59 protein-coding genes and 2 pseudogenes (1 of these 61 only partly in view) are annotated in these 55,953 nt (G+C 55.3%); 40 read left to right on the top strand and 21 right to left on the bottom strand.

Translation table 11 applies throughout. From position 1 onward, the window contains the following. On the bottom strand, positions 1-50 hold the start of the coding sequence (gene ulaR, locus B3X29_RS10775; protein WP_103177977.1) for an HTH-type transcriptional regulator UlaR. 706 nt of this gene lie to the left of the window's left edge; only the first 50 of its 756 coding nucleotides appear in the window; it begins with the start codon at positions 48-50; the stop codon falls past the left edge of the window. Between the two features lie 108 nt (positions 51-158). Next, positions 159-1,223: an L-ascorbate 6-phosphate lactonase gene (gene ulaG, locus B3X29_RS10770; RefSeq protein WP_159340441.1), complete on the bottom strand. Its 1,065-nt coding sequence runs from the start codon at positions 1,221-1,223 to the stop codon at positions 159-161. Between the two features lie 354 nt (positions 1,224-1,577). Between ulaG and ulaA the strand changes: the two genes are divergently transcribed. Genes ulaA through B3X29_RS10740 form a run of 6 tightly spaced genes read left to right on the top strand, consistent with a single transcriptional unit; the run spans position 1,578 to position 5,987 of the window. Continuing rightward, entirely contained in the window at positions 1,578-2,978 is a 1,401-nt protein-coding gene (ulaA, locus tag B3X29_RS10765; protein ID WP_103177979.1) for a PTS ascorbate transporter subunit IIC, read from the top strand. Positions 2,979-2,990: 12 nt separating this feature from the next. Next, positions 2,991-3,296, top strand: coding sequence for a PTS ascorbate transporter subunit IIB (gene ulaB / locus B3X29_RS10760; protein WP_103177980.1), 306 nt, complete (start codon positions 2,991-2,993; stop codon positions 3,294-3,296). Positions 3,297-3,306: 10 nt separating this feature from the next. Continuing rightward, a complete protein-coding gene (ulaC, locus tag B3X29_RS10755) occupies positions 3,307-3,774 on the top strand; it encodes a PTS ascorbate transporter subunit IIA (protein WP_159340442.1) in 468 nt (155 codons plus the stop codon). Between the two features lie 13 nt (positions 3,775-3,787). Continuing rightward, positions 3,788-4,438 (top strand): 3-keto-L-gulonate-6-phosphate decarboxylase UlaD, encoded by a 651-nt coding sequence (locus B3X29_RS10750; protein ID WP_103177982.1) that lies wholly within the window; start codon positions 3,788-3,790, stop codon positions 4,436-4,438. Between the two features lie 9 nt (positions 4,439-4,447). Further along, positions 4,448-5,314 carry an L-ribulose-5-phosphate 3-epimerase gene (locus tag B3X29_RS10745; protein ID WP_159340443.1) on the top strand — a complete coding sequence of 289 codons (867 nt, stop codon included), beginning with the start codon at positions 4,448-4,450 and terminating at the stop codon, positions 5,312-5,314. Beyond that, positions 5,301-5,987 carry an L-ribulose-5-phosphate 4-epimerase gene (locus tag B3X29_RS10740; RefSeq protein WP_103177984.1) on the top strand — a complete coding sequence of 229 codons (687 nt, stop codon included), beginning with the start codon at positions 5,301-5,303 and terminating at the stop codon, positions 5,985-5,987. Before B3X29_RS10745 ends, B3X29_RS10740 begins: the two co-directional genes overlap by 14 nt. 85 nt (positions 5,988-6,072) lie before the next feature. Here B3X29_RS10740 and yjfY read toward each other — a convergent pair whose 3' ends face one another. Continuing rightward, entirely contained in the window at positions 6,073-6,348 is a 276-nt protein-coding gene (gene yjfY / locus B3X29_RS10735; protein WP_103177985.1) for a DUF1471 family protein YjfY, read from the bottom strand. A gap of 344 nt (positions 6,349-6,692) precedes the next feature. Between yjfY and rpsF the strand changes: the two genes are divergently transcribed. The 5 genes from rpsF (at position 6,693) to B3X29_RS10710 (ending at position 9,227) form a co-directional block, all read left to right on the top strand. Continuing rightward, positions 6,693-7,088, top strand: a complete 396-nt coding sequence (gene rpsF, locus B3X29_RS10730; protein WP_103177986.1) for a 30S ribosomal protein S6 — start codon at positions 6,693-6,695, stop codon at positions 7,086-7,088. A gap of 6 nt (positions 7,089-7,094) precedes the next feature. Then, positions 7,095-7,409: a primosomal replication protein N gene (gene priB, locus B3X29_RS10725; protein ID WP_103177987.1), complete on the top strand. Its 315-nt coding sequence runs from the start codon at positions 7,095-7,097 to the stop codon at positions 7,407-7,409. Positions 7,410-7,413: 4 nt separating this feature from the next. Beyond that, the gene (rpsR, locus tag B3X29_RS10720) at positions 7,414-7,641 is read left to right on the top strand and encodes a 30S ribosomal protein S18 (RefSeq protein ID WP_000135199.1); all 228 of its coding nucleotides are present in this window, start codon (positions 7,414-7,416) and stop codon (positions 7,639-7,641) included. A gap of 41 nt (positions 7,642-7,682) precedes the next feature. Further along, on the top strand, positions 7,683-8,132 hold the full coding sequence (rplI, locus tag B3X29_RS10715; protein WP_103177988.1) for a 50S ribosomal protein L9: 450 nt from the start codon (positions 7,683-7,685) through the stop codon (positions 8,130-8,132). A gap of 153 nt (positions 8,133-8,285) precedes the next feature. After that, positions 8,286-9,227: a DMT family transporter gene (locus B3X29_RS10710; protein ID WP_159340444.1), complete on the top strand. Its 942-nt coding sequence runs from the start codon at positions 8,286-8,288 to the stop codon at positions 9,225-9,227. A 23-nt stretch (positions 9,228-9,250) separates the two neighbouring features. Here B3X29_RS10710 and B3X29_RS10705 read toward each other — a convergent pair whose 3' ends face one another. Beyond that, positions 9,251-9,892, bottom strand: coding sequence for an OapA family protein (locus B3X29_RS10705; protein ID WP_103177990.1), 642 nt, complete (start codon positions 9,890-9,892; stop codon positions 9,251-9,253). A gap of 231 nt (positions 9,893-10,123) precedes the next feature. On the opposite strand from B3X29_RS10705, the gene fklB reads away from it, so the two are divergent. Together fklB and cycA are read left to right on the top strand one after the other, a co-directional pair. Next, on the top strand, positions 10,124-10,744 hold the full coding sequence (gene fklB, locus B3X29_RS10700) for an FKBP-type peptidyl-prolyl cis-trans isomerase (RefSeq protein WP_168191996.1): 621 nt from the start codon (positions 10,124-10,126) through the stop codon (positions 10,742-10,744). A 308-nt stretch (positions 10,745-11,052) separates the two neighbouring features. Beyond that, the gene (gene cycA / locus B3X29_RS10695; protein ID WP_103177992.1) at positions 11,053-12,462 is read left to right on the top strand and encodes a D-serine/D-alanine/glycine transporter; all 1,410 of its coding nucleotides are present in this window, start codon (positions 11,053-11,055) and stop codon (positions 12,460-12,462) included. A 90-nt stretch (positions 12,463-12,552) separates the two neighbouring features. On the opposite strand, the gene ytfE is transcribed toward cycA, so the two are convergent. After that, positions 12,553-13,215 (bottom strand): iron-sulfur cluster repair protein YtfE, encoded by a 663-nt coding sequence (gene ytfE, locus B3X29_RS10690; RefSeq protein ID WP_103177993.1) that lies wholly within the window; start codon positions 13,213-13,215, stop codon positions 12,553-12,555. A gap of 244 nt (positions 13,216-13,459) precedes the next feature. Between ytfE and B3X29_RS10685 the strand changes: the two genes are divergently transcribed. Continuing rightward, positions 13,460-15,109, top strand: coding sequence for a methyl-accepting chemotaxis protein (locus tag B3X29_RS10685; protein ID WP_159340445.1), 1,650 nt, complete (start codon positions 13,460-13,462; stop codon positions 15,107-15,109). An 86-nt stretch (positions 15,110-15,195) separates the two neighbouring features. Here the strand turns inward: B3X29_RS10685 and B3X29_RS10680 are convergent, their stop codons facing one another. The 3 genes from B3X29_RS10680 to B3X29_RS10670 form a co-directional block, all read right to left on the bottom strand. After that, positions 15,196-16,161, bottom strand: a complete 966-nt coding sequence (locus B3X29_RS10680; RefSeq protein ID WP_159340446.1) for a DMT family transporter — start codon at positions 16,159-16,161, stop codon at positions 15,196-15,198. Positions 16,162-16,236: 75 nt separating this feature from the next. Then, entirely contained in the window at positions 16,237-17,061 is an 825-nt protein-coding gene (locus tag B3X29_RS10675; RefSeq protein WP_103177996.1) for an AraC family transcriptional regulator, read from the bottom strand. An 81-nt stretch (positions 17,062-17,142) separates the two neighbouring features. After that, a complete protein-coding gene (locus tag B3X29_RS10670) occupies positions 17,143-17,991 on the bottom strand; it encodes an SDR family oxidoreductase (RefSeq protein ID WP_159340447.1) in 849 nt (282 codons plus the stop codon). 89 nt (positions 17,992-18,080) lie between these two features. Between B3X29_RS10670 and B3X29_RS10665 the strand changes: the two genes are divergently transcribed. Then, entirely contained in the window at positions 18,081-18,461 is a 381-nt protein-coding gene (locus B3X29_RS10665) for a winged helix-turn-helix transcriptional regulator (protein ID WP_201304753.1), read from the top strand. A 118-nt stretch (positions 18,462-18,579) separates the two neighbouring features. Here B3X29_RS10665 and B3X29_RS10660 read toward each other — a convergent pair whose 3' ends face one another. Then, entirely contained in the window at positions 18,580-20,523 is a 1,944-nt protein-coding gene (locus B3X29_RS10660; RefSeq protein WP_103177999.1) for a bifunctional 2',3'-cyclic-nucleotide 2'-phosphodiesterase/3'-nucleotidase, read from the bottom strand. A 191-nt stretch (positions 20,524-20,714) separates the two neighbouring features. Here B3X29_RS10660 and cysQ point away from each other — a divergent pair, with 191 nt between their 5' ends. Further along, positions 20,715-21,455 (top strand): 3'(2'),5'-bisphosphate nucleotidase CysQ, encoded by a 741-nt coding sequence (gene cysQ, locus B3X29_RS10655; RefSeq protein WP_103178000.1) that lies wholly within the window; start codon positions 20,715-20,717, stop codon positions 21,453-21,455. Here the strand turns inward: cysQ and B3X29_RS10650 are convergent. Continuing rightward, the gene (locus B3X29_RS10650) at positions 21,449-22,006 is read right to left on the bottom strand and encodes a YtfJ family protein (RefSeq protein WP_103178001.1); all 558 of its coding nucleotides are present in this window, start codon (positions 22,004-22,006) and stop codon (positions 21,449-21,451) included. The two genes, cysQ and B3X29_RS10650, sit on opposite strands and share 7 nt — an antisense overlap. A gap of 329 nt (positions 22,007-22,335) precedes the next feature. Here B3X29_RS10650 and B3X29_RS10645 point away from each other — a divergent pair, with 329 nt between their 5' ends. Next, positions 22,336-22,542: a DUF1107 domain-containing protein gene (locus B3X29_RS10645; RefSeq protein WP_032616223.1), complete on the top strand. Its 207-nt coding sequence runs from the start codon at positions 22,336-22,338 to the stop codon at positions 22,540-22,542. Positions 22,543-22,600: 58 nt separating this feature from the next. On the opposite strand, the gene B3X29_RS10640 is transcribed toward B3X29_RS10645, so the two are convergent. Both B3X29_RS10640 and msrA read right to left on the bottom strand, forming a co-directional pair. Then, complete coding sequence (locus tag B3X29_RS10640) at positions 22,601-23,938, bottom strand: hemolysin family protein (RefSeq protein ID WP_103178002.1); 1,338 nt, start codon at positions 23,936-23,938, stop codon at positions 22,601-22,603. 188 nt (positions 23,939-24,126) lie between these two features. Beyond that, positions 24,127-24,768, bottom strand: coding sequence for a peptide-methionine (S)-S-oxide reductase MsrA (msrA, locus tag B3X29_RS10635; RefSeq protein WP_103178003.1), 642 nt, complete (start codon positions 24,766-24,768; stop codon positions 24,127-24,129). 223 nt (positions 24,769-24,991) lie between these two features. Between msrA and tamA the strand changes: the two genes are divergently transcribed. From tamA to B3X29_RS10620, 3 genes are read left to right on the top strand one after another with little or no spacing between them, the layout of a single operon-like run. Next, a complete protein-coding gene (gene tamA / locus B3X29_RS10630) occupies positions 24,992-26,725 on the top strand; it encodes an autotransporter assembly complex protein TamA (RefSeq protein WP_103178004.1) in 1,734 nt (577 codons plus the stop codon). Next, a complete protein-coding gene (gene tamB, locus B3X29_RS10625; RefSeq protein WP_159340448.1) occupies positions 26,722-30,498 on the top strand; it encodes an autotransporter assembly complex protein TamB in 3,777 nt (1,258 codons plus the stop codon). The genes tamA and tamB overlap by 4 nt, the downstream gene beginning before the upstream one ends. Before the next feature lie 2 nt (positions 30,499-30,500). Continuing rightward, positions 30,501-30,845 carry a gamma-glutamylcyclotransferase family protein gene (locus B3X29_RS10620; protein WP_039028479.1) on the top strand — a complete coding sequence of 115 codons (345 nt, stop codon included), beginning with the start codon at positions 30,501-30,503 and terminating at the stop codon, positions 30,843-30,845. A 146-nt stretch (positions 30,846-30,991) separates the two neighbouring features. Here B3X29_RS10620 and ppa read toward each other — a convergent pair whose 3' ends face one another. Further along, on the bottom strand, positions 30,992-31,519 hold the full coding sequence (gene ppa / locus B3X29_RS10615; RefSeq protein ID WP_103178006.1) for an inorganic diphosphatase: 528 nt from the start codon (positions 31,517-31,519) through the stop codon (positions 30,992-30,994). A gap of 308 nt (positions 31,520-31,827) precedes the next feature. Here ppa and ytfQ point away from each other — a divergent pair, with 308 nt between their 5' ends. From ytfQ to B3X29_RS10590, 5 genes are all read left to right on the top strand, one after another. After that, positions 31,828-32,784 (top strand): galactofuranose ABC transporter, galactofuranose-binding protein YtfQ, encoded by a 957-nt coding sequence (ytfQ, locus tag B3X29_RS10610; protein WP_103178007.1) that lies wholly within the window; start codon positions 31,828-31,830, stop codon positions 32,782-32,784. Between the two features lie 103 nt (positions 32,785-32,887). After that, complete coding sequence (gene ytfR / locus B3X29_RS10605; protein ID WP_159340449.1) at positions 32,888-34,390, top strand: galactofuranose ABC transporter, ATP-binding protein YtfR; 1,503 nt, start codon at positions 32,888-32,890, stop codon at positions 34,388-34,390. 10 nt (positions 34,391-34,400) lie between these two features. Then, on the top strand, positions 34,401-35,426 hold the full coding sequence (gene ytfT / locus B3X29_RS10600; protein ID WP_168191997.1) for a galactofuranose ABC transporter, ATP-binding protein YtfT: 1,026 nt from the start codon (positions 34,401-34,403) through the stop codon (positions 35,424-35,426). Then, on the top strand, positions 35,413-36,411 hold the full coding sequence (gene yjfF / locus B3X29_RS10595) for a galactofuranose ABC transporter, permease protein YjfF (RefSeq protein ID WP_103178010.1): 999 nt from the start codon (positions 35,413-35,415) through the stop codon (positions 36,409-36,411). The genes ytfT and yjfF overlap by 14 nt, the downstream gene beginning before the upstream one ends. Before the next feature lie 93 nt (positions 36,412-36,504). Next, on the top strand, positions 36,505-38,073 hold the full coding sequence (locus B3X29_RS10590; protein WP_159340450.1) for a methyl-accepting chemotaxis protein: 1,569 nt from the start codon (positions 36,505-36,507) through the stop codon (positions 38,071-38,073). Here B3X29_RS10590 and B3X29_RS10585 read toward each other — a convergent pair. Together B3X29_RS10585 and fbp are read right to left on the bottom strand one after the other, a co-directional pair. After that, positions 38,048-38,401 carry a helix-turn-helix domain-containing protein gene (locus tag B3X29_RS10585; protein WP_103178012.1) on the bottom strand — a complete coding sequence of 118 codons (354 nt, stop codon included), beginning with the start codon at positions 38,399-38,401 and terminating at the stop codon, positions 38,048-38,050. The two genes, B3X29_RS10590 and B3X29_RS10585, sit on opposite strands and share 26 nt — an antisense overlap. A gap of 159 nt (positions 38,402-38,560) precedes the next feature. Then, entirely contained in the window at positions 38,561-39,559 is a 999-nt protein-coding gene (gene fbp / locus B3X29_RS10580; protein WP_103178013.1) for a class 1 fructose-bisphosphatase, read from the bottom strand. A gap of 179 nt (positions 39,560-39,738) precedes the next feature. Here fbp and mpl point away from each other — a divergent pair, with 179 nt between their 5' ends. Next, on the top strand, positions 39,739-41,112 hold the full coding sequence (mpl, locus tag B3X29_RS10575; protein ID WP_103178014.1) for a UDP-N-acetylmuramate:L-alanyl-gamma-D-glutamyl-meso-diaminopimelate ligase: 1,374 nt from the start codon (positions 39,739-39,741) through the stop codon (positions 41,110-41,112). A 90-nt stretch (positions 41,113-41,202) separates the two neighbouring features. Here mpl and yjgA read toward each other — a convergent pair whose 3' ends face one another. Further along, positions 41,203-41,754: a ribosome biogenesis factor YjgA gene (gene yjgA, locus B3X29_RS10570; protein ID WP_103178015.1), complete on the bottom strand. Its 552-nt coding sequence runs from the start codon at positions 41,752-41,754 to the stop codon at positions 41,203-41,205. Positions 41,755-41,849: 95 nt separating this feature from the next. Here yjgA and pmbA point away from each other — a divergent pair, with 95 nt between their 5' ends. Both pmbA and cybC read left to right on the top strand, forming a co-directional pair. After that, positions 41,850-43,202, top strand: coding sequence for a metalloprotease PmbA (gene pmbA, locus B3X29_RS10565; RefSeq protein ID WP_159340451.1), 1,353 nt, complete (start codon positions 41,850-41,852; stop codon positions 43,200-43,202). A gap of 225 nt (positions 43,203-43,427) precedes the next feature. After that, a complete protein-coding gene (gene cybC, locus B3X29_RS10560) occupies positions 43,428-43,811 on the top strand; it encodes a cytochrome b562 (RefSeq protein ID WP_103178017.1) in 384 nt (127 codons plus the stop codon). A gap of 68 nt (positions 43,812-43,879) precedes the next feature. On the opposite strand, the gene B3X29_RS10555 is transcribed toward cybC, so the two are convergent. Then, positions 43,880-43,966, bottom strand: a complete 87-nt coding sequence (locus tag B3X29_RS10555) for a Hok/Gef family protein (protein ID WP_236570691.1) — start codon at positions 43,964-43,966, stop codon at positions 43,880-43,882. A gap of 201 nt (positions 43,967-44,167) precedes the next feature. Here B3X29_RS10555 and B3X29_RS10550 point away from each other — a divergent pair. The 4 genes from B3X29_RS10550 (at position 44,168) to B3X29_RS10535 (ending at position 49,909) form a co-directional block, all read left to right on the top strand. Beyond that, positions 44,168-45,537, top strand: a protein-coding gene (locus B3X29_RS10550) for an IS3 family transposase (protein WP_159340452.1) whose coding sequence is annotated in 2 segments (ribosomal slippage) — positions 44,168-44,651 and positions 44,651-45,537 — 1,371 coding nt in all. Because the reading frame shifts where the segments join, the coding sequence is not laid out codon by codon here. Positions 45,538-46,475: 938 nt separating this feature from the next. Continuing rightward, on the top strand, positions 46,476-46,706 hold the full coding sequence (locus B3X29_RS10545; protein ID WP_159340453.1) for a hypothetical protein: 231 nt from the start codon (positions 46,476-46,478) through the stop codon (positions 46,704-46,706). Between the two features lie 66 nt (positions 46,707-46,772). Further along, positions 46,773-49,433, top strand: a complete 2,661-nt coding sequence (locus tag B3X29_RS10540) for a YadA C-terminal domain-containing protein (protein ID WP_263951563.1) — start codon at positions 46,773-46,775, stop codon at positions 49,431-49,433. Between the two features lie 95 nt (positions 49,434-49,528). Then, positions 49,529-49,909: a hypothetical protein gene (locus B3X29_RS10535; protein WP_159340455.1), complete on the top strand. Its 381-nt coding sequence runs from the start codon at positions 49,529-49,531 to the stop codon at positions 49,907-49,909. Positions 49,910-49,990: 81 nt separating this feature from the next. On the opposite strand, the gene B3X29_RS10530 is transcribed toward B3X29_RS10535, so the two are convergent. Next, positions 49,991-50,176, bottom strand: coding sequence for a hypothetical protein (locus B3X29_RS10530; RefSeq protein ID WP_159340456.1), 186 nt, complete (start codon positions 50,174-50,176; stop codon positions 49,991-49,993). Here B3X29_RS10530 and B3X29_RS10525 point away from each other — a divergent pair, their 5' ends adjacent. From B3X29_RS10525 to B3X29_RS10500, 6 genes are all read left to right on the top strand, one after another. Next, positions 50,177-50,620 (top strand): hypothetical protein, encoded by a 444-nt coding sequence (locus B3X29_RS10525; protein ID WP_159340457.1) that lies wholly within the window; start codon positions 50,177-50,179, stop codon positions 50,618-50,620. It begins immediately after the preceding gene. A 139-nt stretch (positions 50,621-50,759) separates the two neighbouring features. Continuing rightward, positions 50,760-51,137, top strand: a complete 378-nt coding sequence (locus B3X29_RS10520; protein ID WP_159340458.1) for a hypothetical protein — start codon at positions 50,760-50,762, stop codon at positions 51,135-51,137. Positions 51,138-51,212: 75 nt separating this feature from the next. Further along, positions 51,213-51,641 (top strand): hypothetical protein, encoded by a 429-nt coding sequence (locus B3X29_RS10515; protein ID WP_159340459.1) that lies wholly within the window; start codon positions 51,213-51,215, stop codon positions 51,639-51,641. Positions 51,642-51,838: 197 nt separating this feature from the next. After that, positions 51,839-52,099 carry a hypothetical protein gene (locus B3X29_RS10510; protein WP_159340460.1) on the top strand — a complete coding sequence of 87 codons (261 nt, stop codon included), beginning with the start codon at positions 51,839-51,841 and terminating at the stop codon, positions 52,097-52,099. 118 nt (positions 52,100-52,217) lie between these two features. Next, positions 52,218-52,604: a hypothetical protein gene (locus B3X29_RS10505; protein ID WP_159340461.1), complete on the top strand. Its 387-nt coding sequence runs from the start codon at positions 52,218-52,220 to the stop codon at positions 52,602-52,604. Between the two features lie 9 nt (positions 52,605-52,613). After that, a complete protein-coding gene (locus B3X29_RS10500) occupies positions 52,614-53,048 on the top strand; it encodes a hypothetical protein (protein WP_159340462.1) in 435 nt (144 codons plus the stop codon). Between the two features lie 145 nt (positions 53,049-53,193). Here B3X29_RS10500 and B3X29_RS10495 read toward each other — a convergent pair whose 3' ends face one another. Next, positions 53,194-53,610, bottom strand: coding sequence for a PIN domain-containing protein (locus B3X29_RS10495; RefSeq protein ID WP_103178020.1), 417 nt, complete (start codon positions 53,608-53,610; stop codon positions 53,194-53,196). Next, positions 53,607-53,837, bottom strand: coding sequence for a type II toxin-antitoxin system VapB family antitoxin (vapB, locus tag B3X29_RS10490; RefSeq protein WP_021314452.1), 231 nt, complete (start codon positions 53,835-53,837; stop codon positions 53,607-53,609). The genes B3X29_RS10495 and vapB overlap by 4 nt, the downstream gene beginning before the upstream one ends. A gap of 110 nt (positions 53,838-53,947) precedes the next feature. Between vapB and B3X29_RS10485 the strand changes: the two are divergent. After that, a pseudogene (locus B3X29_RS10485) lies at positions 53,948-54,177 on the top strand (IS3 family transposase); the annotation flags it as partial. 572 nt (positions 54,178-54,749) lie between these two features. Here the strand turns inward: B3X29_RS10485 and B3X29_RS10480 are convergent. After that, complete coding sequence (locus B3X29_RS10480; protein WP_032664851.1) at positions 54,750-55,265, bottom strand: hypothetical protein; 516 nt, start codon at positions 55,263-55,265, stop codon at positions 54,750-54,752. Between the two features lie 145 nt (positions 55,266-55,410). Between B3X29_RS10480 and B3X29_RS10475 the strand changes: the two are divergent. Continuing rightward, a pseudogene (locus tag B3X29_RS10475) lies at positions 55,411-55,953 on the top strand (ArsB/NhaD family transporter); the annotation flags it as partial.

Here is a 55,953-nt window from a genome sequence, read left to right as displayed (position 1 = left end):
GTTTGCGCCAGGAGTTCCAGTAAGATTTGATGACGTTGTGCTTCTGTCATGAGCTATTCCGAAATAAATTGATTTTAAAAGATGATATTTGAAATAGCCTGAAATTACTAAGCAAAAGTTGGAATCGCCAGGCACAGCGCCTGGCGATGAGGGGACAATTACAGGAAAGATTTGAACGGCAGATCCGGCTCAATGGTAAAGCAGTCGTCAAAGCCGCGCGGGTAGTGATATTCGAAATTATCTTTATCCAGCGGCCAGGTAAACTTGCCGCCCACCTGCCAGATAAAGGGCTTAAAGCCATATTTCAGACGATCTTTTTTCATCTCCCACAGCACGCGGATCTCCTGCGGATCGGCCTGGAAGTTTGACCAGATATCATGGTGGAACGGGATCACCACCCGGGTATTCAACGCTTCAGCCATGCGCAGAATGTCAGCGCTGGTCATCTTATCGGTGATGCCGCGCGGGTTTTCGCCATAGGAGCCCAGCGCCACGTCGATATGGTGCTCGTTACCGTGTTTGGCATAGTAGTTGGAGTAGTGTGAGTCACCGCTGTGGTACAGCGTACCGCCCGGGGTTTTGAACAGGTAGTTTACCGCACGTAGGTCCATGCCGTCCGGTAACACACCCGCGGCCTTCTGATCGGCTGGCAGAGTAATCAGCGCTGTACGGTCAAACGCGTCGAGGGCATGAATTTCAATGTCTTTGATTTTCACCACATCGCCCGGTTTCACCACAATGCAGCGCTCTTTTGGCACGCCCCAACCGATCCACAAATCGACGCAGGTCTGCGGTCCAATGAAAGGCACGTCATCTGCGCAGTTCTGCATGACTGCCGCCGCGACGTTAACGTCGATATGATCGTTGTGATCGTGGGTCGAGAGGACGGCATCTATCTGACGAATCGCAAAGGGATCAAGGACAAATGGTGTGGTACGCAGGTTTGGCTGCAGCTTCTCGACGCCCGCCATACGCTGCATCTGATGGCCTTTTTTCATCAGTGGGTTGCCGTGGCTCTGTTTGCCGGTGCCGCACCAGAAATCGACGCAAACATTAGCCCCGCCCTGAGATTTCAGCCAGATGCCGGTACAACCCAGCCACCACATTGCAAATGTGCCCGGCGCGACCTGCTCCTGCTCGATCTCCTCATTCAGCCAGCTTCCCCATTCCGGGAAGGTGCTGAGGATCCATGATTCGCGGGTAATAGTGTTCACTTTACTCATAGTCAGACTCCCTCTCTATCACAAGTAATCATTTGATGACATGTTTTGATTGATATTGTCACCAATGAATCAGCATTGCAATGGTGTTCTGCGAGCGTTACGCCAATATAAAGCTGCTCTGATTAAAAATAATATACGTGATTTTTATGCTTTTTATTATATAACTTATTGAAATAAATGATTTTTATTGGTGTTTTGCAGATGCAGATAAAGACATTGCACTTAGGGTGGAAATAATTTGCGTGATACGTCACAAATAATCAAATTCAATCTTGTCGTGATTATTTGTGATTACTAGAGTGGGGGCCTGTTGTACGAACACCAGGCATCGTATTGCCTTTACCGGAGAGTGTTATGGAGATCCTCTACAGCGTCTTTACCGTCTTTTTTAATCAGGTCATGACCAACGCCCCGTTGCTGTTGGGTATCGTGACGTGCCTGGGTTATATCCTGCTGCGTAAAAGCGTGAGCGTGATAATCAAAGGCACCATTAAAACCATCATCGGTTTTATGCTGCTTCAGGCGGGTTCAGGCATTTTAACCAGCACCTTTAAACCCGTTGTTGCCAAAATGTCGGAAGTCTATGGCATCAACGGCGCCATATCAGACACCTACGCCTCAATGATGGCCACTATCGAACGTATGGGAGATGCCTATAGCTGGGTAGGGTACGCCGTCCTGCTCGCACTGGCGCTGAACATCATTTACGTTCTGCTGCGTCGGATTACCGGCATCCGCACCATCATGCTCACCGGCCACATCATGTTCCAGCAGGCTGGATTGATTGCGGTTTCCCTCTATATCTTCGGCTACCCGATGTGGACCACCATTATCTGCACGGCGATCCTGGTCTCGCTCTATTGGGGCATCACCTCCAATATGATGTACAAGCCGACGCAGGAAGTGACCGACGGCTGCGGTTTCTCTATCGGCCACCAACAGCAGTTTGCCTCATGGATTGCCTATAAAGTCGCCCCCTATCTGGGGAAAAAAGAGGAGAGTGTTGAAGATCTGAAGCTGCCCGGCTGGCTGAATATCTTCCACGACAATATCGTCTCTACTGCCATCGTGATGACCATTTTCTTCGGTGCGATCCTGCTCTCATTCGGTATTGATACGGTGCAGGCGATGGCCGGTAAAACGCACTGGTCTATCTATATCCTGCAAACCGGCTTCTCCTTCGCGGTAGCGATTTTCATCATCACCCAGGGCGTGCGCATGTTCGTGGCCGAACTGTCTGAGGCCTTCAACGGTATTTCTCAACGCCTGATCCCTGGCGCCGTACTGGCAATTGACTGCGCGGCGATCTATAGCTTCGCGCCGAACGCCGTCGTCTGGGGCTTTATGTGGGGCACCATCGGCCAGCTGATTGCGGTGGGCATCCTGGTGGGCTGCGGCTCCTCCATCCTGATCATTCCTGGCTTTATCCCGATGTTCTTCTCCAACGCCACTATCGGCGTGTTCGCTAACCACTTTGGCGGCTGGCGCGCGGCGCTCAAGATCTGCCTGGTAATGGGCATGGTTGAAATCTTCGGCTGCGTGTGGGCGGTCAAACTGACCGGTATGAGCGCCTGGATGGGCATGGCGGACTGGTCGATTCTGGCACCGCCGATGATGCAGGGCTTCGCCTCTGTCGGCCTTGCCTTTATGGGCGTCATCATTCTGATTGCACTGGCGTATATGTTCTTCGCCGGCCGTACGCTGCGGGCGGAAGAAGATGCGGAAAAACAAACAGCAGAAGTTTCTGCTCACTAAGGAGTTTTGATTATGACCGTACGTATCCTGGCTGTGTGTGGCAATGGGCAAGGGAGCTCCATGATCATGAAGATGAAAGTGGACCAGTTTTTAACCCAGTCAAACATTGACCACACGGTAAACAGCTGCGCGGTGGGTGAATACAAAAGTGAACTGAACGGCGCGGACATCATCATCGCTTCTACCCACATCGCCGGTGAGATTAGCGTCGCAGGCAATAAATACGTGGTAGGGGTGCGCAACATGCTGTCGCCTGCGGACTTCGGCCCAAAATTGCTGGAAGTGATCAAAGCGCACTTTCCGCAAGATGTGAAGTAAGGAGAGGCATATGAAACTACGTGATTCGCTGGCGGAGAATAACTCCATCCTTCTCCAGGCCGAAGCCAGCACCTGGCAGGAGGCGGTAAAGCTGGGCGTTGATCTGCTGGTTAAGGCGGATGTCGTTGAGCCGCGCTATTACCAGGCCATTCTTGATGGCGTTGAGCAGTTCGGGCCCTATTTTGTGATTGCGCCAGGGCTGGCGATGCCGCATGGCCGCCCGGAAGAGGGGGTCAAAAAAACCGGTTTCGCCCTGGTCACCCTGAAAACGCCGCTGGTGTTTAACCACGAAGATAACGATCCGGTAGACATCCTGATCACCATGGCGGCCGTTGATGCCAATACTCACCAGGAGGTGGGCATTATGCAGATCGTCAACCTGTTTGAAGATGAAGCCAATTTTGACCGTTTACGCGCCTGCCGTACCGCGCAGGACGTGCTGGATTTAATCGACAATGCCACTGCGGCGGCAGCTTAAAAGGGAGTTGAACATGTCATTACCAATGTTGCAGGTTGCGCTGGATAACCAGACTCTGGCCCACGCTTACGAAACCACGCGTCTGATTGCGGAAGAGGTGGACATTATCGAAGTGGGCACCATTCTGTGCGTAGGGGAGGGGGTCCGTGCCGTCCGCGATCTGAAAGCCCTCTATCCGCATAAGATTGTGCTGGCCGACGCCAAAATTGCCGATGCGGGCAAAATCCTGTCGCGGATGTGTTTCGAAGCCAATGCCGACTGGGTGACGGTCATCTGCTGTGCAGATATCAACACCGCGAAAGGCGCGCTGGAGGTCGCGAAGGAATTTAACGGTGACGTGCAGATCGAACTCACGGGCTTCTGGACCTGGGAGCAGGCAGAAGCGTGGCGCGCTGCAGGTATTCAGCAGGTGGTCTATCACCGCAGCCGCGATGCGCAGGCTGCGGGGGTTGCGTGGGGCGAGGCGGATATCAGCGCCGTTAAGCGTCTGGCGGATATGGGCTTTAAGGTTACGGTGACGGGCGGGCTGGCGCTGGAGGATTTGCCGCTGTTTGCCGGTATTCCAATCCACGTCTTTATCGCCGGTCGCAGCATTCGCGATGCCGCCTCGCCGGTGGAAGCGGCGCGTCAGTTTAAACGTTCCATCGCCCAGCTGTGGGGATAAGGAGCGGTTATGTTAAGCAAACAGGTTCCGCTTGGCATCTATGAGAAGGCGCTCCCCACCGGGGAGTGCTGGCTTGAGCGGCTGCAGCTGGCGAAACGGCTGGGATTCGATTTCGTTGAAATATCGGTGGATGAGACGGATGCGCGCCTCTCCCGTCTCGACTGGAGCCGCGAGCAGCGTCTGGCGCTGGTGGACGCTGTCGCCGAAACCGGCGTAAGAGTTCCCTCGATGTGCCTGAGCGCCCACCGTCGTTTCCCGCTCGGCAGTGAAGATGACGCGGTGCGGGCGCAGGGCCTTGAGATCATGCGTAAAGCGATTCGCTTTGCGCAGGACGTCGGGATCCGCGTAATCCAGCTTGCCGGTTATGACGTTTACTATCAGGAAGCCAATGATGAGACGCGTCGTCGTTTCCGTGATGGCCTGAAAGAGAGCGTTGAAATGGCCAGCCGCGCGCAGGTCACCCTGGCGATGGAGATCATGGATTATCCGTTGATGAACTCCATCAGCAAGGCATTGGGTTATGCCCATTACCTGAATAATCCGTGGTTCCAGCTCTATCCCGACATCGGCAATCTCTCTGCGTGGGATAACGACGTGCAGATGGAGCTACAGGCCGGCATTGGGCATATCGTGGCGGTACATGTGAAGGATACCCGCCCCGGCGTCTTCAAAAACGTACCGTTTGGCAGCGGAGTCGTCGATTTTGAACGCTGTTTCCAGACGTTAAAACAGAGTGGCTATTGTGGGCCTTACCTGATCGAGATGTGGAGTGAAACGTCGGACGATCCCGAGCGCGACGTGGCGCAGGCGCGCGACTGGATACTTGAACGTATGGCGCGAGCCGGGCTTGGGGAGGAAGATCATGCAGCAGCTTAAACAGCAGGTGTTTGAGGCAAACATGGATTTGCCGCGCTACGGTCTGGTGACCTTTACCTGGGGAAATGTCAGCGCGATTGACCGTCAGCGCGGGCTGGTGGCGATCAAACCCAGCGGAGTGGCCTACGAGACCATGCGCGTGGATGACATGGTGGTGGTGGATCTCAGCGGCAATGTGGTGGAGGGGCAATGGCGACCCTCATCTGATACCGCGACCCACCTGGCGCTCTATCGGCGTTATCCCTCCCTTGGCGGGATAGTGCATACCCACTCGACCCATGCGACCGCCTGGGCGCAGGCAGGGCTGGCGATCCCCGCGCTCGGCACCACCCATGCAGACTACTTCTTTGGCGATATCCCCTGCACGCGCGCGCTCACCGAAGAGGAGGTGCTCGGCGAGTACGAACTCAATACCGGCAAGGTGATCATTGAAACGCTGGGTGACGGCGAACCGCTGCACAGGCCGGGGATTGTGGTCTTTCAGCATGGCCCTTTTGCCTGGGGAAGTGATGCTCACGACGCCGTACACAATGCCGTGGTAATGGAAGAGGTGGCGAAAATGGCGTGGATAGCGCGAGGAATTAATCCACACCTGAAGCCTGTCGACAGCTATCTGATGAACAAACACTTTATGCGCAAGCATGGTGAAAATGCTTATTACGGGCAGAAATGAAAGTAAAAAAAGCCCCCGGGCAGGGGGCTAATGAGACTATGACAATTTTTTCGTTGTTGGCTTTCCTGGTGCTAGCGTCAAAGCGTTACCGATAGATATCTGCGCTGACGTGCATATTGCCGTTGCTGCCCGGTTCACGGGTGAGCATGACGTGATAGTAGCGGGCATCCCGCGCATCGGCTTCTGCATTAATGGCTTCAGTCGCTTCACTTTCCGTGGCGAAGTTATGGTTGATATAAATGACGCCCAGACTTTGCACATCATCCATATTTCTGGCCTGTCGGCCATCAACCTGAATGGCTGCTGTCGCGTTTGCACAAAGCAAAAGCGCAGCCAGAACGGCAAGGGTGATTTTTTTCATGATATGCGCTCCACGACTCACTACGGTGCGACGATATTCACGGCTGTCTTTTGTCCAGAGACAGGGTCTGATTAAAGTGTAAGCACGATTCTTACAGGCTATGGCGACCATTTCTGATGCAGTTGTTCAAAAAATCGCCGCGATCGGCCGTGAGTAATGGTAAATCACCCACTTAGACCCGCTTTGCGCTTTGTGCGAATTATTTGCGCAATCAGCTTGAGTTTCGGGGGGCGCGCAAGTATTATGACGCGTCAATTTTTCAGCCGACCTTTAACACGTTCCTTGCCTCCCCGGGCCTCGGCTGACCCAGACAGGAGGCTGAATAATCCGTAAGGAGCAATTCGATGCGTCATTACGAAATCGTTTTTATGGTCCATCCTGACCAGAGCGAACAGGTTCCGGGTATGATCGAGCGCTACACTGGTGCAATCACTGCAGCAGAAGGCACGATCCACCGTCTGGAAGACTGGGGCCGTCGTCAGCTGGCTTATCCGATCAACAAACTGCACAAAGCTCACTACGTTCTGATGAACGTTGAAGCTCCGCAGGAAGCGATCGATGAGCTGGAAACTAACTTCCGCTTCAACGATGCCGTTATCCGCAGCATGGTTATGCGTACCAAAAACGCAGTGACCGAAGCATCTCCGATGGTTAAAGCGAAAGACGAGCGCCGTGAGCGTCGCGATGATTTCGCAAACGAAACCGCAGATGATTCTGATGCTGGGGATTCTGAAGAGTAATTTCTGATGACCAACCGTCTGGTGTTGTCCGGTACCGTGTGCAGGACCCCACTTCGCAAGGTCAGCCCATCAGGAATTCCTCACTGCCAGTTCGTGCTTGAGCATCGTTCAGTGCAGGAGGAAGCCGGGTTTAACCGGCAGGCGTGGTGCCAAATGCCCGTTATTATTAGCGGTCACGAAAACCAGGCCATTACTCACAGTATAACGGTCGGTAGCGCAGTAACGGTTCAGGGGTTCATCTCTTGCCACAAGGCAAAGAACGGCCTGAGCAAACTTGTTCTGCATGCCGAGCAGATTGATTTGATAGATTCTGGAGACTAGCCAAATGGCACGTTATTTCCGTCGTCGCAAGTTCTGCCGTTTCACCGCGGAAGGCGTTCAAGAGATCGACTATAAAGATATCGCAACGCTGAAAAACTACATCACCGAAAGCGGTAAGATTGTCCCAAGCCGTATCACCGGTACTCGTGCAAAATACCAGCGTCAGCTGGCTCGCGCTATCAAACGCGCTCGCTACCTGTCTCTGCTGCCGTACACTGATCGTCATCAGTAATCGGGCACGGTCCATTAATACGACTTTAAGAGGATAAGGTAATGCAAGTTATTCTGCTTGATAAAGTAGCAAACCTGGGCAGCCTGGGTGATCAGGTAAACGTTAAAGCGGGCTACGCTCGTAACTTCCTGGTTCCACAGGGTAAAGCTGTTCCTGCTACCAAGAAAAACGTAGAGTTTTTCGAAGCACGTCGTGCTGAACTGGAAGCCAAACTGGCTGACGTTCTGGCGGCTGCTAACGCTCGCGCTGAGAAAATCAACGCACTGGGCACCGTTACCATCGCGTCTAAATCTGGCGACGAAGGTAAACTGTTCGGTTCCATCGGTACTCGCGACATCGCTGACGCTGTAACTGCAGCTGGCGTTGACGTTGCTAAGAGCGAAGTTCGTCTGCCGAACGGCGTTCTGCGTACCACCGGTGAGCACGAAGTGGACTTCCAGGTTCACAGCGAAGTCTTCGCGAAACTGGTTGTTAACGTTGTTGCTGAGTAAGTAATTACTCTTCACCACGTCGAAGCGCCGGCCTTGTGCCGGCGTTTTGCTTTTTAACGGCTCCTGTTACCTTCTTTGTGACTTGTATGGTGGCTATTCCTTGCGCATTCCCTGATAATAAAATGAAACGCTATTTTATCTTTGGGATTTGTCATGGATACCGCTCTGCCTGCACCGCTTTTCTCCCGTAAAAACATCGTGTTCGCCAGCGCTACGCTGTGCTGTCTGCTATGGGGTAGCTCCTATCCCGCGATCAAGAGTGGCTACGAACTCTTTCATATCGCCACCAACGACATTCCATCAAAAGTGGTCTTTGCGGGTTATCGCTTTGTTTTTGCTGGCCTGCTATTGCTGCTGCTCGCTTTGGCCCAGCGCAAGCCGATTGGTCGGCTCAGCCCGCGCCAGTTCGGGCAACTGACGATACTGGGCCTGACGCAGACGACGATCCAGTACACGTTCTTTTATATCGGTCTGGCATACACAACGGGCGCCAAAGGGTCGATCATGAACGCGACCGCCACCTTCTTCAGCGTCATGCTGGCGCACTTTATCTATCAGAACGACAGGATCAGCTACAACAAAGCCCTCGGTTGTATCCTCGGGTTTGCCGGGGTGATGATCGTGAACTTTAACAGCGGTTTGCAGGACTTCCACTTCGTCTGGAACGGGGATGGTTTTGTGGTGCTGGCGGCGTTTATCCTCTCTGCCGCCACGCTGTACGGCAAACGCATCTCGCAGACGGTGGATCCGATGGTGATGACCGGCTGGCAGCTGGCGATAGGTGGGGTGATGCTGGTGGCAGGCGGCTATATCACCGGCGGAACGCTGGCCGTTCCCAGCGTCAAAGCGGCGGCCATCCTGGGCTACCTGACTCTGCTCTCCTCGGTGGCGTTTGCACTGTGGAGTTTGCTGCTGAAACACAACCGCGTCAGTATGATCGCCCCGTTCAACTTCTTAGTGCCGGTGGCCGGAACCGTCCTCTCGGCCATTTTCCTCGGTGAAAATATCCTGGAGATCAAATATGTCGTGGCGCTGGTGCTGGTCTGCTCTGGGATCTGGTGGGTGAATAAAGTCAGTGGAAAAGAGGCCCGGTAAGCGTTACGCCACCGGGCGAAGCGCTATCTGGCGCGGATGAAGCTGCCGTCAGACTGACGGGTAAACAGCACCTGCTGGCCGTTGCCGCTGTCAATGGTCAGCCCTGTCACCACGCCGCTCGCATTCTGGCGAATCTGCACCATCTGGCCGTTTTGCAGGTTACTCAGCGGCTTGCCTGGTCCCTCAACCTGCGCCATGGCATAGACGTCGGTCGGCGGCAGGTTGTGATCGCGGAACAGCTGCGCCATCGTTTTGCCCGACTCTACACGGTAGGAACGCCACTGCTGTTCAATACCGGGAGGGGATTGCTGGGATTGCACCGGCGCGGCGACCTGCTCCTGGGGCTGCTCTTCCTGAATCGGCTCCGGCTCAACAGGCGCGACCTGGCCGGGATCGTTAGAGGGTGACACCAGCTGCGTTTGCATCGGCTGTGAATCTGGCTGCGGCTGCGTCTGCGAACGGAAATCCAGTTCGGCATCACGACGCACGGGCGCTGTGGCGCTGTCGTCCGCGCCGCCTGGCAGCAGAAAACCGACAATGACCATCAGCGCACCGATAATAATGCCTCTGCGGTGCAGCGGCGGCAGCGGGTCCATGATGCGAAAGTTATCTGGCGCATGCCAGATTTTCGTCAGGGTAGGTTTTAGTTCAAATGGCCCGGGCATGGCTCTCCTCCTGCTCCGCGTCTTTTTTCCTGTCCCGAGAAGTATAGTTTGCTAACTGCCTGATGAGCGTAACAAAGCCAGCTTCCGTGACACGCATTCGGGAAAAATCCAGATAGCCTCTATTGTTTCCGTTTCGTCGTAATTTGTCATCTTTCCATAAGACAAAGTTTTACCGGATGGAAGGTGGCTGTTATGCTGCCCGCTACTTTAAATGTGATGGAAGGAAATCCCATGACCACCCCGACTTTTGACACAATCGAAGCGCAGGCAAGCTACGGCATTGGTTTGCAGGTAGGACAGCAGCTGAGCGAATCAGGTCTGCAGGGTCTGTTACCTGAAGCGCTGGTGGCGGGTATCGCCGATGCGCTGGAAGGTAAACAACCAGCGGTTCCGGTAGATGTGGTTCACCGCGCGCTGCGTGAAATCCACGAACGTGCAGACGCTGTGCGTCGCGCCCGTTTCGAAGAGATGGCTGCGGCAGGCGAGAAATTCCTTGAAGAGAACCGTGAGCGTGAAGGCGTGAACAGCACCGAAACCGGTCTGCAGTTCCGCGTTATCACCCAGGGTGAAGGTCCAATCCCGGCGCGTACCGACCACGTTCGCGTGCACTACACCGGTAAACTGATTGACGGCACCGTGTTCGACAGCTCTGTTGCCCGCGGCGAACCGGCAGAATTCCCGGTAAACGGCGTGATCCCAGGCTGGATCGAAGCCCTGACCCTGATGCCGGTGGGTTCTAAATGGGAGCTGACTATCCCACAGAACCTGGCCTACGGCGAGCGTGGCGCTGGCGCCTCTATTCCGCCATTCAGCACCCTGGTCTTTGAAGTTGAGCTGCTGGAAATCCTGTAAGCGGCCTCTCCTCTTCCTCTCCCCGGCAGGGGAGGGGAAATTAGTTAAAAAACCTATAGTTACGCCCCAATCAACAGATTATCTTGCAAAAGGTCACAGTAAGTGTATTTTTGTGAGCTGTTTTGCGTGGCTTAAGTGATATGTCACTCAATTTCAACATATTGTTAACATAATATTTAAATCAAAGTATTCATCCCGCCGATTCTTACCTAATATCGATGTGTCCTTAACCGGGGCATCGCTTTTCGACGTAATAAAGGGCCAGAAGAGCCTAAACAACACAGGCAGTAACAACAGGAAAACATCACATGGTAGATCAGGTAAAAGTCGTTGCCGACGAAGAGGCACCGTCTGAACAATCGCTACGGCGAAATCTCACAAACCGTCATATTCAGCTTATCGCCATCGGCGGCGCTATCGGTACCGGGCTGTTTATGGGGTCAGGCAAAACCATCAGTCTTGCCGGGCCGTCGATCATTTTTGTCTATATGATCATCGGCTTTATGCTCTTTTTCGTGATGCGGGCAATGGGCGAGCTGCTGCTCTCGAATCTCGAATACAAATCCTTTAGCGACTTTGCCTCCGACCTTCTCGGGCCGTGGGCGGGCTATTTCACCGGCTGGACCTACTGGTTCTGCTGGGTGGTGACCGGAATGGCCGACGTCGTCGCCATTACGGCTTACGCGCAGTTCTGGTTCCCGGGACTGTCGGACTGGGTGGCCTCGCTGGCGGTCATCATTCTGCTGCTGAGCCTTAACCTCGCCACCGTAAAAATGTTCGGTGAGATGGAATTCTGGTTCGCGATGATCAAAATCGTCGCCATTGTCGGCCTGATTGTGGTCGGCCTGGTGATGATCATGACCCACTTTACCTCCCCGAGCGGCGTGCAGGCCTCGTTCACCCATCTGTGGAACGACGGGGGCTGGTTCCCGAAAGGGCTGAGCGGATTCTTTGCCGGCTTCCAGATTGCGGTCTTCGCCTTTGTGGGGATTGAGCTGGTGGGAACCACTGCCGCAGAAACCAAAGATCCTGAGAAGTCTCTGCCGCGGGCGATTAACTCCATTCCCGTGCGTATCATCATGTTCTATGTCTTCGCGCTAATCGTCATTATGTCGGTCACGCCGTGGAGCTCCGTGGTACCCAGCAAGAGCCCGTTCGTTGAGCTGTTTGTGCTGGTCGGTTTACCGGCGGCGGCAAGCCTGATTAACTTCGTGGTGCTGACCTCCGCGGCCTCTTCGGCTAACAGCGGCGTCTTCTCCACCAGCCGTATGCTGTTTGGTCTGGCGCAGGAAGGGGTGGCCCCGAGTGCGTTCGCCAAGCTCTCTAAACGTGCGGTACCGGCGAAAGGGCTGACCTTCTCCTGTATCTGTCTGCTGGGCGGCGTGGTGATGCTCTACGTGAACCCAAGCGTGATTGGCGCGTTCACCATGATCACCACGGTTTCAGCGATCCTGTTCATGTTCGTCTGGACCATCATCCTCTGCTCGTACCTGGTGTACCGCAAACAGCGTCCGCACCTGCATGAAAAATCCATCTATAAGATGCCGTGGGGCAAGCTGATGTGCTGGGTCTGCATGGCGTTCTTCGTGTTTGTGCTGGTACTGCTGACCCTGGAAGAGGATACCCGTCAGGCGCTGATGGTCACGCCGCTGTGGTTTATCGCGCTGGGGCTGGGCTGGCTGTTTATCGGTAAGAAGCGGATGGCTGGCATGCGTTAATTGTGTTGTGCCGGGTGGCGGCTGCGCCTTACCCGGCCTACGGTTCGTTGCTTTTGTAAGCCCGGTAAGCGCTAACGCTACCGGGCTTTTTTATTCCCCGGCCAGCGCCCGTGGGAACAGGACGTTATTCTCCAGACTGATGTGCTCCATCAGATCATCGATCATCTCGTTAATGCCGTTATACATCGCGCGCCAGGTGGTGCAGGCATCCGCAGGTGGGGTCACGTTATGGGTGATGTGCTTGATCACCTCAATCAGTTCACCGGCGTCGTCGTGCTCGCTTTCCATCACGCTGATCGGCCCCATCGCCTGGCTGCCCATTCCCTGTTTGATCATCGGGAACAGGATCTGCTCCTCTTTCATCATGTGGCTGGAGAGCTCTTCATGCAGCAGGGTCAGGTTTTTCGCCAGGCCGCGCGGAACAGAGGCTTTATCAGCATGGACGCGCTCAACTTTGGTGGCCTGCAGGATCAGCTCCGGCAGCTGTTCGCGGTGGCGATCGTGAAAGCGCACGATGATGTGATCGATGATTTCGGCCAGCGCCACGCTGCGCCACTCTTTTTCCAGCGGCTGCTCGGCCAGCTTCGCCAGTTCTGCTTCGATGAGGTCCAGATCCAGTTCCTTACGCGTCGCGGCACGCGCCAGGGTTTGCTTACCGCCGCAGCAGTAATCCATATCGTATTTACGAAACAGCGCGGAAGCGCGTGGGATGGAGAGCGCCAGCTCGCCTAAAGGTTGGTCGCGGAAGGCCATGGTCGTTACCTCATCGTTATTTGATAAGATGTATTTTAAATGCATCTTTTAGGCGAAGCTATAACCCTTTATAGGCAGGGGTAAAAAAAGCGATACAGATCACAAAAAAATGCCGATTTAACTCTATGAATGGATTTAAAAAACGGGTTTAGAAACTTTTTAAAGGCACAGAGACGGTAAACAACCCGCTGCGCCTGCCGATAGATACAGGTCAGACAATACCTGCATATAAAAAAGGCAACGCATGTTTAAACGTATAAAAGTGATAACCCTTCTGATTTCGGTGCTGCTGGCGCTCGGGATCATGCAACTGATCTCCGCCGGCATTTTCATCAATGCGCTTAATAACGACAAAGAGAACTTCACCGTTTCCCAGGTCTCCAGCCAGAATGTGGCCGAGTTCACCGACGCCTGGATCAGCCTTAACCAGGCGCGCGTCACCCTCAACCGCGGCATGCTGCGCCTGCAAAGCAGCATGGCTTCGCAGATCAACGGCGGGCAGCTGAACGAGCTGGTCAACACGGCAAAAAATCTGCTGGCAGACGCCCAGTCCCATTACGACAAATACTACGCGCTGCCGGAAACGCCGGGCCTGGATGAAAAACTCTCCAGCCAGCTGGAAGAGCAGTACCGCATCTACTCGGCCACCCTGACCCAGATGAACCTTCTGCTCTCCCAGGGCAACCTCGAAGATATGTTTAAGCAGAACGCCGAGCAGAAGCAGACCGCAATGCAGAAAGTCTATCGTGAATGGCGCCAGGCTCAGGCAGCCCTTACCGATAAAGGCATCGAAGATAACGAGAGCGACTACAAACGCATCCTGTGGATCCTTTCCGGGATGATGCTTCTGGTGATCGCCGTGATTGTCTCCAGTTGGATCGCCATGCGCCGTGTGCTGCTGCTGCCGCTGCAGGAGGTCATCGATCATATTCGCGCTATCGCCGCGGGTGACCTGACGCAGCCTGTTGACGTTCAGGGCAAAAACGAAATGGCGGTGCTGGCCTATAACGTTCACGAGATGCAGAAGGCGCTGGCGAACACCGTAGGTGTGGTGCGTGAGGGCTCCGACACCATTTATACCGGCGCGGGTGAAATCTCCGCAGGCAGCAACGATCTCTCTTCCCGTACCGAGCAGCAGGCTGCCTCGCTGGAAGAGACCGCCGCCAGCATGGAACAGCTGACCGCCACCGTGAAGCAGAACGCCGATAATGCCCGTCAGGCGTCACGCCTGGCGCTGGATGCCTCAAGCACCGCGAAAAAAGGCGGAAACGTGGTGGAAGGGGTGGTGCGCACCATGGACGAGATCGCCAACAGTTCCAGCAAAATCGCCCAGATCACCAACGTGATTGACGGCATCGCCTTCCAGACCAACATCCTGGCGCTGAATGCGGCGGTAGAAGCGGCGCGTGCCGGGGAGCAGGGACGCGGATTTGCGGTGGTGGCAGGAGAAGTTCGCACCCTGGCCCAGCGCAGCGCCCAGGCGGCGAAAGAGATCAAAGGGCTGATTGACGACTCGGGTGCCCGGGTCAGCGCCGGTTCCGCGCTGGTGAATGAGGCCGGGGAGACGATGGCGGAGATCGTCAGCGCCGTAACCCGCGTCACCGACATTATGGGCGAAATTGCGTCCGCCTCTGATGAGCAAAGCCGGGGTATCGATCAGGTCGGCCAGGCGGTGGCCGAGATGGATCGCGTGACCCAACAGAACGCCTCGCTGGTGGAGGAGTCTGCGGCGGCAGCGGCAGCGCTGGAAGAGCAGGCGGCACGCCTGAACGAGGCGGTGGCGGTATTTAAGATTGCGAAGGGCCCGGTGGCTAAGGCTGCGCCGGTGAAAACCTATGCTGCAAAAGCCAAACCGGTACAGGCGACCACCGACGCCAACTGGGAAACCTTCTGACAGAGGCCGGGTGGCGCTAACGCTTACCCGGCCTATGGAACGCATGACTTTGTAGGCCCGGCAAGCGCAGCGCCGCCGGGCAATAATTACAGCTCCGAAGCCGGAACGACCGAAATTTTTTCCGGCTTTGCTTTTACCGCAATCACCACCCCCACCACCAGCAACACAATTCCCGTGCCGGTTAACAGCGGCGGCAGGCTCTGGCGCATCAGGAAGGTATAGAGCAGACCGGCCAGGGTTTCGAAGACAATCAGCGGCCCTAAGATCACCGTCGGTAATTTCTGGCTGGCGACGTTCCAGCACAGGGCGCCCACCCATGAGCAGCAGACGGCAATCGCCAGCATCAGACCGAGAAAGACCCATGGCCGTGGCCCCAGCGGCAGGGCAAAGTCCGGCTGCTGCACGTTCAGCCATGCGCAGGCGGCAAGGTAGCCCAGTAACGAGACCGGCAGTGTCACCAGCGCCTGGGCGGTGGCCCACATCATCGGATGTTTGTCGGGGTTTTCCCGCAGCCAGCGGGCGTTACGCAGGGCGTACCATGCCCAGCAGACCACCGACACCGACGCCAGCAGGATCCCCGAAACATAGCGCCAGCCACTGCTTCCGGCCATGCCGTGACGCAGCTCGGCGATATTTACGCACACCAGCCCCAGCGCAATGGCAAACAGCCCCGGGAGCATCTTCGACCACGCCAGCTTACCATCGCGCTGGCTGTAGAGCAGATTGGCGAACACCGGGATCACCACCGGCAGCGTGCCGATGATCATGGTCGACACCGGGGCCCCGGTACGCTGGATCGCGCTTGCCAGGCAGACGTAATAGATCAGGTTGCCCATCATCGTCAGCGACAGGGCGGTGAGCCAGTCCCGGCCTTTCAGCTGGCGTAACCGCGCCCGGCCGAGCCAGGCGATCGGCAGGGCGATCAGCCCCAGCGCCAGATAGCGCCCCATCGACTGTAGCGCCGCCGGGTATTCCGGGACGATCAGCGGCCCGACAAAAATCAGTCCCCACATTAACCCTGCAAGCAGGGCATACAACACGCCGCTAATCATTTTTTCCTTCCTCTGCTCTGAACCTGCTGGCAGTGTAGAAAGGCAACAGAGGGCGGTATTGTATGAGATTGCGCATTAGCGCTGCGTTACCTGTTTCTGGTAGCGCACCGGCGTAATGCCATAGCGACGGGTAAAGGCCCGGGTCAGGTGCGACTGATCGGTCAGGCCCGTCGCGGCGGCCACCTCTGCCGCCGGGAGTCCCTGGGTGAGAAAGGCTTTGGCGCGCCACAGGCGGATCGCCATCAGCATCTGATGCGGCGTGACGTGAAAATGGGCTTTGAACTGGCGCTGGAAATGGTACGGGCTGAGCGACACCACCTGCGCCAGCTCATCGAGGGTCAGGGAGTGCATATAGTTGTCATGGAGATAGTCGCGCACGCGCTCGAAGCGATGCGCCCCTTCTTTTGCGACCGGCGCATGGCGCGCCAGCGGCTGGAAGGTATCAATCAGATCCAGCAGCAGGCCCTTTTGCGCCAGCGGATCGTCGGTGTGCCACAGGCCGTAGATCAGCTGACAGATCTGCTGCGAACGGCGGGGATCGTGGCGGGTGACGTCGCTGAACCACCAGTGGCGAATGCCTGTCACCTCCTCCAGCAGATCCGGTTCGAGATAGATCATCCGGTAGCGCCAGCCGTCAGCGGTTTCGGCCTCGCCGGTGTGCAGCTCGTCGGGATTCATGGTGACGACGGAGTGAACGGGGGCGACATACTGCGTGCCGCGATAGCGGAAGCGTTCGGCACCGGCCTCTATGGCACCGATGCCGAAGGCCTCATGGGTGTGGGGTTCAAAGGCGTAGCGGGAGATATGGGCGTGATACAGCTCCACGCCCGGCACCTGCGCCAGATGGCGAAAGCGCGCGCTGTCTCTCTCATCGAAAAACTGTTCAGGTACGCCTTGCACGGTGAGCCTCCTCGCGGGTCAGAGTCTCATTATCAGAGATGACTCGCAGGGATGCCACACTAATTAACCATGTTTTAACAATTACAGGATGTGCTTCACGCTCTCCGCAAGCGTGGTGGTCGGGCGGCCCAGCAGGGTGCTCAGGGTGCGGCTGTCATCAAACAGACCGCCTTTCGAGGCACCGACATCGGAATCGGCCAGCATCTCCGCCAGACCTGCCGGCAGACCCACTCCCTTCAGCGCGGCGGCAAAATCCGCTTCGCTCAGGTTCTGATAGACCACGTTTTTACCGCTCTGGCGGCTCAGCTCGGCAGCAAGCTCGCTTAACGTCCACGCCTGGTCACCTGCCAGCTCATAAACTTTACCGGCATGACCCTCTTCGCTGATAACGCGGGCCGCAGCGGCGGCATAGTCGGCGCGGGTGGCGGAGGCAATTTTGCCTTCACCGGCAGCACCAATAAACACGCCGTGTTCCAGCGCAGGCGGGGCGCTGGCGAGGTAGTTTTCGGTGTACCAGCCGTTACGCAGCAGAGCGTAAGGAATGCCCGATTCGGCCAGCGCTTTTTCGGTGGCGACGTGCTCCACATGCAGGCCCAGCGGGGAGGTGTCGGCATGCAGCAGGCTGGTGTAGGCGATAAATTTCACGCCCGCCGCCTTCGCCGCGTTAATGACGTTCTGGTGCTGCGGCGTACGCTGGCCCACTTCGCTGGAGGAGATCAGCAGCAGTTTATCCACGCCCGCGAGTGCGGCGGTGAAGGCGGTCTGGTCGGTATAATCGGCCTGACGCACGGTCACGCCCTGCTGGCTCAGCGCCTCAGCTTTCGCCGGGTTACGTACAATGGCGACCAGCTGGCTCGCCGGAACGGTTTTCAGCAGCTGTTCAATAACGCGTTGGCCAAGCTGGCCGGTAGCGCCTGTAATCGCGATCATGATGAATATCCTTCGTATCGGGTGAATGTTGTGGCACACTATCACTCAAACTAACTTTTAGTAAGTACGTACAAAAAGGTAAGTATCTCATGGCAAACCCAACCCTCAGCGAGCAAATGCGCGACGGCAATCTCTTTGCCGAGCAGTGCCCTTCCCGGGATGTGCTCAAGCATGTGACCAGCCGCTGGGGCGTGCTGATTCTGGTGGCGTTGCGTCAGGGAACACATCGCTTTAGCGATCTGCGGCGCAAGATGGGCGGGGTGAGCGAGAAGATGCTGGCCCAGTCGCTACAGGCGCTGGAGCAGGATGGCTTTGTCAATCGTGTGTCGTATCCGGTAGTGCCCCCGCACGTGGAGTACAGCCTGACCCTGCTGGGGGAAGAGGTGAGTGAGAAGGTGGCGGCGCTGGCCGACTGGATCGAGCTGAATTTGCCCCAGGTGATGAGTCACCGGGATGAACGTGCGGCCTGATGCCGGGTGGCGGCTACGAGTTTGTAGGCCCGGCAAGCGCAGCGCCGCCGGGCATTGTGCGGTCTGTTTGCCGGGTGGCGGCTGCGCCTTACCCGGGCTGGGAAACGGCAACGTTCTTTTACCTGCTTAAATCTAACTGATAGATCGCAAATCCAATCTCATCGGTCGCGACCTGCTGCATCGGGTACTGCGCTTTCTCTTTAATAAACGCCGCCGCTTTTTCCGTTGGCGCGGTCTCAAAGCGGATATCCAGCTTCACATCGCTGTGAACAGGGGCCAGACGCCAGTTGTTATCCGCTGCCGGATGGATTTCGCCGCTCTTCTTCGACTGCTCGCCAATCCACGTTGCCAGCACCGAACGGTTCTCATCCGGTGAGGCGAAGGCGATATGGCTGTCGCCGGTCCCGGCAAACTTACCGCCGTAGGCGCGGTAGTTGTTGGTCGCCACCAGGAAGGTCGCTTTCGGATCGATTGGCTTGCCGTTAAAGGTCAGGTTTTTAATGCGTTCGGCCTGGGCATTCACCACCTGGCACTCGCCGTCATATTTCGCCGGCTGGGAGACATCAATCTGGTACTCCACCCCGTCGATCACATCGAAGTTATAGGTGCGGAAACCGTCCCAGTTAATCAGCGACTGTGGTTTGGTGCTGGTCGGGTCGATCTGGTTAAACTGGCCCGCAGAACACTCCAGCCACTCCTTCACCTCCTGGCCCGTGGCTTTGACCACCACCAGGGTGTTCGGATAGAGATAGAGATCGGCGGCGTTCCGGAAGGTCAGTTGGCCTTTTTCAACTTCAACATAGCTGGCCGGATCGTTCTTGCGACCACCCACTTTAAACGGCGCCGCAGCGGAGAGGACCGGCAGTTTCGCCAGATCCGGATCGCCCTGAATATAGCGCTCCACGTAGGCTTTCTGCGCCATGTTCACCACCTGCACGGTAGGATCGTCCTGCACCAGCGCCAGGTAGCTGTACATGTTGTCGGCGGATTTGCCGATGGGTTTGCTGACAAACTCGCGGGTGGCGTCGTGATCGTGCTTCAGCACCTCGACGATATTTTTATCTTCGCCCACCAGCGCTTTTTTAGCGGCCAGATCGTAAATCGGTCGCGCTTCGGCTTTCGACTGGGTGACCTGCCATTTGCCGCCGTCATTATTGAGCACCAGATCGACCACCCCAAGGTGATCCCCCCACATGCCCGGCATCACCGCGGGCACGCCGTTCAGGGTGCCTTTGGCAATGTCCGCCCCTTTAATGCTGGCGAAGTCTTTACCCGGGAAAACCGCGTGGGCGTGGCCGAAGAGAATAGCATCCACCCCTTTCACTTCGCTGAGGTAGTAGACCGAGTTTTCCGCCATCGCCTGGTATGGGTCGGCAGAGAGCCCCGAGTGGGCTACCACCACCACCAGATCGGCGCCTTTTTCGCGCATCTCCGGCACATACTTGCGGGCGGTTTCGGTGATGTCATTAACCGTCACTTTGCCGCTCAGGTTGGCCTTATCCCAGGTCATGATCTGCGGCGGGACAAAGCCGATATAGCCGATCCTCAGGGTCTGCGGTTTCCCGTCCTGATCGACCACGGTGGTCTCTTTGATCAGATAAGGTGTAAAGAGCGGCTTCTGGGTCTTAACGTCGATGATATTGGCGTTAACGTACGGGAATTTGGCCCCTGAAAGCGCCATATGCAGATAGTCCAGCCCGTAGTTAAACTCATGGTTACCCAGGTTACCCACCGCGTAATCCAGGGTATTTAGCGCCTTGTAGACCGGATGCACATCGCCCTTTTTCAGACCTTTCGCCGCCATGTAATCGCCAAGAGGACTACCCTGAATTAAGTCCCCGTTATCGACCAGGACGCTGTTTTTCACTTCGCTACGGGCTGCGTTAATCAGGCTTGCGGTACGCACCAGACCAAATTTTTCCGTCGGGGCGTCTTTGTAGTAGTCGAAGTCCATCATATTGCTGTGCAGGTCGGTGGTTTCCAGAATGCGGAGATCAACCGTCGCTGCCTGTACGCTCGCCGCAATCAGCGTCGCCAGGAGCGTTGCGCTAAACTTAATCATCAGAGGAGTCCTTTTATTCGATCCAGGCCACAAAAGAATATGTATCTATATTTTTTTGCTTACAGAATTGTGAATCCTGCCAGAAAAAAGGGCCCTGAAACCGGAATTGCTTCACAGATAGCGGATTTATTCACAATGCGATATAAATAAAACAAAGAGTTATACCCACTGTGATAACAAAGAGGTGGAGAATGTTAGATAAAATTTGTCAGCTCGCACGGGAAGCGGGCGAGGCCATTATGCAGGTCTACGATGGTAAGATCCCGATGGATACGATCCGTAAAATCGACGACTCCCCGGTGACCGCAGCCGATCTTGCGGCGCACGGCGTGATCCTGAAAGGCTTGCAGGCGTTAACGCCCGATATCCCTGTACTTTCCGAAGAAGATCCCCAGCCCTGGGAGGAGCGCCAGCACTGGCAGCGTTACTGGCTGGTTGATCCGCTGGACGGCACCAAAGAGTTCCTCAAGCGTAACGGTGAATTTACGGTAAATATTGCCCTGATTGATAAAGGCAAAGCGGTGCTGGGGGTAGTCTACGCCCCGGTGCTGAAGGTGATGTACAGCGCCGCCGAAGGCAAAGCGTGGAAAGAGGAGTGCGGGGTGCGCAACCCGATCCAGGTGCGTGACGCCCGGCCACCGCTGGTGGTGATCAGCCGCTCTCACTCGGATAACGAACTTGAGGAGTATCTGCATCAGCTGGGCGAGCACCAGACAACGTCGATCGGGTCATCGCTGAAGTTCTGCCTGGTGGCAGAAGGGCAGGCGCAGCTCTATCCCCGCTTTGGGCCAACCAACGTCTGGGATACGGCGGCAGGCCATGCCGTTGCCGCCGCCGCGGGCGCCCATGTTCACGACTGGCAGGGCAAGCCGCTCGACTATACCCCGCGGGAATCTTTCCTTAATCCAGGCTTCCGGGTCTCGCTTTACTGACCGACCAACTTATGCAGCAGGGCGACCACCTGCTGCACCTCCTCCTGGGTCAGCGCCCCATCTTTCGCCCACTGCACTTTACCTTGCTTGTCCAGCACGACGGCGGCTGAGCTCTCTTCTTCCAGCTGCCAGGCGCCGCGCGCCGCGCCGTTACTGTCGACGATGAACTGTGACCATGGGTAGAGCTTTTTATTGCTCTCCAGGCTGCTGCGCACGAACATGCCGGAACCCGGTATCGCATCATCGGTATTCACTATGGTAGTGGTCTGATAAGTATCTTTTGGTAAATGTGCCGACTTGATCGCTTCAATCAGGGTTGCGTTTTTCTCTTTTGCCGAAGTGCGACCGGCAATATGTAGCACCACTCGCACTTTGCCAGGAAGCTGCGCGCTATTCCAGGTTTTGTAGCTAAACTCATTATTGTCGAGGATCAATTCTCCCCGGTCGGCAATGCCCACCGGTGGCACTCGTTGTCCCTTCTCAAAATTATGTGCGGAAGCCATCAGTGGCAGCATCAGGCAGGCAGTTGCCAGGATGTTACGTATGGTCATGGTGTTTTCTTTTTTGTTTTATTAGCAGGTGATCCGACCACTTGGTCTGATGTTTTAATCATAAGTGCGATCGCAGCGCTTTACCCGCAATCCCGGTGCCAGAGTGAGGGGGAACGCACATATCTGCACAAAAACGATGGCTTATACTGCCCAAAAGTTACGATTGCAAAGAATATTCTGATTATTTGTCATCAAAAGGTAAATAAACTTATGCAGACTGGGTATCACCATTTTTCTCGTCTATAGTCATTGGGCAACAAAATTTGCGCTCCAGAGGGTCGGCCCGATTGTGGTGCCGCAAGAGCGTATGATTCGCAGGAGATAATAGAATGAAAATTTTTCAACGCTACAATCCGCTTCAGGTAGCTAAATACGTAAAAATCCTGTTCCGTGGACGGTTGTATATCAAGGACGTTGGCGCTTTTGAGTTTGATAAGGGCAAAATCCTTGTCCCAAAAGTGAAGGATAAACAGCACTTTTCTGTGATGTCCGAAGTCAACCGTCAGGTTATGCGTCTGCAAACTGAGATGGCTTAACCAACGTGCTATGCAGTAAAAGAAACGGCTCCCGATGGGAGCCGTTGATGTTTCTGGTTTAGGCCGAGGCGTTCTCTTCAGCATCCGGCATTTTTGGCACCAGCACCGTCGGTTTGTTGTCGATGCGCGTCACCAGCAGCTGGTCGATGCGGTAGTTGTCGATATCCACCACCTCGAACTTATATCCCGAGAACTTCACCGAGTCGGTGCGTTTCGGGATTTTACGCAGCATAAACATCATAAAGCCGCCAATGGTCTCGTAGTTGCCCGACTGCGGGAACTCGTCGATGTCCAGCACGCGCATCACGTCGTCGATAGGCGTACCGCCGTCCACCAGCCATGAGTTCTCATCGCGCGCCACAATCTGCTCTTCCAGACCCTGGCCCACCAGATCGCCCATCAGGGTGGTCATGACATCATTCAGGGTGATGATCCCCACCACCAGCGCGTATTCGTTCATGATCACCGCAAAGTCTTCCCCGGCGGTTTTGAAGCTTTCCAGCGCTTCGGAGAGCGTCAGGGTGTCCGGGACAATCAGGGTATTGCGGATCTGCACCCCGCTGTTCAGCGTCAGGCTCTGGTTCGCCAGCACGCGGTTCAGCAGGTCTTTGGAGTCGACATAACCGATGATGTGATCGATATCTTCATTACAGACCAGGAACTTGGAGTGCGGATGTTCCGCCACCTTTTTCTTCAGGCTCTGCTCATCTTCGTGCAGATCGAACCAGATCACGTTCTCACGCCCGGTCATGGAGGACGGCACGGTACGGGACTCCAGCTCAAACACGTTCTCGATCAGCTCATGCTCCTGCTTACGCAGCACCCCCGCCAGCGCGCCAGCTTCAAATACCGCGTAGACATCGTCAGAGGTGATGTCATCTTTACGCACCATCGGCAGCTTAAACAGACGGAAAATGGTATTGGCCAGGCCGTTAAAGAACCACACCAGCGGGCGGAACACGAAGAGACAGAAGCGCATCGGGTTGATGATGCGCAAAGCCACAGCTTCTGGCGCAATCATACCGATGCGTTTCGGGGTCAAATCGGCAAACAGAATGAACAGGCCAGTCACCAGTGAGAAGGAGAGAATGAAGCTCAGCTGCTCGGAAAGCTCAGGGGAGAAGTATCGGGAGAAAACGCTATGGAATGCGGGCGAGAATGCAGCATCACCCACAATACCGCCAAGAATGGCGACCGCATTGAGGCCGATTTGCACCACGGTAAAGAACATCCCCGGGTTTTCCTGCATTTTCAGGACGCGTTGGGCATTGAGATCGCCATCATCGGCGAGCAGTTTAAGTTTAATTTTACGGGATGCGGCCAGAGAGATTTCTGAAATAGAGAAAAATGCACTGACAGCGATGAGACAAAGTATTACTAAAATACTGTTTAACATATCTTATCCGGCTTCTCGCCAGATCCTCGGAGGGAAGTTGGTCATACAGGTGTGTAGATATTTTGAACACCGGTCCGAAGCGGTAGGCCGGTTATTTCGAGGGGTAGTATAGCGTAAACGGCTGTAAAGTCGCCAGAGATCGCTTTTTGAGCCGGTTTTGCTCGTCAACAGGCAAAACCGGCTTACTGTTATGCCAGCTGAGGCGGCAGGCAGACACCAATGCCACCGATACCGCAGTAGCCGTACGGATTTTTATGCAGATACTGCTGGTGGTCATCTTCCGCATAATAGAACGGTAAGGCGTTGGTGATTTCGGTCGTCACCGGGCGATCGTCGCCGGCGGCGTGCATCGCCTGCTGGAAGCGCGCCAGACTGTCGCGGGCGGCGGCATCCTGTTCCGGCGTGAGCGGATAGATCGCCGAGCGGTACTGGGTACCGTGGTCATTGCCCTGACGCATACCCTGCGCAGGATCGTGGTTTTCCCAGAATACCTGCAGCAGCTGTTCGTAGCTGACGACGTTCGGATCATATACTACCCGTACCGCTTCGGCGTGACCGGTCTGCCCGGAGCAGACTTCGCGGTAGGTTGGGTTCGGGGTATAGCCCCCGGTATAGCCTGCCGCGGTGCTGTAGACGCCCGGCAGTTGCCAGAAGAGGCGCTCCACGCCCCAGAAACAGCCCATCGCGAACAGGGCAATTTCCATCCCCTCCGGGACGTTAGTCATGGAGTGGCCGTTAACGGCATGGAGAGTGGCGACAGGCATAGGGGTGTTACGTCCCGGTAATGCGTCCGCCTGAGCAACCAGGTGCTTTTTATCGAATAAACTCACGGTGTGGCCTCCGGGTGGGTGATGTTTGGGTTAAGGTTGTCACGACGCGTTTAATTGAACACAATAAATGCGGTGAATGAGTCTAGATTTAAACATAAGAAATATTAGGGTGTTTAACCATTTTTCAACCCGCGTATTGGGTTTTGGGCTTTTGCCGTGATTTGCTGCGGAGCGGCACTTCATATGCTTCCAGGGGTGGAAACAAGGATATTCAGGAGAAAACGTGCCAAAAATCCGCCAGTTATGTTTAGCCAGTCTCTTGCTGACAAGCGGAGTCGCCAGCGCGGCGAACGTTCGTTTACAGGTTGAGGGGCTATCCGGGGCGCTGGAAAAAAACGTACGCGCGCAGCTCTCCACTATTGAGAGCGACGAAGTGACGCCCGATCGTCGCTTTCGCGCCCGCGTGGACGACGCCATCCGCGGCGGTTTAAAAGCGCTCGGCTACTATGAGCCGACCATCGACTTCGAGCTGCGTCCACCTCCGGCCAAAGGGCGGCAGGTGTTGATTGCCCGCGTCAAGCCAGGGGTTCCGGTGCTCATCGGCGGCACGGACGTGGTGCTGCGCGGCGGCGCGCGTACCGATCAGGACTACCTTGAACTGTTGAACACGCGGCCAAAGAATGGCACCGTGCTCAATCACAGCGACTATGACGGCTTCAAAAAAGATCTGACGAAGGTGGCGCTGCGCAAAGGCTACTTTGACAGCCAGTTCAATAAAAGTCAGCTCGGCATCGCCCTCGATCGGCATCAGGCGTTCTGGGACATCGACTATGACAGCGGGGAACGCTACCGCTTTGGCGATGTCACCTTCGAAGGGTCGCAGATCCGTGATGAGTATTTGCAGAATCTGATCCCCTTTAAAGAGGGCGACTATTATCAGTCGAAAGATCTGGCCGAGCTTAACCGCCGTCTGTCAGCCACCGGCTGGTTTAACTCCGTGGTGGTGGCACCGGAGTTTGATAAAGCGCGACAGACCAAAGTGCTGCCGCTGCACGGCGTGGTATCGCCACGCACCGAGAACACCATTGAGACCGGGGTGGGCTATTCCACCGACGTCGGCCCGCGCGTAAAAGCGACCTGGAAAAAGCCGTGGATGAACTCCTACGGCCACAGCCTGACCAGCAACGTCAGCCTCTCAGCTCCGGAGCAACAGCTCGATTTCAGCTATAAAATGCCGCTGCTAAAAAATCCGCTTGAGCAATATTACCTGGTGCAGGGCGGCTTTAAGCGCACCGATCTGAACGACACCGAAGCGGATTCTACGACCCTCGCCGTGTCGCGCTACTGGGATCTCTCCAGCGGCTGGCAGCGCGCCATCAACCTGCGCTGGAGCCTCGACCACTTTACCCAGGCCAATGTTACCAATACCACCATGCTGCTCTATCCGGGAGTGATGATCAGCCGGACCCGTTCCCGCGGCGGCCTGATGCCGGACTGGGGGGATTCCCAGCGCTATTCGATAGACTACTCCAATACCGCCTGGGGCTCGGATGTAGATTTCTCCGTGGTACAGGCGCAAAACGTCTGGATCCGCACCTTTTATGACCGCCATCGCTTTGTGGTGCGTGGCAACCTGGGCTGGATTGAAACCGGCGACTTTGAAAAAGTGCCGCCGGATCTGCGCTTCTTCGCCGGGGGCGATCGCAGCATTCGTGGCTACAAATACAAATCCATCGCGCCAAAAGATGACGACGGCAAGCTGATCGGGGCCTCGAAGCTGGCTACCGGCTCGCTGGAGTATCAGTACAACGTCACCGGAAAATGGTGGGGCGCGACCTTTATCGACAGCGGAGAAGCAGTAAGCGATATCCGCCGCAGCGACTTTAAAACCGGCGCAGGCGTCGGGGTGCGCTGGGAGTCACCGGTCGGGCCGATCAAGCTCGATTTCGCCGTGCCGGTGGGCGATAAAGATGAACACGGTTTACAGTTTTACATCGGTCTGGGGCCTGAATTATGAGTTTATGGAAGAAAATTAGCCTCGGCGTGTTGCTGTTTATCCTGCTGCTGCTGGCTGCGGTGGCCTTTCTGGTGGGCACCACCAGCGGGCTGCATCTGCTGTTTAAGGCGGCAGACCGCTGGGTGCCGGGGCTGGAGATTGGTCAGGTCACCGGCGGCTGGCGCGACTTACACCTGAAAAACGTTCGCTACGACCAGCCGGGGGTGGCGGTCAACGCCGGGGATCTGCATCTGGCGGTGAAGCTCGGCTGCCTGCGTGACAGCAGCCTGTGCATTAACGATCTGTCGTTAAAAGATCTCTTCGTGACGATAGATTCCAAAAAAATGGAGCAATCGGAGCCCGTTGCCGAAGAGGAGAGCGGGCCGCTGGATCTCTCCACGCCATACCCGATATCGCTTAACCGGGTGGCGCTGAATAACATCAACGTCAAAATCGACGACACCACCGTGTCGGTGATGGATTTCACCTCCGGCCTGCGCTGGCAGGAGAAAAACCTGACCCTGACCCCGACTTCTCTGCAAGGGCTGCTGATTGCTCTGCCGAAAGTGGCGGAGGTGGCCCAGGAAGAGATTGTCGAGCCTAAAATTCAGAACCCGCAGCCGGAAGAGAAGCCGCTGGGCGAAACCCTGAAGGATCTCTTCTCGAAACCGGTCCTGCCGGAGATGACCGACGTTCACCTGCCGCTGAACCTTAATATTGAAGAGTTTAAGGGCGAGCAGCTGCGCCTCACCGGCGATACCGATCTGACGGTCTTCAACATGCTGCTGAAAGTGAGCAGCATCGACGGCAACATGAAGCTCGACGCGCTGGATATCGACACCAACCAGGGCAGCGTTAACGCCACCGGCAACGCCCTGTTACGGGATAACTGGCCGGTGGATATCACCCTCAACAGTACCCTGAACATCGATCCGATTAAAGGCGAGAAGGTGAAGCTGAAGGTGGGCGGCGCCATGCGCGAACAGCTGGAGTTTGGCGTGAACCTCTCCGGCCCGGTAGATATGGTGCTGCGCGGCCAGACCCGGCTTGCAGAGGCGGGCCTGCCGCTCAACCTTGAAGTGGTGAGTGAGCAGCTCTACTGGCCGTTTACCGGCGAGAAGCAGTACCAGGCCGATGACGTGAAGCTGAAGCTCACCGGCAAAATGACCGACTACACCTTGTCGTTCCGCACCGCGGTGAAAGGGGAGGGGCTGCCGCCTGCCGGCATCACCCTGGATGCGAAGGGCAACGAACAGCAGATCAACCTCGACAAGCTGACGGTGGCCGCGCTGGAGGGCAAAACCGAGCTGACGGCGCTGCTCGACTGGCAGAAGGCGATCAGCTGGCGCGGGGAGCTGAAGCTCACCGGGATCAACACTGCCAAAGAGGTGCCGGACTGGCCCTCGAAGCTCGACGGGCTGATTAAAACCCGCGGCAGTCTCTACGGCGGTAGCTGGCAGATGGCGGTGCCGGAGCTGAAAATCACCGGCAACGTGAAGCAGAACAAAGTGGATGTGAACGGCTCGCTGAAGGGCAACAGCTACCTGCAGTGGGTCATCCCGGGCCTGCACGTCGCGCTGGGGCGCAACACCGCCGATATTAAGGGCGAGCTGGGGGTGAAAGATCTCGATCTGGATGCCACTATCGACGCGCCGAACCTGGATAATGCCCTGCCAGGACTGGGCGGAACCGCGAAAGGGCTGCTGAAGGTGCGCGGCACGGTAGAAGCCCCGCAGCTGCTGGCGGTTATCACCGCCAACGGCCTGCGCTGGCAGGATCTTACCATCGCCCGGGTGCGGGTAGATGGCGACGTGAAATCCACCGATCAGATCGCCGGGCACCTGAACCTGCGCGTCGATCGTATCTCGCAGCCGGGCCTCAACCTCAATCAGGTCACCCTTGAAGCCAAAGGTAGCGAGAAACAGCATGACCTCCAGCTGCGCATTCAGGGTGAACCGGTCTCCGGCCAGCTGCACCTGGCGGGCAGCTTTGACCGCCAGGAGACCCGCTGGAAAGGCACCCTGGATAACACCCGCTTCGCCACCCCGGTGGGACCGTGGTCGTTATCGCGCGCTATTGCCCTGGATTACCGTAACGCGGAGCAGAAGATTAGCATCGGGCCGCACTGCTGGACCAACCCGAATGCCGAACTGTGCGTGCCGCAGACCATTGACGCAGGCGCCGAAGGGCGGGCGGTGGTCAACCTTAACCGCTTCGATCTGGCGATGATCAAGCCGTTCATGCCAGACACTACGCAAGCAAGCGGCGTGTTCAGCGGCAAGGCGGATGTCTCCTGGGATACCACCAAACCGGGGCTGCCGGAGGGCAACGTCACGCTCGCCGGGCGTAACGTGAAGGTGACGCAGGTGGTGAACGATGCGCCGCTGCCGCTGGCCTTCAGCACCCTCAATCTCACCGCCGATCTGCATAACAACCGCGCCGAGCTGGGCTGGCTGATCCGCCTCACCAACAACGGGCAGCTGGACGGCCAGATCCAGGTGACCGATCCGCAAGGACGGCGCAACCTGGGCGGCAACGTCAACATTCGCAATCTTAACCTGGCGATGGCGAATGCCATCTTCTCCCGCGGCGAGAAGGCGGCAGGTATGCTGAATGCCAACCTGCGGCTGGCGGGCAGCGCCCAGAGCCCGCAGCTGTTCGGCCAGATGCAGCTCAACGGGGTAGATATCGACGGCAACTTTATGCCGTTTGATATGCTGCCGAGCCAGCTGGCGATGAACTTTAACGGCATGAGCTCGACGCTTACGGGCACCGTACGCACCCAGCAGGGGCAGATCAACCTCAGCGGCGATGCCGACTGGAGCCAGCTCGATAACTGGCGCGCCCGGGTGGCGGCCAAAGGCAGCAAGGTGCGGATCACCGTGCCGCCGATGGTGCGTTTAGACGTCTCGCCGGATGTGGTCTTTGAGGCCACGCCGCAGCTCTTCACCCTTGATGGCCGCGTCGATGTACCGTGGGCTCGTATCGTGGTGCATGAACTGCCGGAAAGCGCGGTGGGCGTCTCCAGCGATGAGGTCATGCTCAACAACAACCTCCAGCCGGAGGAGCCACAGAGCGCCTCTATCCCGATCAACAGCAACCTGATCGTACACGTGGGTAACAACGTGCGCCTGGATGCGTTTGGGCTGAAGGCCAGACTGACCGGCGATCTGAAAGTCGCGCAGGATAAACAGGGGCTGGGCCTGAACGGGCAGATCAACATTCCGGAAGGGCGCTTCCACGCCTACGGCCAGGATTTGATGGTGCGTAAAGGCGAACTGCTCTTCTCCGGCCCGCCGGATCAGCCGCTGCTGAATATCGAAGCGATCCGTAATCCGGAGGCCACCGAAAATGACGTGATCGCCGGGGTGCGCGTGACGGGCACCGCGGACGAACCGAAAGCGGAAATTTTCTCCGACCCGGCAATGTCCCAGCAGGAAGCGCTCTCATACCTGCTGCGCGGGCAGGGGCTGGACAGCAATCAGAGCGACAGCGCGGCGATGACCTCAATGTTAGTCGGTCTGGGGGTTGCACAAAGTGGTCAGGTTGTGGGTAAAATCGGCGAGACGTTTGGCGTAAGCAATCTGGCGCTGGACACCCAGGGGGTCGGCGACTCCTCTCAGGTGGTGGTCAGCGGCTATGTACTGCCGGGTCTGCAGGTGAAATATGGTGTGGGGATCTTTGACTCATTAGCAACTCTCACGTTACGCTATCGCCTGATGCCTAAGCTATATCTGGAAGCGGTGTCTGGCGTAGACCAGGCACTCGATCTGCTCTATCAGTTTGAGTTTTAGCAATGCGAATATTTGTCTACGGCAGTTTAAGAACCAAGCAAGGCAACAGCCACTGGATGACTAACGCCCAGTTGCTGGGGGATTACAGTATCGAGAACTACCAGCTGTACAGCCTGGGCCACTATCCAGGCGCCGTTCCGGGAGAAGGAGCAGTACAGGGTGAGGTTTATCGTATTGATAATGCCACGCTGGCCGAACTTGATGCCTTGCGCACCAAAGGCGGGGAATACGCTCGCCGGTTAATCCAGACACCCTACGGCAGTGCATGGATGTACGTGTACCAACGTTCGGTGGAAGGTCTGACGCTGATTGAAAGCGGTAACTGGTTAGACCGTGACCAGTACTGATATGAATAACGCCACCTTCGGGTGGCGTTGTTTTTTCAGGCCGCACAGATTTTGTAGGCCGGGTAAGGCGCAGCCGCCACCCGGCAACAGGCCGCACAGATAAAAAAAGCCCCGACAAGTCGGGGCTTTTTTTCACACGTTAAGCATTACTTCTTCGCGCGTTCGAAGGAGGCAACGATTTCCGCTTTCGCGGCTTCTGCGTTGTCCCAGCCTTCCACTTTCACCCATTTGCCTTTCTCGAGATCTTTGTAGTGCTCGAAGAAGTGGGCGATCTGCGCTTTCAGCAGCTCTGGCAGGTCGTTCACATCTTTAATGTGATCGTACTCTTTGCTCAGCTTGGTGTGCGGTACCGCAACCAGCTTCGCATCTTCACCCGCTTCGTCGGTCATTTTCAGCACGCCAACTGGACGGCAGCGGATCACGGAGCCCGGCTGCAGTGGGTATGGCGTTGGGACCAGCACGTCTACCGGATCACCGTCCAGAGAGAGGGTGTGGTTGATGTAACCGTAGTTGCACGGATAGAACATCGCGGTAGACATGAAACGGTCAACGAACAGTGCGCCGGTGTCTTTGTCGATTTCGTATTTGATAGGATCAGCGTTCGCCGGGATTTCGATAACTACGTAGATGTCTTCCGGCAGTTCTTTACCCGCTGGGACGTTGAGTAAGCTCATGTCTGTGTCCTTTAAATGATTGGTAATCAAGTGGCGAGTATTATAGCCAACTGGCGCGGAATGTCTCCGCCTGTTTTCGCCGATCCCTGTTCCTGAAAACCATTATCAGCACTTTCTCATGACAAGATAATCCATAAACTCAGCCGCTTTTTTAATGGCTCAGTGAAAGCGATTACAAAGTTGTGATTAACGTTTTATTCACTTTTCTGAAGTGTGATGTAACACACTCCGTTACATCTCGCATTGTCTATAGTCTCTTCGCAGAACATTTTTTACCCAACAATAAACTCCCCTACGAGGACGCACTTATGTGGAAGCGCTTACTTCTTGTCACAGCAGTTTCGGCAGCCATGTCGTCTATGGCGATGGCCGCCCCCTTAACCGTAGGATTTGCCCAGGTCGGCTCAGAGTCCGGCTGGCGCGCCGCTGAGACCAACGTCGCGAAGAGTGAGGCCGAAAAACGCGGCATCACGCTGAAGATCGCCGATGGCCAGCAAAAACAGGAAAACCAGATCAAAGCGGTACGCTCTTTTATCGCTCAGGGCGTTGACGCCATCTTCATTGCGCCGGTCGTAGCGACGGGTTGGGAGCCGGTTCTGAAAGAAGCGAAAGATGCCGAAATTCCGGTCTTCCTGCTCGATCGTTCCATCGATGTAAAAGACAAATCTCTCTATATGACCACCGTTACCGCCGACAACGTGCTGGAAGGCAAATTGATTGGTGAATGGCTGGTGAAACAGGTGGATGGCAAGCCGTGTAATGTGGTTGAGCTGCAGGGCACCGTGGGCGCCAGCGTGGCCATCGACCGTAAGAAAGGCTTTGCTGATGCCATCTCCAAAGCGTCAAACATCAAGATTATCCGTTCTCAGTCCGGCGACTTCACCCGCAGTAAAGGGAAAGAGGTCATGGAGAGCTTTATCAAAGCCGAGAACAACGGCAAGAACATCTGCATGGTTTACGCCCATAACGATGACATGGTGATCGGCGCTATCCAGGCGATCAAAGAGGCGGGCCTGAAGCCGGGCACCGACATCCTGACCGGCTCTATCGACGGCGTACCGGATATCTATAAAGCGATGATCGACAAAGAGGCTAACGCCAGCGTGGAGCTGACGCCAAACATGGCAGGTCCGGCCTTTGACGCGCTGGAGAAATTCAAGAAAGATGGCACCATGCCGGAGAAAGTCACGATCACCAAGTCCACGCTCTATCTGCCTGATACCGCTGCAGAAGAGTTAGAGAAGAAGAAAAATATGGGCTACTAAGCTCGACTGAAAATGCCGGGCGACGCTGCGCTTGCCCGGCCTTCGGCTCGCTTTTTGTAGGCCGGGTAAGCGTAGCGCCATCCGACATGATGCAGGGGGAACCATGATCACAGACCAACACCAGGAAATCCTCCGCACAGAAGGATTGAGCAAATATTTTCCCGGCGTAAAAGCGCTGGATAACGTCGATTTCAGCCTGCGGCGTGGTGAGATCATGGCCCTGCTGGGCGAAAACGGCGCCGGAAAATCGACCCTGATTAAAGCCCTGACCGGTGTCTATCATGCCGATCGCGGCACCATCTGGCTGGAAGGCCACGCTATATCGCCTAAAAATACCGCCCATGCCCAGCAGCTGGGTATCGGGACGGTCTATCAGGAAGTGAACCTGCTGCCGAATATGTCGGTGGCGGATAATCTGTTTATCGGCCGCGAGCCACGACGTTTTGGCCTGCTGCGCCGTAAAGAGATGGAAGACCGCGCCACCAAACTGATGGCGTCATACGGTTTCTCTCTCGACGTCCGCGAGCCGCTCAACCGCTTCTCGGTGGCGATGCAGCAGATCGTCGCCATCTGCCGGGCTATCGATCTCTCGGCAAAAGTGCTGATCCTCGATGAACCTACCGCCAGCCTGGATACCCAGGAGGTCGAGATGCTCTTCACCCTGATGCGCCAGCTGCGCGACCAGGGGGTGAGCCTGATTTTCGTCACCCACTTCCTCGATCAGGTGTATGAGGTGAGCGACCGCATTACCGTCCTGCGTAACGGCGGCTTCGTCGGCTGTCGCGAAACCCGCGAGCTGCCGCAAATCGAGCTGGTCAAAATGATGCTGGGCCGCGAGCTGGAGAGCAATGCCCTGCAGCGTGCGGGCCGGACGCTGCTCAGCGAGAAGCCGGTAGCGGCGTTTAAAGGGTACGGCAAGAAAGGCACCATTGCGCCCTTTGATCTCGAGGTGCGCCCGGGCGAAATCGTCGGACTGGCGGGGCTGTTAGGGTCGGGACGTACCGAAACGGCAGAGGTGATCTTCGGGATTAAACCTGCCGACAGCGGCACTGCGCTGATCAAAGGTAAACCGCAGACGCTGCGCTCCCCGCATCAGGCTTCCAGCCTGGGGATCGGTTTCTGCCCGGAAGATCGCAAGACCGACGGCATTATCGCCGCCGCTTCGGTGCGCGAGAACATCATTCTGGCCCTGCAGGCCCAGCGCGGCTGGCTGCGTCCCATTCCCCGTAAAGAGCAAAATGTGATTGCCGAGCGCTTTATTCGCCAGCTCGGCATCCGCACCCCGAGCGTGGAACAGCCGATCGAATTTCTCTCCGGCGGTAACCAGCAGAAGGTGCTGCTGTCACGCTGGCTGCTGACCAAACCGCAGTTCCTGATCCTCGACGAGCCGACCCGCGGTATCGACGTGGGGGCGCACGCGGAAATTATCCGCCTGATCGAAACCCTCTGCGCCGACGGTCTGGCGCTGCTGGTGATCTCCTCGGAGCTGGAGGAGCTGGTGGGGTATGCGGATCGGGTGATCATCATGCGCGACCGTCAGCAGGTGGCCGAGATCCCGCTGGACGCGCTCTCCGTTCCGGCAATCATGAACGCCATTGCGGCATAAGGAGTAGATCGTGATGTCACGTTCACTTTCTCAGACCGGCGAGACGAAGCGCCGCTTCAGCTGGCCCACCGGCACGCCGCAAATCATTGCGCTGATCCTGGTGTTACTGGTGGATAGCCTCGTTTCGCCGCATTTTTATCAAATTATCCTTCAGGATGGCCGCCTGTTCGGCAGTCCGATTGATATCTTAAACCGCGCCGCGCCGGTCGCCCTGCTGGCGATCGGCATGACGCTGGTGATTGCCACCGGCGGTATCGACCTGTCGGTCGGGGCGGTGATGGCGATTGCGGGGGCGACGGCGGCTTCGATGACCGTGGCCGGACACAGCCTGCCGGTGGTGCTGCTGGCGACGCTGGGCACCGGCGTGCTCGCGGGATTGTGGAATGGCATCCTGGTGGCGATCCTCAAAATCCAGCCCTTTGTCGCCACCCTCATTTTAATGGTGGCCGGACGCGGGGTGGCGCAGCTGATCACCTCCGGGCAGATCGTCACCTTCAACGCCCCGAATCTGGCGTGGATTGGCAGCGGATCGCTGCTCTTCTTCCCGACGCCGGTGATTATTGTGGTGGTCACCCTGATCGCCTTCTGGCTGTTCACCCGTAAAACCGCCCTCGGGATGTTTATCGAAGCGGTGGGAATTAACATTCGCGCCGCGAAAAACGCCGGGGTCAGCACCCGTCTGATGGTGATGCTCACCTACGTATTGAGCGGAGTATGCGCCGCCATTGCCGGGATTATCGTCGCGGCCGATATTCGCGGGGCCGATGCCAATAACGCCGGGCTCTGGCTGGAGCTGGATGCGATCCTCGCGGTGGTGATTGGCGGCGGCTCGCTGATGGGCGGGCGCTTCAACCTGCTGCTGTCGGTGATTGGCGCGCTGATTATCCAGGGGATGAACACCGGGATCCTGCTGTCGGGTTTCCCGCCGGAACTCAACCAGGTGGTGAAAGCGGTGGTGGTGCTCTGCGTGCTCATCGTGCAGTCGCCGCGCTTTATCAGTCTCATTAAGGGGATGCGTGGTCATGATAAAACGTAATTTACCGCTCATGATTACCCTGGGCGTGTTTGTGCTGGGGTATCTCTACTGCCTGACGCAGTTCCCCGGTTTTGCTTCGACGCGGGTGATCTGCAACATCCTGACCGACAACGCCTTCCTCGGGATCATCGCCGTCGGCATGACCTTCGTGATCCTCTCCGGCGGGATCGACCTCTCCGTCGGGTCGGTGATCGCCTTTACCGGCGTCTTTCTGGCTAAGGCGATTGGCTACTGGGGGATCTCCCCGCTGCTGGCCTTCCCGCTGGTGCTGGTGATGGGCTGCGCCTTTGGCGCCTTTATGGGATTGCTGATCGACGCCCTGAAGATCCCGGCGTTTATTATCACCCTCGCCGGGATGTTCTTCCTGCGCGGCGTCAGCTATCTGGTGTCGGAGGAGTCGATCCCGATTAACCATCCGGTCTACGACACCCTCTCAAGCCTGGCGTGGAAAATCCCCGGCGGCGGCCGTCTGAGTATTCTCGGTCTGGTGATGCTGGGCGTGGTGGTGATCGGCATTTTCCTCGCCCACCGCACCCGCTTTGGCAACGAAGTGTATGCCATCGGCGGTAACGCCACCTCGGCGAACCTGATGGGGATCTCCACCCGCAGCACCACCATTCGTATCTACATGCTCTCCACCGGGCTGGCGACGCTGGCGGGGATCGTCTTCTCCATCTACACCCAGGCGGGCTATGCGCTGGCGGGGGTAGGGGTGGAGCTGGACGCGATTGCCTCGGTGGTGATTGGCGGCACGCTGCTCAGCGGCGGCGTCGGCACGGTGCTGGGCACGCTGTTTGGGGTGGCGATCCAGGGGCTGATCCAGACCTATATTAACTTCGACGGCACCCTCAGCTCGTGGTGGACCAAGATTGCGATTGGCATTCTGCTGTTCATCTTTATCGCCCTGCAGCGCGGCCTGACGGTGCTCTGGGAGAACCGCCAGAACTCGCCTGTCACACGGGTGAGCACCACCAGCAAGCTATAAGCGCCTGAATTTACGTCAAGTCTAAATCTTTTCCGGTAGCGGCCGATAACCCTTAATTCTGTCCAGATTTATCTCGCTACCGGAAATTACATCATGCTTAAAACGCTATCGATTCGTACCGGCTTGCTTTCGTTACTGGCCGTTATGACCCTTCTGCTGCTGCTTGTCAGCGGTATCGGCATTTATGCCCTCACCCAGAGCTCCTCCTCTTTACAGCGCATTAACCATCTTCAGGGCGAACAGCTGGTGCAGCTCAACTCGGGCTACACCCTGATCCTGCGCGCGCGCAACGAGGCGGGGCAGGCCGTCCGCATGATGGAGGTGGGACTGCTGGATGACGCCACAAAATCGGTGAAAAACATCAATGACGAACTCAAACAGGCGCAAACCACGCTGAAAAGCGTGATCGATAGTGGGATAAACGATCCAGAAGGCGATCGGTTGCTGAAGCAGCTCGCCGGGAGCCTGGCGGCGTATAACGCCCAGGGGATCGTGCCGATGCAGAACGCCCTGAATGCGCAGAATGCGGATGATTATTACGATCTGCTGGAGAACCGTCTGGTGCCGGTAGCGCGTCAGTTTGATAACGATATGCAGGCCTTCCAGGCCTGGAGCGACAGCCGGGGCAAAGCTGAAGTCGCCGCGGTACAGGCGAGTAAAAATCGGGTGATGCTGCTGATCATCGTCGCCGCGCTGCTGACCGCGGGCATTATCGTGCTGGCGTGGCTGGCACTGCGCCATATGCTGCTGAAGCCGCTCTCCTCCTCTATTGCCCAGCTTGAGCACGTGGCTGCCGGGGATCTGACCCACGCCCTGACCACCCCCGCAAGCCAGGAGTTTAACCGCCTCAACGCCGCCATTGAGGAGATGCGCCAGTCGCTGATGGGCTCGGTGCTGCGGGTGCGTGACGCCAGCTCGCAGATTGATACCGGCAGCCGGGAGCTGACCGCAGGCAATATGCACCTTGCCCAGCGTACAGAATCCACCGCCACCTCGCTGGAGCAGACCGCGGCCAGCATGGAAGAGATCACCGCCACGGTGAAGCAGAACGCCCACAACGCCGAGCAGGCGCATCAGGTGGCGAAGACGATGTCAGATACCGCTGACCGCGGCAGCGAGATGGTCTGTTATGTCATTGAGAAGATGCGCGATATCTCCGGCAGCGCCGACCGTATCGCCGATATCCTCAGCGTGATCGACGGTATCGCCTTCCAGACCAATATTCTGGCGCTGAATGCCTCGGTGGAAGCCGCCCGCGCGGGCGAGCAGGGGCGCGGCTTTGCGGTGGTGGCCGGAGAGGTGCGTAACCTCGCCAGCCGTAGCGCCGATGCGGCAAAAGAGATCCGCACGCTCATCAGCGATTCCCAGGCGCACGTCAGCGAAGGTAGCGAACTGGCGCAGCAGGCGGGGGAAACCATGGACGAGATCGCCAACGAGGTGATGCGCATGACCCGCCTGATGCGTGAGATCGCCAATGCGTCGCACGAGCAGAGCCGTGGTATTGAGCAGGTGAATATTGCGGTCAACCAGATGGACGAAACCGCGCAGCAAAACGCGGCGCTGGTCCAGCAATCTTCCGCCGCGACGCGCTCGCTGGAAGAGCAATCCCGCGAGCTCATCGAGGCGATGTCACTCTTCAGGCTGTCGTCGCAACAGGCGTAGCCTTATCGCCTTCCGGCGCCGCTGGCGTCGGGAGGCTTTCCGCGCCAGCCGGGGTGTGGGCGATATAGTCATGAATGGCGCCCAGCAGCTTTTCCATCTCGGCGGACAGCTTCAGCGCGTATGGCGTTGGCTCCAGGAACAACCCCTTACGGGTAAACAGCGGCTCATTAAACAGCATGCCAAAGCGTTTCAGGGCCAGGCTGACTGCTGGCCTGGACATCTCCAGACGTAAAGAGGCTTTGGCCATGCTCCCGCACCTGACGACTTCAATAAATATCGGGATCAGATTGAGGTCGATGCCAGTGGATGAGCGAGAGAGGTTTTTCATATCGGCTGATTCCCATTGAACACTATTTGAACGCCGTCATGATGACGCAAGGATTCACTGGGTTACAGCAGGATTTTTATATAGTTTTATACCAACAAAGATATAAATATCTGGAAAAACAAAAGGGGCCAACTGGCCCCTTTTGGTCAAACTCAACAATCAGGCATCCGGGAATTCACGGATAAAGCGTTCCACGTCGTCAACCATATGATCGTTGCCAACGAAGAACGAACGGCGCTGGTGCAGGCTTTCAGGAATGATATCCATAATCCGCTCTTTGCCGTCGCTGGCTTTACCGCCCGCCTGTTCGGCGAGGAAGGCCATCGGGTTGCACTCATACAGCAGGCGCAGCTTGCCTTCAGGGTGGCTGGCGGTGCTTGGGTAGAGGTAGATGCCGCCCTTCAGCAGGTTACGGTGGAAATCCGCCACCAGGGAGCCGATATAACGCGAGGTATAAGGGCGCTGGGTCGATTTATCCTCTTCCTGGCAGAATTTGATGTACTTCTTCACCCCCGCCGGGAATTTAATGTAGTTCCCTTCGTTGATGGAGTAAGTGCTGCCTTTCTGCGGGAAGCGCATACGCTCCTGGCACAGGCAGAATACGCCCAGCGACGGATCGTAGGTAAAGGCGTGCACGCCGCAGCCGGTGGTGTAGACCAGCATGGTGGAGGAGCCATATACCACATAACCCGCTGCAACCTGTTTATTGCCCGGCTGCAGGAAATCTTCTTCGGTGACCGGCGTGCCGACAGGGGTGACGCGACGGTAAATGGAGAAAATGGTGCCGACAGAGACGTTAACGTCGATGTTGGAGGAGCCATCCAGCGGATCCATCAGGACGACATACTTGGCGTGTTCACACCCTTCAAAGACGACGATTTCATCTTCTTCCTCGGAGGCGATCCCCGCAACGATGTCGCGCGCGCGCAGTGCAGCTTTCAGTTTTTCATTCGCGAACAGATCGAGTTTCTGTTGAACTTCGCCCTGCACGTTTTCAGCACCGCTGGCACCCAGGATATCGACCAGTCCGGCTTTGTTGATATCGCGATGGATGATCTTGGCGCCCAGCTTTATTGCCGACAACAAAGCAGTGAGCTCACCGGTAGCATGCGAGAACTCGTGCTGCTTTTCGACAATAAATTCACCTAACGTTTTCATAACACTTTCCCTGCATTGGATGTTGAGTAAAGTTGTTGATGCCCAACAATCTTAACAAACTTTCAAATTGTCGCGCAGAGGTGAATCGCGCCAGCTTGCTACAGATTTTCCTGAAATGCGTTTCTCTGCTGCTGACATATGCGTAAAATGTGCGCCACATTGAAGAAGGATAGTGACGTATGCGCATTCATATATTGGGGATTTGTGGCACTTTCATGGGCGGCCTGGCTATGCTGGCGCGCGCTCTTGGCCATGAGGTGACAGGTTCGGACGCCAATGTGTATCCGCCGATGAGCACGCTGCTGGAAAACCAGGGCATCGATCTGATTCAGGGCTACGACGCCAGCCAACTGGAGCCGCAGCCGGATCTGGTGATTATCGGAAACGCCATGACCCGGGGTAATCCCTGCGTAGAAGCCGTGCTGGAAAGGAATATTCCCTACATGTCAGGGCCGCAGTGGCTGCATGATTTCGTTCTGCGCGATCGCTGGGTGCTGGCGGTGGCGGGAACCCACGGCAAAACCACCACCGCCGGCATGGCGACGTGGATCCTCGAAGCCTGCGGCTACAAGCCGGGCTTTGTGATTGGTGGCGTGCCGGGGAACTTTGACGTTTCTGCCCGCCTGGGCGAGAGCCCGTTCTTTGTTATTGAGGCGGACGAATATGACTGCGCGTTCTTTGATAAACGCTCCAAGTTTGTTCATTACTGCCCGCGCACGCTGATCCTCAACAACCTTGAGTTTGACCACGCGGACATTTTCGACGACCTGAAAGCGATTCAGAAGCAGTTCCACCACCTGGTGCGCATCGTGCCGGGCCAGGGACGCATCATCCTGCCGGAGAACGACATTAACCTGAAGCAGACCCTGGCGATGGGGTGCTGGAGCGAGCAAGAGTTGGTGGGCGAGCAGGGCCACTGGCAGGCGAAAAAGCTCACCAACGATGCCTCCCGCTGGGAAGTGTTGCTGGATGGCGAAAAAGTCGGGGAAGTGCAGTGGGCGCTGGTGGGCGAGCACAACATGCATAACGGCCTGATGGCGATCGCCGCGGCCCGTCATGTGGGCGTCTTGCCTGCCGATGCGGCCAACGCGCTGGGCTCCTTTATCAATGCCCGTCGTCGTCTTGAGCTGCGCGGCGAAGCCAATGGCGTGACGGTGTATGACGATTTTGCCCATCACCCGACCGCGATCCTCGCGACGCTGGCTGCCCTGCGCGGCAAAGTGGGCGGCACGGCACGCATTCTGGCCGTACTGGAACCGCGCTCCAACACCATGAAGATGGGGATTTGCAAAGACGATTTAGCCCCCTCTTTAGGTCGCGCGGACGAGGTCTTCCTCCTGCAACCGCAGCACATTCCGTGGCAGGTGGCGGAAGTAGCCGAAGCCTGCGTCCAGCCTGCGCACTGGAGTGCCGACGTGGATACGCTGGCGGAGATGGTGGTGAAAACCGCGCAGCCGGGGGATCACATTCTGGTGATGAGCAACGGCGGGTTTGGTGGGATCCATCAGAAACTGCTGGACGGTCTGGCGAAGAAAGCAGAAGCAGTGGCGTAAAAAAAAGCCCGGTAGCGCTAACGCTGACCGGGTTTTTTGTAGGCCGGAGAAGGCGTTTACGCCGCCATCCGGCAAACAGCAGGCAGGGAATTAACCTTCGGCTTCCGCCAGCTCGCGCAGATACTGGAAAATCAGACGTGCAGACTTCGGCGGTTTGTTCGCCTCTTTCTCTTTCTTCGCGTTACGGATCAGAGAGCGCAGCTGCTGGCGATCGGCGTCCGGCCACAGGTTCAGCACTTCCGGTACGGCGTCATCGCCCTGTTCAATCAGACGATCGCGGATCTGCTCCAGCTTATGGAACAGCGCAACCTGCTGGTTGTGGCGGTTTTTCAGCTTATCCAGCGCCTGGCGAATCGGCTCTACGTCGCGCTGGCGCAATAATTTACCAATCAACTGAAGCTGGCGGCGACGGCCCTCTTTCTTGATGCGCTGTGCCAGTTCGATGGCGGCACGCAGATCCGGGTCGAGCGGGATTTTATCCAGCGCGTTTTTACCCAGCTCTACCATCTCCGCACCAAGCTGTTTTAACTCTTCGGCGTCGCGTTTAATTTCACTTTTGCTGACCCAGATGATCTCATCATCTTCGTCTTCGATGTCATCACCGGGAACGTCGTCGAGCCAGTCTTCGGGCTGCTTAGTCATGTCAGGCTCCTTAAAAAAAGAGGCTAATGTTACCAGTTTAGACGCGTACTGAGAAACGGTTCTCTGTTAGACTTCAGCTAACTACACCTTACATTATGGCATTTACGATGAAAGTGATCTCACAAGTTGCAGCGCAGCGTAAAGCACTGGAAGAGGCCGTCTCTATGGCCCTGGAGCTGGCGTCAGCGAAATCGGACGGGGCAGAAGTCGCCGTCAGCAAAACCACTGGCCTGAGCGTCAGCACCCGCTATGGCGAAGTGGAAACCGTTGAATTTAATAGCGATGGCGCATTAGGGATTACTGTTTATCACCAGAACCGTAAAGGCAGCGCCTCCTCTACCGATTTAAGCCCTGACGCCATTGCGCGGACCGTGCAGGCGGCGCTGGATATCGCCTCCTATACCTCCCCGGACCCCTATGCCGGGGTGGCTGACAAAGAGCTGCTGGCCTTTGAGGCCCCGGATCTGGATCTCTTCCATCCGGCGGAAGTGACCCCGGACGAAGCCATTGAGTTCGCCGCTCGCGCGGAGCAGGCCTCCCTTAATGCCGATAAGCGCATCACCAATACCGAAGGCGGCAGCTTTAACAGCCACTACGGCATTAAAGTCTTTGGCAACAGCCACGGCATGTTGCAGGGCTATTGCTCCACCCGTCACTCTCTTTCCAGCTGCGTGATTGCCGAAGAGAACGGCGACATGGAGCGCGATTACGCCTATACCATTGGCCGCGCGATGGGCGATCTGCAGTCGCCGGAGTGGGTTGGGGCGGAGTGCGCAAAACGCACCTTATCCCGCCTGGCTCCGCGTAAACTCTCTACCATGAAAGCACCGGTTATCTTTGCCAATGAAGTGGCAACCGGTCTGTTTGGGCATCTGGTCGGCGCGATTGCCGGCGGCGCGGTCTACCGTAAATCCACCTTCCTGCTTGATGCGCTGGGTACGCAAATCCTGCCGGAGTGGCTGACCATTGAAGAGCACCCGCACCTGCTGAAAGGACTGGCCTCCACGCCGTTCGACAGCGAAGGTGTGCGCACCGAGCGTCGCGATATCGTCAAAGAGGGCATCCTGACCCAGTGGCTGCTGACCAACTACTCCGCACGCAAACTGGGGCTGAAAAGCACGGGTCATGCGGGCGGCATCCACAACTGGCGCATTGCGGGCCAGGGCCTGGGCTTTGAGCAGATGCTGAAAGAGATGGGCACCGGGCTGGTGGTCACCGAGCTGATGGGGCAGGGCGTGAGCGGCGTCACTGGCGACTACTCGCGCGGGGCGTCCGGCTTCTGGGTGGAAAACGGTGAGATTCAGTATCCGGTGAGCGAAATTACCATCGCCGGTAACCTGAAAGATATGTGGCGTAATATCGTGACGGTGGGGAACGATATCGAGACGCGCAGCAATATCCAGTGCGGATCTGTTCTGTTACCGGAAATGAAGATCGCCGGTCAGTAATACCCGTCATACTTCACGCCGCAGATGCGTTGGCTGCGCGCGCTCACCCCGGTCACTTACTTATGTAAGCTCCCGGGGATTCACGCGCTTGCCGCGTTACTCGGCCTATGGCCTCGCCCCTTTGGGGCCAGCGCAAGCGCTGTTCAAGGCACATGTGCCTTGTTCTGCAACGCGAATTATTTAGGGTATTAGTCGGTTTTTTTAATAATAAAAAGGAAGTGAGCAATGCGTAAAACTCTGTTAGCTATCCTCGCAGCGTCATCGCTGGTCATGAGCACCTCGGTCCTGGCCGACCTGGAAGACAATATGGACACCCTCAGCGAAAATCTGAAGGTGGTGCAAAAAACCGATAACGCGGCGGAGATGAAAGAGGCGTTAACCAAAATGCGTACCGCGGCGGTAGACGCGCAAAAAGAGACCCCGCCAAAGCTGGAAGGCAAAGCGGAAGACAGCCCGGAGATGAAAGATTTCCGTCACGGCCTTGAGACGCTGGTGGGGCAGATTGACGGCGCGCTGAAGCTGGCGAACGAAGGCAAAGTGAAAGAGGCCCAGGCGGCAGCCGATGGGTTTGTTACCACACGAAATACTTATCACAAAAAATACCGTTAATGGGTGCCTGAGCCTTACGTCCTCTCCCCGTGTGCGGAGGCGCACTAAACGCCTCCGCCGGTTTGCTCCTACAATCCGGAGCGACAATCCATCTTCGCAATCACTTCAAGCGAACCGTTTCGAAAACTGATCTCGCACAGTGTTTTCCGCGTCACCAGCGTTAAGATGATTATTGTCAAAGCAATAATATCAAAACTCCGATGCCTGGGTTTTGGCGATTCATGGATGCCTCCTTGCTTTTAAAGCGGGCGAGGTAGCGAACTCCACGGTTGCGACGTGTCGTTTCGAGCCCCCGCCCTGATTTTTCGTCAGGTGCACTGCACCCATTTAGTTGGACTCTCAAACTGGAGAGTCCTATGCCCGGACGTAAATATACCCTCGAAGAACGCCTTGAAGTCGTTATGCACTATCTTGCTAGCGATGAAGGTTATCGGTTAACTTCAGCCCGTTTCAACATTCCCAGAACCCAGGTGAGAATCTGGGTTGCAGCCTATGATGCTTATGGAGAAGAGGGATTAAGGCCCAGAGATAAGGGCGTATCAATTGATCCTGAGATCAGAATTGAAGCTGTAAAAGCCGTGCTTTCAGGTCAGATATCCCAGACTCAGGCCGCGACTAAATTCAATATTGCAGGTGCATCATCTGTGGCCAAATGGCTGAAAGTGTATAAAGAGCATGGTGAAGAAGGGCTTCGCTCACTCAAGGTAGGCACAAAAAGGGTATCTTACATGGCTGAACACCCTGAACTTATTGAAGCCGCAGAGGAACGATCAAAAGAACCACGGATTCATGAACTTGAAAGGAAGGTCAAACGTCTTGAATTACGGATACTTTATCTACAAAAGCTGAAAGCCTTAGTTCGGTAAGAGAAAAGGTTCGTGTTGTTGACGAACTAAGGCAGCATTATCCCCTTGACCAGCTGCTGAGTATTGCCCGGATACCCAGGAGCACGTTTTACTATCACCTCAGGGCGCTCCGCTCTCCGGGTAAATACGATGAAATAAATCGTCGAATCAGCGAGATATATGATGAAAACCAGGGCCGCTATGGCTATCGACGGGTAACGCTGGCACTCAGAAGAGAGGGGGAAGTAATCAACCATAAGGTGGTTCAACGCCTGATGAATGCTCTTGAACTTAAAGCAGCAATCAAAGTAAAGCGCTACACCTCCTGGCGTGGCGAACGTGGTTGTGCTGCTGACAATCTCCTGCAACGAAACTTCAAAGCCAGCCGGCCCAATGAAAAATGGGTCACAGATGTCACCGAATTCGCTGTCAACGGCCGCAAACTCTATCTTTCTCCCATCATCGATCTCTTCAATAATGAAGTGATTTCCTACAGTATTTCAGAACGCCCGACAATGCCGATGATTGACGACATGTTGATTAAGGCATTCGCCAGAATGGACGCAAACAGCACGCCAGTCCTTCACTCAGACCAGGGCTGGCAATACCGGCATCAATGGTATCAATATCAGTTGCGGGAGTTTGGGGTTCTGCAAAGTATGTCCCGCAAAGGAAACTGTCTGGATAATGCCTGTGCGGAATGTTTTTTCGGGACGCTAAAATCAGAATGCTATTACACCCGTAAATTCAACGATGTCGACGAACTGAAGGTCGTTCTTGAGGATTATATTCATTACTACAACAATCGCCGCATCAGCCTTAAATTTAACGGACTCAGCCCGGTTGAATATCGCCTGAAAACCTATCCGCTACGAATTTGACGTGGTGATTTTCATCAAGGAAGCATCATAAAGAAAATCATGATAATGCGTAATCAGCTTGCGCAGGATTTTTACTTTTTTGATGATGGTGTTAAGGATGTCATCCAGTTCTCAGGCTTGCATAACGTCTGAAATGAATAGGTTATCGGTCCGCTATGAGCGAGAAGTAGACATTCTCAGTTTATTCTGAACAAATAAATCTGTCTTATTCTTGTCACTATCAACTCTTTCAGAGATGTATGAAGTTGTGAATTTTTGTCGTCAATGATTCAAGGGAAATGTTTCTTTCTATAACACTATGGATTGACTAATAATTCTTCTTATCCAGAAAGTTCCATCAGACTAATGCCAGTAAACAATCACCCTAATTGATGATTTTTTCGTTTTACCCTGTCGCCATTCTCATCGCATTAGTAAGCAATTGTTATATTATACCCTCGCTTAAAATTGACTAAAATCAAACTTTTTAGTGTTTTTTTTGTGCTTCGAATAAAGTTTGTTATCGCGCATTTTTACATCAATTTTAAAAAATTAACCAGATTAAAACAAAGTCCGGCAATTAATGGGGAACGCATTGTTGCTGGCTAAAGTTATGGTGCCAGGGGCCCAGGGATGGGGGAGGTGAAGGGTTTGTGTTGGTAAGTAGATGTTGCGAAGTGTTGCCGCGCGCGGCATTACGCAGACTTTATGACATACAAAAGACTAATTAATCACTTTTTAATTTCAATTTGAATGAATAATAGTCACCAACATTACTATTAATGACGTGACTGGTATGTGACTTTCAATTGAAAATACATAAGCATTTAAAATGAATTCTATTCATGACTAATGCAACAATTCTTAAACACTTATTACGTGTTGACATGTTTCCACCAAAGCCTCAATTTCCACTCCCGATACGCTAATACGGTTCAACAGCAGCACCATGAGGCTCTATGAATACCGAACATAATCAATCAATCCAAAAAGGAAAAGGGAATAAGGACAAGCCAGCGTCAAAGCTGGTTATGTTCAGTACCAGGCTTGACGAGTCGCTTTATGAAGCAGTCAGGGTGTTGTCGTTCCAACACCGGAAATCACGACAGGAAATTGTCGGAGAGGCGATCGAGTTACTCAAAGTGAAGTACGGCGAGGTTTCCCTCGCCGCAGATATAGCAAAGCAATAACCCCCTCGTCGCCAAACTAGACGGGTTATCGCAAACACCAATCAACAGAATGATAGCAGGATTAAAGTGAAAAAAACGTTACTTGCAACAGTAGTATTGACCGCCATCACATCCAATGCTCAGGCGGTTGCAACCCCTCCTACTCCAGTTGTCACTGCTCCTGGGCAATCTGCTTATGACGCAACCCAGGATGGCCGTATCGGCGCACTCGAAGGTCAGGTTGCTGGCATCGGTTCTGACATCATCCGTGGTGATGCCAAAGACACTCAGCAGGATTCCGTTATCCAGAAGAACCGCGCCGACCTGCAATCCCAGATTGACCGAAACCATCAGGTCATCAGCGGTATGAATACCAAAAACAAAGGTCAGGACACGCTGATCCAGCAGAACGCCGCAAGCGTGCAGGCTCTCCAGTCCCAAGCCTCTGGTTTGGCCACCAAAGCCGATTTCGACAAAGACCAGCAGCGCCAGGATGACGCGGCAAAAGCTGAAACCAGCCGCGTAAACAATGCGCTGGCTAAGAAAGCCAGCCAGGCAGATCTGCTGACCGTTGGCGGTAAGGTGAACGACGAGATTAAACGCTCCACTGATGCGGATACCCAGCACGACGCAGCGATTGCCAAGGCTCAGGGCGTGGCTGATGCCGCCAAGACAAAGGCTGACAGCACCGCCGCCAGCGTAAACCAGCTGGCGTTGAGCACCCAGAAGAAAATCGACGATGAAGCAACGCACCGCGTTGATGCCGATAACCTGCTGCGTGACAAAATCAAACAGCAAGCCGCCACTCAGGCCACTACTGATAAAGCACAGGATGTCGAGATCGCCAAAAAGGCGAGCAACGCTGACTTGCTGGCAACTGGCAACGCCCTGGCTGGCCGCATTGATACCAATAAGGCAGACATCACCAAGGTCGGTAAAGATCTGACTGACTTTCAGAACGCACAGGGTACGAAAGACGCCGCGCAGGATTCAGCACTGGCTGCTGAGGTTAGTCGAGCAAAAGCTGCTGAAACGGCAAACTCTGGCCTGATCACCGCTAACACCGCAGCCATTGCTCTTAAGGCAGACCAGCTTGCTCTGGATGCCGCCAATAACCGCATTGATACCAACGAAACCGCCATTAAGGGTATTCAGGCTAAAGATACCGCGCAGGATGGTCTGATCAGCGGCAACACCGCCAAAATCACCACTCTGGAAGGTGCTGTTCAGTCCAATACAACAGCACTGGCTGGCAAAGTTGACCAGGCAGCATATAACGCTGACCAGGCGAACATTCAGCAGACGCTGGCCGATAAAGCAGACAAAGCGGATCTGACTCCACTGAAAAGCGGTATCACGAAGAACGCCGCCGACATCGCCAACAAGGCCGACAAAACCGACCTGTATCCGCTGAAAACTGACATTCAGAAAAACAGCAATGAGATCTCCGGCGTTAAATTCGACCTCGCCAATAAAGCTGACAAAGCCGATCTGACTCCTATCGCCCAAAAGGCAGATAAGAATGAGCAGGACATTCAGGGTATCAATACCTCTCTGTCGCAGAAAGTTGACCAAGGCGCATTCAAAACCGACCAGGATCGCCAGGATGCCGCGCTTAAAGCTGAGCAGACACGCGCCGAAGGTGCAGAGAAAGCGAATACCGCACTTATCGGCACCAAAGCGGATCAGGCTGCACTGGCTACCGAAACCTCCCGCGCACAGGGTGAAGAATCACGCATCGCTGGGCTGGTAACGTCCAACACCAACGCGATTGCCAACAAAGCAGACAAAGCCGCTGTTACCAAAAACTCCGGTGGCGTGCAGCAGCTGGCGCAGGGCGAAGTGTACCTGGCTAACGGTGTTCAGCAGAACCACGCTGATATCGCCAGCAATACCGCTGCTGTTGCGACTAACACTGCCGCGCTGGCTACCAAAGCTGACCAGACCTCGTTTACCGCCCTCCAGCAGCGCGTATCACTGGATGAGCAGTACGACGGCCAGGCTATCAGCAAAAACCGTCAGGATATCGGGGACGAAGCAAGCCGCGCTACGCAGGCTGAGCAGCAACTGGAACAGACCAAAGCTGATAAAACGCAGGTGCAGCAGAATGCTACCAGCATTCAGCAGAACACTACTGCGCTGGCTGGCAAAGCGGATACCTCAGCACTGACCGCTGAAACCTCCCGCGCTCAGAGTGCAGAGCAGCAGAACGCCGACGGCGTTGCAACGAACAAAGCTGAGCTGGCTAAACACTCTCAGACATTCACTACCCTGCAACGTGAAGTGGATCAGAAGGTTGATACCAGCACCTACCAGCAGCGTGCCCGCTCTGTAGATACCCGCTTTGCCGATACCGACGCGCGTATCCAGCAGCAGCATGACGAACAGGTGAAAACCAACCAGAAAGTAGCGGCTAATAGCAAACAGCTGGCGAACCATGAAGCGCGTATCACGGATCTGGAAGCCAACAACAAAACCAACTTTAACAAACTGCAAAACCAGCAGAACAAAGACCGTAAAGAATTCCGCGCGGGCGTGGCTGGTGCTATCGCACTGACCCAGATCCCTCAGACTCCGCAGGATCACACCGCTGGTTTCGGTATGGCTGTCGGTACGTTCAACGGTGAAAACGCGCTCGCCGCTGGTGTTAGTGCCCGTGTTTCTCAGAACGTGACCGTTAAATCCGGCCTGAGCTGGGACACCCAAGGCAACGTAGGTGCTGGCGCTGGCTTCCTGGTGAGCTACTAAGCATGTGCGTGAACCACTACGACAACGCCCGGCGCTACGCTGACGGCAAAAAGTAAAACAATGGGCAGCGAAAGCTGGCCGTTTAAAGGACTAATATGAAACGTTACGTAATCGCCGCGCTGGTGGCCGCAACCCTGGTAGGCTGCGCTGTTAAGCAACATGACACCCTGGGCGATGAGCTGTCCCAGTTTCGCACCACTCGCTCGCTCTATAACAAAGCACTCCTACGCTGTAACTACCTGGTCACAGAGAAGTACCAGGGCAGTCTCTATGGCCTCACATCTCTTGAGGGGGCTGAGCGCCGGGAGGTTGAGGCCGCAGCACGCGCTGACCATGCTACTTGCGAGTCCAATTTCCAGCGCAAATCCGCCGCTTTATGGGAAGAGCAATCCCCGGAGGTACACGCCTTTTATGAACAACGCCGCGCCGAGCTCAACAAAGAGTTTGAGCAGGTAAAAGCCGAAGCAGCACGATAAGAAGAAAGACCGATGAAAAAAATGATGTTAGCACTCACCATGACCGCAGCCCTGGCTGGTTGCGCCGAGCACCCTGTGCTGTCAGCTGCGGCTGTTGGTATTGGTGCGGCAGCGGTCGCCACCGCCGTCGCCAAAAATAAGTACGAAGACAAGAAAAAGGATGATCATAAGTCCGATGTCAATCACCACCACCGCCACCACCATGATGATGACGGCGATCGCCACCACGACAAAGACCATCACCACCACCGCCACGGGTAACAGCACATGAAAAAGATTATCACTTTCCTGGCTGTTTCCGTCGCTATCGCAGCACCAGCAGCGCACGCTATCAACGCCCACTACCGTGATCAGCTGATCCGCTCCGGCTGCACTCAGATGACTGAGGCACAGGGCTGCGACATCTACAAAACGAAGGCGCAGAACGAGGCGGCAGGATTCAGCAGCGGAGTGGCTCCTACGGCGAAATCTGACGTAAAAAAGTTCGACGGGGACTACGTGGCACGCCGTCCAAACGGCCAGCGCATTACAAACATTCGTATTGGTGCGGGAAAGGTAAAGCTTGCCGGGAAGCCAGTAAAGGCCACCGTCGCGAACGATATGCTTATCATCAACGGCAGCAACAACCGCACTTTCGTGATTTACACGACTGGTGGCAGCTTCTGGGAAAACACCGAAACGCATGATCGCGGCATCATTGAACGCGGCTAATAATGAGTTCATGCTTTTTACTCCAAAAATATGAAATAGTGAGGGCTCGTTAACACTTCTCATATTTGAAGCGCTGTTTCTTTTAAGATTATCATCCAGTGATTCGCACGATAGTTGAGCCTTAATTTGAACTGAAATTATGGAAAAAAAAACTTTATTTGCTACAGCAGTGGCAGTGATGATGCTGTCCGGTTGCGTCCAAAAAAACACTGCGCGTAATTGTGATCAGGCGGTTGAAGTGGCCTACAGATTCACTGAGCACGCTATTTCAATGCGCCCGGAACTGGCTTACACCCCGGTACGAAATGAGGCTGATAGCGCTTTATTCTGGCTCGCCTGTCGTGATGGTCTGCAAAAGGGGGCCGCACACGACACTACCCGTCTAATGGCAATGCAGAATTATATTTCGAATGCCGTAGTACAGCCGGGTATATCTGCCGAAGATGGCCGTTATCTGGTTAACGACATGGCAATATTTTTAGCGCATCAATACGGTTTTGAATCTGCGAGCAGTTAATTATTAGCCGTTATTCGTAGTGAGGACTGTTAACAGCAATCCATCTCAATCAGGTGGCGAGCTAAGGAAACAAATATGAAAACATATAAATCGATAATTCTGGCCGTCTGGCTTTGTTTATCCGTTATTCCCTTGTTGGCTATGGTAGGGGCGTATAGCGACGGTTATCTGGTTGTCCTACTGTTGCTGGCTGGCGTTGGCTTATGGTTCAACTGGAAATATGCCGAAGGTGAATGGCCGGAAATGAGTTACTGGAAAGCGTGCTGCATCGCGCTGGGGCTGGCAGCTGTTGGTCTGTATATCAGCCTTACTTGCATGGCTGAACAGTACCAGCGGAGTGTTGGCGTAATTGCGGAAATGCTCCTGGATTACTCGCCGCAGGTCTATTTCCAGCCGCTGATCATTACGCCGATTTCGCTGTTGATCTGGCGCTGGTTATTCAAAGAGCCACGCACCGCACGTCTCGCGGAGGCTTCCATGCCTACAGTCGTCGAGAGCGCGTAAAAGATTCGTCCTCTTCTGTACGGGAGGTCAAAGGTTCGCCACCGATGACGGCGAAAAAAGAGTGTTGATTGAGTTGATAGCGCGTTGCGCACCCTCCCCAGAACTGAGGCTGGGGAGGGCATTTTTTTAAGGATTCGCACTATGCGTCCTGGACTTTACGACAGCGTACTTCGTTACGCCGACGAGAAAAATGGCAAATGAAAAGAGTTAAAACCTGGGCAATCCGTGCCGGAATAACTCTGTTCATGGCGATTGGCGGCATGGGCGCAGGTCAGATATTTTCGACCGATCATCCTGATGAGATGCCATATGCCTACGCCGCGGGTTGTGCGCTGGGCCTTGTTCTTTGTTATTTCATGTTTTGGCAGGTAACCCCGGTAAATCTGGAGTTGCAACCAACTCTTGAGGAACTGATTGAGGACGGAATTCCCGACCTTCACGAAGAGAATTGGGATTGAGATATCAACGATTAAGTGAGTTCCTGGTGAACCGTGTCCTGACTTTTTGGGAATGGCTGTCAATGGCTCACAAATACGATCAGAGTCATTAGGACGCTGTATCAAGTGGAAAGACTACATGATTAAAGTGATCACACCCGCCGCGCTGTTGGTGGCTTTTGCCCTGACTGGCTGCACCGCACCGCAGGAAGATACGCCGATCTCGCAGCTGAATCAGTTTCGTGAAATCCGCACCCTCTATAACGGTGCTTATCTGCGCTGTCATGAAAAGGTGCGCGAGAAGTATTACTCCCGGCTTGTTGGTGACAAACTTGTGGAAGGTGCAGAGCGCGAGGCCGTTTCACATGCGTACTACGCTGAGCGCCGCGTTTGCACTGACAATTACAACCGCAAGATGCAATCCCTTGTTGATGCTCAATCACCGGAAGTTAAGGCGTATTTCGAGCAGCGCCAGACTGAGCAGCACAACCAAATTATTGCTATTGAAAAAGAAGCTAACCGCTAAGGCCTGACTATGAAAAAAATGATTTTATCGACGCTGGTACTGGCAGTTATCGCAGCTGCACCAGTCCACGCTATTAATGCCAAGTACCGCGAGCAACTGGAGCGCTCAGGCTGCACCCAGATGAACGCCGGATCCACCTGCGATATCAATAAAACCCCGGCCCAGAATGCCGCAGCGGAGAAAAAGAGCAAGGACTTCACCAAATTCAAAGGCACTTACTCGGTGTTTGCCGCGAACGGCCAGCGTCTCGGTAATCGGGTCATTGTCGTTAAGCCGCGCGAGGTTCGTTACAAAGGTCAACTGGTAGAGCTTCCGCGCGTGATTAATGGCGTGCTGTTGTTCAGTGTCGACCTGACGCAATACTCAATCGCGGGTACACGCGGAAGCGAACTGGGTACCTGGCTGGATGACCGCACTAATACTGGCGGCACCATTGGCCATTAATCATGAATCAGTATCCTGAGATGCATATATTTGTTTATTGGTGGATTATGCGTTTGTGATTGTTCGGTTGCTGTATAATGAAAAATCTGAATGTCAGCTTCTGGCACAAAGCGGACATTACAGTTTTTCAGGGCTCTTTCTGCCGTCAGTTAGCCCAGTCTTCCAGAACCAGGCCAGGCACACGCTCAAACTCTCGCACGTTGTTCGTCACCAGCACGGCGCCGGCGGCGATGGCATGCCCGGCGATCGCCGTATCGTTCGGACCGATTGGCGTCCCGGCCGCAGTCAGTGCTGCCTTAATCTCCGTAGTTGCGTCCACCGCGGCGCGGTCCCAGGCGAGGATTGCATCAAGGCGGGCGCAGAATGCTTCGACAAGCATGCCGTGGCGGGGGGATGCCTTTTTTCCGATTGCACCGAAACGCATTTCGGCATAGGTAATGGCCGAAACCACGATTCGGTTATTCCGCAGCACTGCCTGCTCCAGCCGTTTAATGACAGCTTCGGGCTGCTCACGCATGATGAACGAGCAAATGTTGGTGTCCAGCATATAGGTCTTGATCACAGGTCAAACCTTCCTTCATCGCTGACGACGTCCCCACGCTCGGCCATAAAGTCCGAATCGGCTTTTTCGAGCTGAGTAAACGAACCCCATGTTGGGCGAACGGGACGAAGGATGATGCTGTCACCTTCCCGGACGATCTCCAGTTCGCTAACTCCCTCAAAATCCAGGTCACGGGGCAGACGAATGGCGCGATTATTGCCATTTTTGAAAATCGATACGGTTCTCATAATATTTCTCCTGATTGGCTGTCTTTTAAGCATATGCTAAGTATATGCAGAGGTGAAGCATATGTATAGATGTGGCATCTTCTGAGTTATGAGGTGTGCATATATGAGACACGCAAAGCACGTCCCGCAAAGGAAACTGTCTGGAGAATGCCTGCGCTGAGTGTTTTTCGGGACGTTAAAATCAGAATGCTTCTACATCCGTAAACTCAACGATGTTGACTAGCTGAAGGTCATTCTTGAGGATTACATTCGGTACTACAACACGCGACGAATCAGCCTTAAATTTAACGGCCTCAGCCCGGTTGAATACCTCCTGAAGACCTACCCGCTGCGGCTTTAGCCACGTTATCCTGATTTCACCTAGACGGTCTGATGTTGGCAAGGGCATTACGAGGCCTGACGGCCCTCAGCAGTATTGATACCAGCCCTGTTGTTGCGGGGCGTTTCTGATGTTCCGGACACGGCCAGGCTGAAATGAACAGCATTCAAAATGAGCAAAAAGTGCTTCTCGTAAAAAATTTACAAATCTTTTTTGCAGGAAAACATGCCTCTAATTCGCAACAGGAAGCCCGGAGAGCGATTCTTCGTTACGCATAAGGCCAATTGTGTTTCAACAGTAAAAACTGTTTCTGAGGCCTTTGGTTGCGAATAGTGGGCTATTAACGCGTATTCCCGTAACGCTGAAAAGTCATGAATAGCTATGAATAGCAGTGACCTTGCAGGTAAACGTCAGGTTTATTACTATTCAGGCATCGATACTGACCGGAACCACTCAACACTGGTATGTTGATGGGGTATTGATGTCGGAGAGTAATCTCCCCCAGCCTAAGAGCGGGATATCCAAAGACACAGACCGGAACCCAACAAGAGTGGATAACATCGATGATCTACTCTGGTGAAAAGGCGCTGATATCAGCGCCTTTTTGCTTTTCTGGACGTGTAAACCGTCTGTCCATTCAGTCGCAGATGTGCGACATATGCAAATTTCATGGGCCTACTCTTTGGTATGGAGTGTCGTCCCCACTGATTGACTTCATAAGCTGATACAACATAAAGCTTTAAGCCGTTCGGGTGACCGTTGTCCTTACGCAAGTCAAAGAAGATCGCATAGTCATTAACCTCCATATAATGATACATCTCATTGTTTCCCTTATTGATATGGGGAACAACGTAGGAGGTCAGCAGATTTGTTGAAAGCATCTGCGGCAGGTTAAGGCTGGCAGCATATCTGTCAGCACAGAAAAATCGATCCGGTGGAATTTCCGGTCCGTTTCCTTTCTGGTCAGAAAAGACATGATTGCTGTAGTTGATTGTTATCTGTACGGGGTCAGGGATATTGGCGATTTCTGCCATAAACGTCAAAGGCGCGAGGTGCTTCATACAGTAGCTTTTTCCATTAAAGGAAAGATTTTTATGTGCGCCTTTCACTGTTATCCCTTACGAATCCAATGGAGCGGGAATTGTATCACAACCCCATGCGGGGCAGATGCGCCCGAGATGTAAAAGATGTGCATAGAGTACGCGCATGGCCGGCCTCACTGGCTGGTATCCTGAAGAGGCCAACCATGGTTACTATGTCTCCCGCTGGGGTAACGGACGTGGCCGCCTGCTGTTCACCTGGATAGTCTTGCTCGGTGCCGCTGTCGCTGCGTTGTTTGCCAATGACGGCACCGCGCTGATCCTGACGCCGATTGTGATTGCGATGCTGCTCGCACTGGGGTTCAGCCAGGGCACGACACTGGCCTTTGTCATGGCCGCAGGATTTATTGCAGATACGGCCAGCCTGCCACTCATTGTGTCTAACCTGGTTAATATCGTCTCGGCGGACTTCTTCGGTCTGGGCTTTACGCAGTACGCCTCCGTTATGATCCCCGTGGATGCGGCAGCGATTGCGGCCACGCTGACCATGCTGCATCTCTTCTTCCGCAGGGATATTCCGGCAACGTATGACGTTTCGCTGCTGAAGACGCCTGCCAGCGCGATCAAGGATCCGGCAACCTTCAGGGCGGGCTGGATTGTCCTGTTATTGCTGCTTGTCGGTTTCTTTGTTCTGGAGCCGCTGGGGATCCCGGTCAGTGCGATAGCGGCGGCTGGAGCAGCAGTGCTGTTTGTGGTG

It is taken from the genome of Leclercia sp. UBA5076, from assembly GCF_002416465.1.
Taxonomy (GTDB): domain Bacteria; phylum Pseudomonadota; class Gammaproteobacteria; order Enterobacterales; family Enterobacteriaceae; genus Enterobacter.
This window is presented reverse-complemented; position numbering and strand designations above follow the sequence as displayed.

Coding starts and splice junctions, on each gene's coding strand:
- ulaG (WP_159340441.1), bottom strand. CDS start 1,223: ATGAGTAAAGTGAACACTATTACCCGCGAATCATGGATCCTCAGCACC.
- ulaA (WP_103177979.1), top strand. CDS start 1,578: ATGGAGATCCTCTACAGCGTCTTTACCGTCTTTTTTAATCAGGTCATG.
- ulaB (WP_103177980.1), top strand. CDS start 2,991: ATGACCGTACGTATCCTGGCTGTGTGTGGCAATGGGCAAGGGAGCTCC.
- ulaC (WP_159340442.1), top strand. CDS start 3,307: ATGAAACTACGTGATTCGCTGGCGGAGAATAACTCCATCCTTCTCCAG.
- B3X29_RS10750 (WP_103177982.1), top strand. CDS start 3,788: ATGTCATTACCAATGTTGCAGGTTGCGCTGGATAACCAGACTCTGGCC.
- B3X29_RS10745 (WP_159340443.1), top strand. CDS start 4,448: ATGTTAAGCAAACAGGTTCCGCTTGGCATCTATGAGAAGGCGCTCCCC.
- B3X29_RS10740 (WP_103177984.1), top strand. CDS start 5,301: ATGCAGCAGCTTAAACAGCAGGTGTTTGAGGCAAACATGGATTTGCCG.
- yjfY (WP_103177985.1), bottom strand. CDS start 6,348: ATGAAAAAAATCACCCTTGCCGTTCTGGCTGCGCTTTTGCTTTGTGCA.
- rpsF (WP_103177986.1), top strand. CDS start 6,693: ATGCGTCATTACGAAATCGTTTTTATGGTCCATCCTGACCAGAGCGAA.
- priB (WP_103177987.1), top strand. CDS start 7,095: ATGACCAACCGTCTGGTGTTGTCCGGTACCGTGTGCAGGACCCCACTT.
- rpsR (WP_000135199.1), top strand. CDS start 7,414: ATGGCACGTTATTTCCGTCGTCGCAAGTTCTGCCGTTTCACCGCGGAA.
- rplI (WP_103177988.1), top strand. CDS start 7,683: ATGCAAGTTATTCTGCTTGATAAAGTAGCAAACCTGGGCAGCCTGGGT.
- B3X29_RS10710 (WP_159340444.1), top strand. CDS start 8,286: ATGGATACCGCTCTGCCTGCACCGCTTTTCTCCCGTAAAAACATCGTG.
- B3X29_RS10705 (WP_103177990.1), bottom strand. CDS start 9,892: ATGCCCGGGCCATTTGAACTAAAACCTACCCTGACGAAAATCTGGCAT.
- fklB (WP_168191996.1), top strand. CDS start 10,124: ATGACCACCCCGACTTTTGACACAATCGAAGCGCAGGCAAGCTACGGC.
- cycA (WP_103177992.1), top strand. CDS start 11,053: ATGGTAGATCAGGTAAAAGTCGTTGCCGACGAAGAGGCACCGTCTGAA.
- ytfE (WP_103177993.1), bottom strand. CDS start 13,215: ATGGCCTTCCGCGACCAACCTTTAGGCGAGCTGGCGCTCTCCATCCCA.
- B3X29_RS10685 (WP_159340445.1), top strand. CDS start 13,460: ATGTTTAAACGTATAAAAGTGATAACCCTTCTGATTTCGGTGCTGCTG.
- B3X29_RS10680 (WP_159340446.1), bottom strand. CDS start 16,161: ATGATTAGCGGCGTGTTGTATGCCCTGCTTGCAGGGTTAATGTGGGGA.
- B3X29_RS10670 (WP_159340447.1), bottom strand. CDS start 17,991: ATGATCGCGATTACAGGCGCTACCGGCCAGCTTGGCCAACGCGTTATT.
- B3X29_RS10665 (WP_201304753.1), top strand. CDS start 18,081: ATGGCAAACCCAACCCTCAGCGAGCAAATGCGCGACGGCAATCTCTTT.
- B3X29_RS10660 (WP_103177999.1), bottom strand. CDS start 20,523: ATGATTAAGTTTAGCGCAACGCTCCTGGCGACGCTGATTGCGGCGAGC.
- cysQ (WP_103178000.1), top strand. CDS start 20,715: ATGTTAGATAAAATTTGTCAGCTCGCACGGGAAGCGGGCGAGGCCATT.
- B3X29_RS10650 (WP_103178001.1), bottom strand. CDS start 22,006: ATGACCATACGTAACATCCTGGCAACTGCCTGCCTGATGCTGCCACTG.
- B3X29_RS10645 (WP_032616223.1), top strand. CDS start 22,336: ATGAAAATTTTTCAACGCTACAATCCGCTTCAGGTAGCTAAATACGTA.
- B3X29_RS10640 (WP_103178002.1), bottom strand. CDS start 23,938: ATGTTAAACAGTATTTTAGTAATACTTTGTCTCATCGCTGTCAGTGCA.
- tamB (WP_159340448.1), top strand. CDS start 26,722: ATGAGTTTATGGAAGAAAATTAGCCTCGGCGTGTTGCTGTTTATCCTG.
- B3X29_RS10620 (WP_039028479.1), top strand. CDS start 30,501: ATGCGAATATTTGTCTACGGCAGTTTAAGAACCAAGCAAGGCAACAGC.
- ppa (WP_103178006.1), bottom strand. CDS start 31,519: ATGAGCTTACTCAACGTCCCAGCGGGTAAAGAACTGCCGGAAGACATC.
- ytfQ (WP_103178007.1), top strand. CDS start 31,828: ATGTGGAAGCGCTTACTTCTTGTCACAGCAGTTTCGGCAGCCATGTCG.
- ytfR (WP_159340449.1), top strand. CDS start 32,888: ATGATCACAGACCAACACCAGGAAATCCTCCGCACAGAAGGATTGAGC.
- yjfF (WP_103178010.1), top strand. CDS start 35,413: ATGATAAAACGTAATTTACCGCTCATGATTACCCTGGGCGTGTTTGTG.
- B3X29_RS10590 (WP_159340450.1), top strand. CDS start 36,505: ATGCTTAAAACGCTATCGATTCGTACCGGCTTGCTTTCGTTACTGGCC.
- B3X29_RS10585 (WP_103178012.1), bottom strand. CDS start 38,401: ATGAAAAACCTCTCTCGCTCATCCACTGGCATCGACCTCAATCTGATC.
- fbp (WP_103178013.1), bottom strand. CDS start 39,559: ATGAAAACGTTAGGTGAATTTATTGTCGAAAAGCAGCACGAGTTCTCG.
- mpl (WP_103178014.1), top strand. CDS start 39,739: ATGCGCATTCATATATTGGGGATTTGTGGCACTTTCATGGGCGGCCTG.
- yjgA (WP_103178015.1), bottom strand. CDS start 41,754: ATGACTAAGCAGCCCGAAGACTGGCTCGACGACGTTCCCGGTGATGAC.
- pmbA (WP_159340451.1), top strand. CDS start 41,850: ATGGCATTTACGATGAAAGTGATCTCACAAGTTGCAGCGCAGCGTAAA.
- cybC (WP_103178017.1), top strand. CDS start 43,428: ATGCGTAAAACTCTGTTAGCTATCCTCGCAGCGTCATCGCTGGTCATG.
- B3X29_RS10545 (WP_159340453.1), top strand. CDS start 46,476: ATGAATACCGAACATAATCAATCAATCCAAAAAGGAAAAGGGAATAAG.
- B3X29_RS10535 (WP_159340455.1), top strand. CDS start 49,529: ATGAAACGTTACGTAATCGCCGCGCTGGTGGCCGCAACCCTGGTAGGC.
- B3X29_RS10525 (WP_159340457.1), top strand. CDS start 50,177: ATGAAAAAGATTATCACTTTCCTGGCTGTTTCCGTCGCTATCGCAGCA.
- B3X29_RS10520 (WP_159340458.1), top strand. CDS start 50,760: ATGGAAAAAAAAACTTTATTTGCTACAGCAGTGGCAGTGATGATGCTG.
- B3X29_RS10515 (WP_159340459.1), top strand. CDS start 51,213: ATGAAAACATATAAATCGATAATTCTGGCCGTCTGGCTTTGTTTATCC.
- B3X29_RS10510 (WP_159340460.1), top strand. CDS start 51,839: ATGAAAAGAGTTAAAACCTGGGCAATCCGTGCCGGAATAACTCTGTTC.
- B3X29_RS10505 (WP_159340461.1), top strand. CDS start 52,218: ATGATTAAAGTGATCACACCCGCCGCGCTGTTGGTGGCTTTTGCCCTG.
- B3X29_RS10500 (WP_159340462.1), top strand. CDS start 52,614: ATGAAAAAAATGATTTTATCGACGCTGGTACTGGCAGTTATCGCAGCT.
- vapB (WP_021314452.1), bottom strand. CDS start 53,837: ATGAGAACCGTATCGATTTTCAAAAATGGCAATAATCGCGCCATTCGT.